The sequence below is a fragment of the Aerococcus sp. NPDC058936 genome (assembly GCF_042741995.1).
Taxonomy (GTDB): domain Bacteria; phylum Bacillota; class Bacilli; order Lactobacillales; family Aerococcaceae; genus Aerococcus.
The window spans coordinates 204,786-256,048 of the sequence record NZ_JBHYKZ010000003.1 but is presented as its reverse complement, the minus strand read 5'-3'; the positions used below and the strand labels follow the sequence as shown (position 1 = coordinate 256,048).

Here is a 51,263-nt window from a genome sequence, read left to right as displayed (position 1 = left end):
AGTAGTTCTCACTACTTTTAATTGTTGGAATCAAATGATTCCATACACAATTTTTGGTTTGTCTTCTTTGTTCAGTTTTCAAAGGTCTATCTCGTCGCCCTTGTGACAACTATTTAATGTTATCACGCGTTTGACTGGAAGTCAACAACTTTTTAAAAGTTATTTAAAATGTTGTTTTCTCGGTTGTTGTTACGCTGTAACGCAACTATTAGATATTACCATGTTCAGCTGATTGAAGTCAACATTTTTTTTAATGTTCTTCTCTGTTTCAACAGAAACAATAATAACGTCTGAAAAATATATTATCACCTTTCTAGGTTCTTGTAAACCTCTTTTTCGTATTTCTTCAAAAAATAAAAGACCCTAGATAATATACCTAGGATCTCCTAAATTCTTTATAGTGAAATATAGCGTTTAAGCTTCTTCCCAACTATCTTGGATGAATGTTTTACGTCCAGATAACTCACTATAACGTTTATAGTGGGCTGGATTCTTTTTGTAGAATTGTTGGTGGTAATCTTCTGCTGGCCAGAAAGTTGATGCTTTCGTGATTTGTGTTAGAACTGGTTTGCTAAAACGACCACTCGCATCTAAGGCTGCTTTAGATTTCTCTGCAGCTTCTGCCTGTTCTTCACTGTTCACAAAGATTTCAGGTCGATAAGAATCACCACGATCAACAAATTGACCCATTGCGTCAGTTGGGTCTGTTTGTTGCCAATAAATATCAAGCAATTCTGGATAGCTTATTTTTTCATTATCAAATTCAATCTCAACTGCTTCTGTATGACCGGTTGTTCCCGAGCAAACTTCTTCATATGTAGGATTTTCTTTATGTCCACCAGTGTAACCTGATGTCACTTTTTCAATACCGTCCATTTCTTCGAATGGTTGTACCATACACCAGAAACATCCGCCGGCAAATACTGCTGTTTCTTTAGACATCCTAATTGCCCCTTTCGTTATATTAAAAAGAAATTAATCCATCTCTATTGTATTACATTATTTTAATTTTGAAACGCCAGATGCATTTTCTTTTGTGATTTCTGTAATACCACCCATGTAAGGGACTAATGCTTCAGGGATTGTTACTGACCCATCAGCGTTTTGGTAGTTTTCTAGAATAGCTGTTACTGTACGTCCAACTGCTAAACCAGACCCATTTAATGTATGTACATATTCTGGTTTACCATTTGCATTACGGAAACGAATTAAAGCACGGCGCGCTTGGAAAGCTTCAGTATTTGAACATGAAGAAATTTCACGATATGTTTCTTGCGCTGGTACCCATACTTCTAAGTCATAAGTTTTGGCTGCAGAGAAGCCCATGTCTCCAGTTGATAATGTGATGACACGATAAGGTAAGTTTAATTTTTGTAGGATATTTTCAGCATTTGTAACCATTTTTTCTAATTCTTCATAAGAATCTTCTGGGCGTGCGAATTTTACCATCTCAACTTTTTGGAATTGGTGTAAACGAATCAAACCACGAGTATCACGACCAGCAGACCCGGCTTCTGAACGGAAACTTGGAGACATTGCTGTGAAGTAGATTGGTAAATTTTCACCTGGGATGATTTCATTAGCAAAATAGTTTGTTAAAGGTACTTCGGCTGTTGGAATCAATGTTAGGTGACGATCTTCGTTAGTTGTTGAGAAGACATCTTCTGTAAATTTAGGGAATTGACCAGTACCATACATAGCTTTGTCATTCACTAAGTAAGGAGGAATGATTTCTTCGTAACCCTCTTCTTGGTGTTGGTCTAACATAAAGTTATAAACTGCACGCTCTAAACGGGCACCTAAACCACGGTAGTAAAGGAAGCGGGCACCTGAAACTTTAGCACCACGTTCAAAGTCTAAAATACCTAATTCTTCACCAATTTCGTAGTGAGCTTTTGGTTGAAAATCAAACTCAGGGGCTTGGCTCCAACGACGCACTTCAACGTTGTCATCTTCATCTGTACCAACTGGTACTGAATCATGTGGTAAGTTTGGTAAACGATCCATGATGTAAGTTACTTGCTCATCCAATTTAGCCAGTTTTTCGTCTAAAACAAGGATTTCTTCCCCTACTTCTTTCATGCGGGCAATTTTATCATCCGCATTTTCTTTGTTACGGCGTAATAAACCAATTTCATCAGAAACAGCATTACGTTCAGCCTTTAAGGTCTCTGTTTGAGAAATCACTTCACGACGTTGGCCGTCTAAATCAATTAATTTCTCTAATTCGTCTTTCGCAACCCCACGGCTAGCGTATTTCTCAGCAGTCGCATCAAAGTTGTCTCTTAGTAATTTAATATCAATCATTTCTTTTCCTCCTATAGTAAGTAAAAATAAAAAAACTATTTCGGTCTCCCAAAAAATGGAAGGGACGAAATAGCTTGAAGTTCATATATTATTGCGCGGTGCCACCCTACTTTAAGACACAAAAATACTATGTCTTACGCTCATTAGATAACGGCTAACCCGGTTCTACTTAATTAGGATAATATCCTCATATTCGTAGTCAGTGATTGTGTGGATTCATATCGCTTAATTACCTGCTTTCACCTGCCGCAAGTTCTCTAGAAATCAGCCTATATTACTAGTCACAATCGATACTTTCTTTTATTGCCTCCATTATATATTTGAGTGAAATAAAAGTCAATTGCCTCAAATTAGGTGTTAATAAAGTCATTTAGACATGGGCAGAGCTGGGAAAAAAGTCATTTATAGATAGTTGACACTTTCACTTGTGGCTGTCACTTCACCTACGCAAAATTAAGCAACACTCAAATCTAGGCTGCTTCGTACAAAGCACTTCTATAAAGTCACAAATAAGCTTCTACAGAAACGTAAAAAAGTCATGACAAGATATCATGACTTTAGCGAAAAAATATAATTCTTTTACAAACAGTGTAGTTCAGGCCTGTACAAAAAACGAAGTGTGTCCGTCTCTAGATAAATTTATAAATAATTTGAGAAATACGAGTATTTCATTTCTTGAAAATCTATATTGTTATTAACTAAAAACGCCTTGGATATCTTCCTTCCAGCCTTTAAATAAATCTTCCATGATCCGGGCCACTTGTACAACAATGCTGACCTTATCGACATCTTCTGCTGGTACAATGGCATTTGACATGTCCAATTGGTTAAAGAGACTCTCATCAAAGTTTACCATCGTATTGAAAGTATTAATTGATTGGTCCACTGACAATGGCGCTGTAAGCGCCAAATTCCCTACAGCGTCATATTGGAAGGCTGCATCATAAGTTGTAGTCGAATTATTTTCTAAATCATAATTGTAAGGTAAGAATAGGGCATTCGTTTTGGCATAATTCAGATCTACGCCACTAACGACACCTTGGTAAATAGCTACGTTATCAGCAGGCAACCAAGGGGTACCTTCTTCATAAAGGGTAGTATAAGCAAGATTTTCTTGTAGGGCAGTCAGTAATGTGCCTGTATTTACATACCGTTCATCTTCTGTTTCAGCACCTAAGGTCACAAGCATGATGTCGCGACCATCGATTTGACTCATGATGATGATACAACGACCGGCAATAGATTCAGTCCCTGTTTTAAGACCAGATACGTCGTCACGTTCGTAGGCATTGCCTGGTAGAAACAGGTTGGTGCTCTCTAAAGTATAAGTCTCCGTATCCGATACTTGGAATTCTTTTGAAGTGACATTAGACCGTTCTAAAACATCCGGATATTCATTGACGATTTCACGGGCCACGAACAAGATGTCGCGAGCCTGCATCATATTTTCTTGGTCAATTGAGTACGGTGACGCAGAACCATCAGTTGTGGTTAACCATGAACCAGCTAGACCTGAAGCGGTATATAGTTCGAAGTCTTTGATGCCGAGTTCGGTTAATTTGTCACTCATCATTTCAACAAAAGCTTGCTCTGAGCCAGCAATATATTCAGCCAAGGCAACTACAGCTGCATTCCCTGACCCAATCACAGCAGCATCAATTAAAGCATCCACTGTATAATAATCATTTGATTCTTCTAATGGCACATTAGATAAACCAGCCGCTACGGAAAGCGCTGAAACTGCCTCCGAGACAGGTACTTTAGTGTCAAACGACAAATTTCCTGCTGCAATTTCATCATATATAACAAACAAGGCAATTAACTTGGTCAATGAAGCAATCCCGTGTAACTCGGCCCCATTTTGGTCATATAAAATTTGGCCAGATTCACTATCAATGGCCATCGCGGCATCGATATCCAACCCGTAATTTGTCGCAATTTCTTCTGAAAATTCTGCTACCGTACCACTGGTCGCCTCACTCGCTTGACTAGTGTCTACAGTTGTATTTTCAGTTGCTAACACAGCCATCGGCACTTGGGCCAAATTGAGGCCTAACAAGGCAACCAATGCTGTAGTCAAAACTTTTGTCAACTTATTCTTCACTTACATTCGCTCCATTTCTACATGATCATCTAAATCTTCAAAGCGATTAGGAATGGTGAAAATGAACCGCGTCCCTTTATGGTCCGACTCCGCGTGAATTTCACCACGGTGCAGTTCAATAATCGATTGCGTAATCGCTAACCCCAAACCACTACCCGTCTGTGGCTCAGTTCGAGATTTATCCCCCCGATAAAATCTCTGGAATAGGTCCTTCAGTTGCCCCTTAGGAATCTTAGCACCGTCATTTTCAACGACAAACTTGGTCTTTTCTTGGTCTTGATAGATTGAAATCCTGATATACTTACCCTTTCCACCATATTTAAAGGCATTGGTAAATAAATTAGAAAAGATACGCACAAATTTTTCTGGGTCAATATCGACCAGGATATTGTCATCCGGTTCGGCCACAATTTGAAATTCACGGCCGACTTTATGGGCTTCTAATTCAAATTCTACCGTAATTTGTTCTACCATACGGACCACATTGATCCGGTTAATGGCCAACTTAGTATCCACTTGTTTAACCTTCGTATATTCAAACAAATCTTCAGTCATACGTTGCATTTGAATGGCCTTATCGTAAGCGATGTTGATATACTTCATAGCCTTTTCTGGGTCTTTCAACTCTTCCTGCTTTAATAAGGTCAAGTAACCAATCACGGAAGTAAGCGGGGTCCGAATGTCATGACTCATATTGGTTATCAAGTCATCCTTAGACTGTTCAATCCGCCGCTCTTCTTCCCGCGCTTTTACAGTGGAGTCAACCAGACGATTAATCGAATCTACAACCGGCTGCATCCCATTCAACTCGGAAGTAGAAATCTTATGATGGTAGTTTCCTTGTGAAATATAGTGCAGCTCTTCAAGCACATAGCCCAATTGAACCGCCCGTAGCCGACGATAAATCCGCCAGCCAACAAAGGAAACACTCATCACCAAGTAAACCATGGTTAGAGACAGAAAGAAATTTTGTTGAAATTGTGGGTGGACAAAAAAAGAGCCAGGATATGTCCGTAATAAGACTGAATAATTGGTTTCATAGACCGTGATCAACACGAACATTAACCCAAAATACAGTATGACCAATATCGCTAGCCACACAATCGCTTCAAAAAAAAGCTCTGTATGCATTCTACTTTTCTTTTTTTGCAAGAGCGCACCTTCTAACTATTACTAGACTATTAACTAACTAACCGATTACCCAACTACTATAAAAATGTAAAAAAGACTAGGGGCATTGACTACAATATCGCATTCCCCAGTCTTACTGAACATCCGCCGTGATACCAGGCTTTTTTCTATACTTAGCGACTAGGCTGTAATTTTATAACCTACACCCCAAACAGTTGAGATCACCTTGTCCCCACCTGTAGCTTCACCAATCTTATCACGCAAATGGCTCACGTGAACCATAACAGTCTTCGCTGATACCACAGATTCTTGCTGCCATACACGTTCAAAAATCTCGTCAGCTGAGAATACGTTATTTGGATTACTAGCTAGTAAGTATAATATACCAAATTCTAGCGCAGTTAGTTGAATTTGTTGACCATCCGTTGTCGTTACCTCATGAGAATTTTTATTAATCACAAGTGGACCAACCTCAATCGTTGCTGAATCATCGCCAGCAGAAGAAGCACGACGCAATAAAGATTTGATACGAGCCATGACTTCAAGCGGGTTAAAGGGTTTCGTCACATAATCATCCGCACCAGTCGTTAAACCAGAAATCTTGTCCATATCAGACGATTTAGCAGATAATAGTAAGATTGGCATATCCACATCACGTTTCCGCAACTCCTTGATCACCGTAATTCCGTCCTTACCAGGCATCATAATATCCAATACCATCATAGCAATATCAGGATTCTCAGCAATTTTCTTCAAGGCATCATCCCCATCAAAAGCCTGGATTACCTCGTAGTCTTCATTTGTAGCATATATAGTTAATAATTCAACGATTTCCTTATCGTCATCAGTAATTAAAATTTTCATTAGGTCATCCTCCGAACGCTATAGTTTCTCTACCTTATTTTAACAAACCCCAACCACATAAGTCCTATATTTCTATTTAAAAGTAGTTAAGAATGCCTTAAGACTTGATATCACAAGCTTTTCCGACCCGTTTTAAAGATTTTTTCCATTGAAAAAGGACAAGTGCAGTCTTGCTGACCAACTTGCCCTTGGAAAATTTTCATCTTTAATCGATTAGCCTCTTGAATAGTTTGGCGCTTCTTTAGTGATTTGTACATCATGCGGATGCGATTCAATTAAACCAGCACCTGTCATGCGAATAAATTGTGCATGTTGACGTAGGTCTTCAACTGTTGCAGCACCGCAATAGCCCATACCTGATTCAATACCACCAAGTAATTGGAAGATAATACCTGAAACTGAACCCTTATAAGCAACGCGTCCTTCGATGCCTTCAGGCACTAATTTGTTGGCTTCGTTGACTTCACCTTGGAAGTAACGGTCCGCAGAACCTTTTTTCATAGCCCCTAATGAACCCATACCACGGTAAGTTTTAAATTGACGTCCTTGGAAGATTTCTAATTCCCCAGGTGCTTCGTCAGTACCCGCTAACATTGATCCTAACATCACTGCATGGCCACCAGCCGCTAAAGCTTTGACAATATCACCTGAGAATTTGATCCCACCATCCGCAATAATAGTCTTGCCGTATTCGTTGGCTACACTAGCTGCGTCATACACCGCTGTAATTTGTGGTACACCAACACCAGCAACCACACGTGTTGTACAAATTGAACCAGGCCCAATCCCTACTTTAACCACGTCTACACCTGCTTCATATAAAGCACGCGTACCTTCAGCTGTCGCTACATTTCCAGCGATTAAAGTAGCTTCTGGGAACTCTTGGCGGATTTGTGCAATTTTACGTAAAACCCCTGCAGAGTGACCATGTGCAGTATCGATTACAATCGCATCTGCACCTGCTTCAAGTAAAGCCGCAACACGTTCAAATGTATCTGAGGTAACCCCAACTGCCGCACCCGCAATCAAACGACCTTTTGCGTCTTTAGCAGAATTTGGATAGTCTGTTACCCGTTCAATATCTTTAATGGTGACTAAGCCAGTTAAACGGCCTTGGTCATCAACTAGTAATAATTTCTCTATACGGTTTTCGTATAAGATATGGCTTGCTTCTTCTAAAGAAGTCCCTTGTGGTGCAACCACTAAGTCATCCTTAGTCATGACATTTTCAATGGCTTGGTCATGATTTTCCAAGAAACGGATGTCACGGTTTGTTAAGATTCCCAATAATTTGTGGTCTTCTTCATTATTGATGATGGGTACACCAGAAATCCGGTAACGACCCATCAATGCCACTGCTTCTTTCACAGAAGATTCAGGGAATAAGTAGAATGGATCTGAAATGACACCTGATTCTGAACGCTTCACCTTACGTACTTCATCCGCTTGTTGGGCAATTGTCATGTTTTTGTGAATAATACCAAGTCCACCTTGGCGTGCCATAGCGATGGCCATGCTCGCATCCGTTACAGTATCCATTGAAGCTGAAAGGATTGGAATATTTAATTTCAAGTTGGGTGCCAACTGTACGCCTAAGTCTACCTCGTTAGGCAACACCTCTGAATGTGCTGGCAATAGTAAGACATCATCAAATGTTAAGCCCTCTTTAGCGAACTTGTTTTCCCATGCAGTAGTCATTGTCATTCATTCCCCTTTTCTGTATAAAATTGATTTTTACTATCCTACCACCATACACCAACAAGGTCAACCTTATATTTCGTAAATAAATGGATTTTTTTTATATATTAAAGATATAGTTCGCTTTTTATTTAGTTGAAAAAGGAATATGTGGTTTTGAAAACTTGTATTAAATTTTAACGTTCGGAAATCGGCTAGAGGCATTATCTCTTCTCTTACCTAGATATATTTACCTTATACCTATAGCAAAAACCATTGTTAACAAGACCCCCATAAACCTATGACACAATGACATACTTTTTCAACATACAAATCCAATATTTATACAACACAAAAAGCCGTGACATTAAGTCACGACCTTTGACTGATTATTCGTATAAGTTTGCCAGGGAAAAATCAAAACACTTAGATTCTTTCCATTATGGCTTGTTTGAAGGCTTCTGGGTCTACTGTTTCAACGAAGGCATGGTCTTCGATGAAAATTGTTGGCACCGCACCGACACCAACTGCTTGTGCTTCTTCAAATACGCGGGCTGCCAGTTCACTATTGTCTTGTTGCACACGTCCTTGTTGGGCTAAATAGGCTTCAACTTTATCAAGATCTAGACGCGCCCAGTCATTTTGCGCCCGAAGGTATTGGTTTGCCACAGTATAGGCTGCTTCTTGGTTGTCGTAGTCGATGTAATCATGGACCAGATTACCTTTCTGTAGACGCGGACTGGTTTTATCATAGTGCTTCAAAATCCGTTGCACCTGCCCTGTTTGAATTAATGGATCTAGGAAGAAGGCGAATTGCTCCTGGTAATTTAAGGCATCCGGACAAGCGAGGTTGTAGTATTCAACGACTTTAACCTTGGCTGTATCCTTTCCAAGTTTAATCGCATCTTGATAGGTGATTTTATCTGTTTGAAAGGTCATTTAAATGCCTCCTTATATATTTTCATTAACGAGCAATTTGTTCGTCTAAGTAAGCAATTAATTCAGCTGCTGCATTTGGCCCCACAAAAGCTTTTTCATTATTTACGACAATTGTTGGGGTTGCTGTACCGCCAAGCGCTTCAAATTCAGCTTTAACGACATCGTTTTGCAGGCGGTTGCCTTGGTATTGGTAAGATAGCGTTTCAATAGCATAGTCTACGATGCCACCAAAGTCTGTCGTTTTCCATTCACCATGACGGGCGAAGATTTCTTTGAATTGTTTGTAGGCTTTTTCTTGGTCCTTATAGTCTACAAAGCGGTTAATTACTTCCCCTTTAGCTAAGCCAGCCTTATCGATATCAACGTGTTTGATAATCCGTTGAATCTTCCCTTCATCCGCTAAGACTTCTAATTTTTCAGACACGGCGTCTTCAAAGTTTTTAGACCCTTGGCAACGGAAGTTGATATATTCTGTCACCTTAATTGGCGCATCATCTTGGCCGTATTTAATAGCCCGTTTATCCGTAACCTTGTCTAAATCTAATTTGTCGGCCCCGAAATCATAGGCTTCTGTTGCAGTAGCTGTTTGGTAAGCAGCGTTAAACCATTCGCGAATAGTCTCGTTGTCTTCGTGCTCGTCAAAGGCTTGGCCAAATACATAGGCAGTTGGCACTGTTTTGGCCCCTACTTCAACCGCTTCAGCTTTAATGGCTTCTTGGGTATCGTCGTTGTCTTGTTTAGTGTAACCTAATTGGTTTTCAGCATATGCTGCTACGCCTGCTTCGTCTAATTCCGTCCATTCCTGACGGGTTGCAAACATCTCTGTTAACTGCTTGAAGGCATTTTCCGGGTCATCGTAAGTCAGGTAACTATGCATCACATTCCCTTTTCGCAAGTGACCAGTTGGGCGGTCTAGAGGCTTCACAATATATTGTACTTTGCCCGCTTCAACGAATTCTTGAATAATCGCCGTATTTTGTTGTTCGAATTTCCGTGAAAAAGGACATTCTACGTTTAAGTAGGCATATAGTTTTACCGGTGCGTCTGCTTTCCCGTAGCGAAATCCTAGGTCATCTGAAACTGTTGAGAAATCAATATTTGTTGCATCCATTTTATTACACGTCCTTTGTACTTTTAATACCTTTATCTTAACGAAGTTTCCTCGTTATGCCAAAAATATCAACTCGAAGCTATCAAAAAAGCCTGCCAGAATAACTGACAGACCCTTGTCTTTAGAATAAGGTATTTTGTACTTTGAATTCACGTTTAAACCACCATCTGCCGGCTAACCCTAGGACTGCCAGGGCTAGGTAAGCGAATAATGGTAATTCTGGGTTAATACCCGCTGGCAAGAATTCAGTTAGGGAAATGAGTAAGATCCAAGCTAATAGAACAGCTACTGAAATCAAGATATACCGCATAGTGCCGCGTTCTTTCTTCGGTTTAGACATATCTGGTTGATTTGTTGTCAGAACAGCCATTGCTAGCCCCCCAACAATAAAGTTCAAGATTAAGGTGAATAAACCAGCTGGGCCGGATGAGGCATTTTCTGAACCGATTAATAAGGTCAATCCAGAGATACCCGCAAATACACCACCAATTAATAAGCCACCTTCAACCCAGTAATGCCAGAATGGGCTGTCGCCTGCTTGAACTGTCCCATTACCGTCGTTAGGGTTTTGGTGTAGTTCTTGGGCGTAAGTTGTTGGTGTGCCGTATAATTGTTTAGCAGTAACCCCTTTATCTTGCTCTTCAATAAGGGTATGCAACATTTGATTTTCTTTTAAGTCGATATCGCCATCGTAACCTAAAGCATTGATTTCATTCAAAAATTTGATCATAAATTCTTGGTTACGTTTGGTTAAACCCGCGTATAGGCCTTCGCGTTCGTCTTTGATGCGTTGGCGGGCTGCTTTTTCAGCCGCTTCATGTTCAGCTTGAATTTCAGCTCTCGATTTTTTCTCATTTCCTATTGCCATTGTTGGTCAAATCTCCTTTTTCCTGAATGATCTTAAACGTTAAATCTAAATAGTAAGATATCGCCGTCTTTCACAACGTAGTCCTTACCTTCAGAACGGTAGCGACCTGCTTCTTTGGCTGCTTTTTCACTACCATAAGTCAGTAAATCTTCATAAGATAAGGTTTCTGCACGGATAAAGCCTTTTTCAAAGTCTGAGTGAATGACGCCCGCTGCTTGTGGGGCTTTCATGCCCTTTTTGAAGGTCCAAGCGCGTACTTCTTGTTCACCGGCAGTAAAGTAAGTTTCAAGACCTAATAAAGTGTAAGCGCGTTGGATTAAACGGTCTAATCCAGATACTTCCATCCCCAAGTCTTCCATGAACATTTCACGGTCTTCATCGTCCAATGACGCCAATTCTTCTTCGATTTGCGCTGAAACAATTACCACTTCAGCATCCTCTTCACTTGCAATACCGCGTACGATTTCAACATAGTCGTTACCAGTTGCTGCATCATCCTCGTTTACGTTCGCTACGTATAAGATTGGTTTTGTTGTCAAAAGGAACATGCGGTCAATAAATGGCTGTTCTTCTTCAGTAAAAGTCACTGTTCGAGCTGATTTACCAGCTTCAAGCACTTCTTTTACCTTAGCTAAAGCGTTGGCTTCAACGATTGCATCATGGTCTTTTGATTTAGCCATTTTTACTGCTTTTTCGTAGCGTTTATTGACTGTTTCTAGGTCAGATAAGATTAACTCTAGGTTAATTGTTTCAATATCGTCAGCGGGATCTACTTTTCCAGAAACATGGGTGATATTCCCATCTTCAAAGCAACGAACCACGTGGATAATCGCATCTACTTCGCGAATGTTGGCTAAGAATTTGTTTCCTAAACCTTCACCCTTACTTGCCCCTTTAACAATTCCCGCAATATCCGTGAATTCAAAAGTTGTTGGTACAGTTTTCTTTGGTACGTAGAATTCAGTAAGTGTTTGTAGACGGCTATCTGGTACCTCTACAACCCCCACATTCGGGTCAATTGTTGCAAAGGGATAGTTTGCAGCTTCTACTTGAGATTTTGTGATTGCATTAAATAAGGTAGATTTTCCAACGTTTGGTAAACCTACGATTCCGGCAGTTAAGGCCATTTCTTCACGCTTCTTTCTTTATTAAGGGTATTTTTTCTTTATTTCTATCATTTAAGTCATTTTGATGATTGAAAATTTGTACACATCAGACCAATATAGGCAAAACGGGCATTAACCACTAGTTATTGTCTGCTGGTTGAATGATTTTCTTCATTTTCTTTTCAAATTCACGGCGTGGCATCATGACTGATTGGCCACAACCTTGGCATTTAATGCGGATATCCGCACCTAAACGAATGATTTTCCAGGCATTTTCACCACACGGGTGCTGTTTTTTCATTTGCACGATATCGTGCATGCCATATTCTTTGTCTCCCAAGACATACACCTCTAATCTTCAAATTTAATATTCAAAATATCTAGAATACGAGTTAAATCTTCTTCAGAAAGGTATTCGATTTCGATTTTGCCACGTTTTCCGCGATTATTGATTTGGACATTCGTCCCAAATTTATCCATTAACCGGTCTTCGCTTTCACGGATATAAGGTGGCACGACTTCTTTCTTGCCGCCGTCTTTTTTAATATCCTTGTCCGCTGGCTGGTTTAAGGCTTGCACCATTTTCTCCAATTGGCGAACGGTAATGCCTTCTGCAACAACCTTCTTAGCTAAACTTGATTGGTCTTTTTTTGATTTTAACCCTAAAATAGTCCGGGCTTGACCTGCTGATAAGGCACCTGATTGCACTAGGGCTTTAATATCGTCACTCAAACCTAGTAAACGTAAATGGTTGGTGATATAAGTTCTGGATTTCCCAAGGCGTTTAGCAGCTTCATCTTGTGTAATGGCTAAAACATCAATCAATTGTTGGTAAGCCATAGCTTCTTCTAGGGCAGTTAGGTTTTCACGTTGTAAGTTCTCGATGATAGACGCTTCGATCATCTGTTCATCAGAAAATTCACGTACAATGGCTGGAACTGTCGTTAAACCGGCGATTTTAGACGCACGAAAACGACGTTCACCAGCAATAATTTCATACCCTTTCACCGCAGATTTACGTAGGGTAATCGGCTGAAATATGCCTTGCTCTTGAATTGATTTGGCCAAGTCGTTCAAGGCATCTTCATCAAATTGGTGTCGGGGTTGGTAAGGGTTTGGACGAATATCTTCAACACTGATCTCCTGCACCATTTTGTCAGTCGCAGGGGCTTCAACAGTCGCTTCACTTGTAGTTTGCTTACTTGTTTCAGCTGTATCTTTTACGTCAACTTGCTCTTGGTCTGTCTCATCCTGGGTAAAAAGTGCTTCGCCGCCAAAAAAGGCATCAATCCCGCGGCCAAGTCCCTTATTATGCTTATTTGTTTGTTTCGCCATTATTTTCTAGCACTTCCTTTGCCAATTCCAGATACACTTCAGCACCACGAGAACGAATATCATAATCAATGATGGATTGTCCATATGATGGTGCTTCAGACAAGCGCACATTTCGCGGAATCAAGGTCGTATACACTGCTTGACCAAAGTACTTCCGGACTTCTTCTACAACTTCGTTCGATAAGTTTGTTCTTGCATCATACATTGTCATTAAAACACCTTCAATTTTTAAGCTTTCATTGAAGTGTTTTTGAACTAATTGGATTGTGTTCAATAATTGACTTAATCCTTCTAGGGCGTAGTATTCACTTTGTACTGGAATCAGTACGGAATCAGCACTGGTGAAGGCATTGATTGTCAAGTGACCTAGTGAAGGCGGACAGTCAATGAAGATATAGTCATAGTCATTTCTAATTGGTTGGATGGCTTCTTTCATCTTTTGTTCACGGTGGGAGATGCTGGTTAACTCAACCTCAGCCCCTGCCAATGAAATTGTTGCCGGTACAACAGAAAGGTTCTCGCGGGATGAAGACACTACCGCGTCTTTTACGGCAACTTCGTTGATCAATACGTCATAAATGCTATTGTCAACAGAACCCTTAGCAATCCCTAAACCACTGGTCGCATTCCCTTGCGCATCACTATCGATCAATAAAATTCTCTTTCCTTGATAGGCAAGTGCGGATGCTAAGTTGACAGTAGTTGTTGTCTTCCCAACACCACCTTTTTGATTGGCGACTGCGATTACTTTACCCATTTTCTAACCCCCTACGTTGTATACATCATTTTCGATAAAAAAGGAACGGAATGCGTTTCCGTTCCTTTCGCATTCATTCAAAATAGTTTGGACTATTTTTCGCAATATTATGCTTGTCATGTCGTTTATTCTTTACCATTGTACCAAAAAAGCCCCTATATTGTTTAAAGAATTCTATTATCAAATAAAATACTTTTGCCGAGTATAGCTTTCTATTAACTATAATGGACTTTTCGCTGGTTTTCCTGGCTTACGTGGATATTTATTTGGTGTTTCTTTTGGTTTTTCAATCCGTAGAATATGACGTTCGCCTGCTTCAGCTGGTAGGTCAAATTGAATATCCTCAACAAACTTACCACCTAAAATAGCAATGGCATGTTTGGCTTCTTCGATTTCATCATCTGATTTTTGTGCTTTCATAGCTAGAAATTGGCCGTCCTTTTTCACTAGAGGCAAACAAAATTCTGCTAGCAAGTTAAGACGGGCCACTGCTCTAGCTGTTGCAAAGTCGAATTGGCCGCGGAATTGTGGGTTTTGACCAAAGGTTTCAGCGCGATCGTGGTAGGCATGCACACCTTCTAAACCAAGTTCATTCACCACTTCATTGATAAAGTTGATGCGTTTATTCAATGAATCAACGATGGTGATATCTAAGTTTGGCAAGGCAATTTTCAGTGGGATACTTGGGAAACCAGCTCCTGAACCCACATCTACCAAGCGATATTCCTGGTCAGCCATCTCTACATGCATGGCTACAGTCAGCGAATCATAGAAATGCTTCAAATACACTTCTTCTAATGCCGTAATCGCTGTTAAATTAATTTTTTCATTCCATTCAACTAATAACTCGAAATAACGGTTAAATTGTGCCATTTGTTGGTCATTTAGTTGGATCCCAGCTTCAGCAAGGCTACTTTTAAATTGTTCTGGATTCATAATCGTCTACTTTCTATATTGAATTCTGAGGCCATATTAAATACTTGGTAAAATGCTTTCCCATTCTTGCATTTCAGTTATATGGAAAATAACACGTTCTAGCATATGAATACGCCTTTTCCGTTCAATTCCCAATGTTTTCTCAATCAAATTATAGCATAGCCCGCTTTTTAAAAGAAGATAAGGTCCTTGAAGAACACAAATTATAATAGACCCGAAATGATGCCCATCACAGACCATTTGACTGTAAATATGATGCACTATTGATGATAAATCATAAAAAGCTATCCCTATTTTCTGGGATAGCTTTTTTAATGTACTTACTGGTTAAACGCGTGCTACATGCCCGCCTTGTAAGTAAACCATAATAATGGATACATCTGCTGGGTTTACCCCTGATACACGACTGGCTTGTGCCAAAGTACGTGGGCCGATTTCTTTCAATCGTTGACGCGCTTCGGTGGCTAAGCTGTCGATGGCATCCCAATCGATGTCAGCTGGAATTTCTTTTTGCTCTAAACGATGTAATTTTTCTACTTTACGTTGTTCTTTCACAATATAGCCAGCATATTTGATTTGGATTTCAACTTGTTCTAATACTTGACGTGATAAATCCTTGTCGCTTGGGGCGAATTTAAGGATATCATCAATTTTAAGCTCTGGACGACGTAGTAAGTCACTCGCCATAATCCCATCTTTTAAAGCTGCAGAATTTTTCTCTGCAAGGTAGTCTTGTAATTCTTGAGTTGGTTTCAAGCGAACATTGGCTAAACGGTCTAACTCTTCAGCAACCTCTGATTGGTTTGATTTATATAAGTTGTATTGTTCTTCAGATACTAAACCAAATTCATAACCTTTTTCAGTTAAACGAGTATCAGCGTTGTCATGACGTAATAATAAACGGTATTCAGCGCGTGATGTTAATAATCGATACGGTTCAGTTGTCCCTTTTGTGACTAAGTCATCGATCATTACCCCAATATAGCCTTGGTCACGGCCAATAACAAATGGTTCTTCGCCGCGGATTTTTAGGACGGCATTGATTCCTGCGTATAAACCTTGACCAGCAGCTTCTTCATAACCAGAAGTACCATTTGTTTGACCTGCTGTAAATAAGTTGGCCACTTGTTTTGTCTCTAAGTTTACTTTCAATTGGTTTGGTTTCACCACATCGTACTCAATGGCATAGCCGTTACGCATGATACGTGCGTTTTCCAAGCCTTTAATTGAATGAATCATGTCATTTTGAACGTCTTCTGGTAGTGAAGTTGAAAGTCCTTGGACATAGATCTCTTCGTTGTCTAACCCTTCAGGTTCAAGGAAGATTTGGTGTTTTGGTTTATCTGCAAAACGCACAATCTTATCTTCAATTGACGGGCAGTAACGGGCACCTACACCCTCAACGATACCTGTAAACATCGGGGCACGGTGTAAGTTTTCACGAATTGTTTCATGGGTTGCTTCATTGGTATAGGTCAAGAAACATGGGACTTGGTCTACTAATGGTAAGTAATCCGCGTCTTTAGACATGAATGAAAAATGATTCGGTGCATCATCACCCGGTTGGATTTCCGTTGCATCATAGTTGATCGTACGTTTGTCCACGCGTGGCGGTGTACCCGTTTTAAAGCGAGCAATATCGAAACCATATTTTTCCGCCATATTCCCAGTCAATTTCTCAGCCGGTTGCGAGTTGTTTGGGCCTGAAGAATATTTTAATTCCCCAATAATAATTTCACCCCGGGCTGCCGTACCTGTTGTCAAAATAACAGCATCTGCACGATAAATAGCACCTGTGTTGGTGATAATTCCTTTGACCGTATCATCTTCAATAATCAAGTCGTCAACTAAACCTTGACGTAGGGTTAAGTGGTCTTGGTTTTCGATAGTTCTACGCATTTCTTTAGCGTATTCGTCTTTATCTGCTTGCGCACGTAAGGCACGGACTGCTGGTCCCTTACCTGTATTCAGCATACGCATTTGGATATAGGTTTTATCAATATTGCGGCCCATTTCACCTCCAAGGGCGTCGATTTCTCTTACAACTACCCCTTTAGCTGGTCCCCCAATTGACGGGTTACATGGCATAAAGGCCACCATATCAATATTAATCGTGATTAACATGGTTTCAGCGCCCATACGCGCTGCAGCTAAGGCTGCTTCACTACCTGCATGCCCAGCACCAACTACAATGACATCATATTTGCCTGCTTCGTAAGTTTGCATCATTTCATCCTTTCTACGCTTCTTTTATTTACCTAAACAGAATTGACTGAATAATTGTGTTAATAATTCATCCGGCGCATTTTCACCAATAATTTCACCTAAAATTTCCCAAGCACGGGTAAAGTCGATTTGAATCAAGTCAACTGGCATGCCCATATCAATCCCGTTTTTCACTTCATCTAATGATTGACTAGCTTTTTGTAAAAGGTCTATATGACGGGCGTTAGAAACATATGTCGCGTCTTTTTCTCCTGATTGACCAGAGAAGAAGTAGTCTGCAATTTTCTCCTCTAAAGCGTCAATACCTTCTTGAGTCATCATAGACGTGGCAATGATTTCGTCCTCTTCAACCCACTCTGACAAGGATTCTTTTAAAAGTTGGTTTGGTAAATCAATTTTATTCATGATAATAATTCGCTTATGGTCTTGGGTTAAGGCTAAAAGCTCTCGGTCACCAGCTGTTAAGGTTTCAGATTGGTTGAGCAATAATAACACCAATTCTGCTTCCGTTAAAGCCTTCTTCGACCGTTCCACACCAATACGCTCCACCACATCTTCTGTGTCACGAATACCCGCTGTATCCACTAATTTCAAGGGTACTCCGCGGATATTGATGTATTCTTCAACCGTGTCACGAGTTGTCCCCTCGATATCCGTTACAATGGCCTTTTCTTCTCTTAATAAGGCATTTAGTAAGGATGATTTCCCCACATTTGGACGACCCACAATGGCAGTTGATATCCCGTCACGCAATATTTTCCCTTGTTTAGCGGTTGATAATAAGCCATCGATTCGGTCCTTGATAATAGTTGTCTTCTCACCCAATAATTTAAGGGTCATTTCTTCCACATCATCGTATTCCGGATAGTCAATATTTACTTCAACTTGCGCCAAGGTATTTAAAATGTCTTGACGTAAATTTTCGATTAAATTGGATAATTTTCCGTCCAACTGCTTTACAGCCAAATCCATTGACCGATCCGTCTTGGCACGGATTAAATCCATCACAGCTTCTGCTTGGGTTAAGTCAATACGGCCGTTGATAAAGGCACGTTTGGTAAATTCACCGGGTTCTGCTAGGGTAGCCCCTTCCCGCAAAACGAGTTCCAGCACGCGATTTGTCGCCACAATCCCACCATGAGTATTAATCTCAACAATATCTTCACGGGTAAATGTTTTTGGTTCCCGCATAACAGACACCATCACTTCGTCAATTTCTTGACCATCTTTTGGATCCACAATATGGCCATAGTGAATGGTATGACTATCTTGCGTACTCAGTTTTTTCTGACCTAATTTATAAACCTTATCTGCAATCGCTAGTGCGTCATCACCTGAAAGACGGACAATTCCAATCGCACCTTCGCCCGGCGCCGATGAAATAGCCGCAATTGTATCAAAACCACGAGTAATCATGAATATGTTCCTTTCTATCTAAATTTATCTACTATTGTTTATATTTGTGCAAATAAAAAAGCGCCCAATCTACCCCTCCCATGGCCTGGTCGGACTAGAAAGACACTTTGACTGTCAAACTACTTTTTTATACATTCGGTATTATACGCAATCTCCATTTAAAAGTAAACAATAAAGTCTTCATTGAAGCATAATATTTAAAGGCACAAATAAGGGGTATGGCAGTCGTGTCATACCCCTTAGCGTTATATGTTTTACTCTTCAATCATACTGGCGTTCATGACCGATTCGGGAATTTCAAATACTGGATTGGCTTCATTCAACCCTACTAGTCCGTCGATTTCAATAGGATCGCCATCGATACGCGGTTCAATATAGTCTGCATTATAGTAGCTCTTCAAACTAGCCATGATACTATTGAGCTTTTGCATACCCCATTCGTCATCCGCCAAAGCTGTAATAGCAGACGAAAAGTCGACATAAAGCGTCTTTTCAAATGTTTCTTCATTTGTTTCAGTTGTTAAGCTTTGAATTGCTGCATCCGCTGGTAATAATTGCGGACGGCTGTCATTTTCGCTTTGGAATAGACTTGTAAAAGCTGCAGTCATATCATCATTGGTTGTGATATTGACTGACTCGTTAGCTTGTGTGTATTCATCTTTAGCTACTGGATAGTAGACTGAAACTGGTTCGGCCCAACCTTCAGTACTCAATTCAGCCAAATCTTGGACTACAGTATACGGGGCATCCGGGTCTGTTGATTCACTTGAGGCATAAACTAAACCAACGCCGGCTGCATAATATTCTTTATTCACAAAATCACCCGTATCTTCAGTCACTTCAATCGTGTCATATAGACCATTTTGAGTCGACATAGGGACACCAATCGCAGTGATTTCCCTAGTAGTACCAAGGCCTGTTTCCCAAGAATGACCTAATGCTATAGGCGCTTCAAGTAAGGTCTCTGTATTTTCTGGATCAATTAAGGCTGCCGCATCTATCTTCTCATGCGCATAGAATTCCGGCTGAGTATAGACCACACGCACCGCATCTTCAGTTACTTCTACCAGCTCTAAAACAGATGTCCCGCCATTGTTCGTCCGCATATATATCGTATCGTCCTCAATATAATCATAGGTTCTACTAAAACCAGCATACTCATTCCCAGTACCCGCAAATTCACCGGCATAACCAGTTGTCAGTGGAAAATAATCAGCCACTGTTAAGGCTGGCGCTTCTTCTGAGGATGAACTTTCACTTGCTTCATCATCTGTGTCATCTTCTACCGCTGAACTCGACGGACTGGATTGTGAGTCTTCTGATGCATCATCATTGACACGATGACCAGCACTTGAGGATACTTGTTCAGTTGAGGAAGCCTCACTTTCATCATAAATATCTTCTGCGTTATTAAGCCAAGAACATGAACCTAACAGTAATGACGTACTCAAGAGTAAAAACCATGTTGCTTTCTGTTTCATTTTTGACACCTCCCAGAATCAATCATGAATATTTTTATCACTTTTATTGTATCTGTTTTCGTAATATAGTTAAAGCGATAAGGTAAAACTTAGGCCAGTATTAAAGATTTCAAGCAATTGAATCGCAAAAAGAAAAACCCCCAGCACACAGCCAGGGGTAAAATCTTATTTTTTATTATCATTAGAATTGGTCAATATTGTTGTTGTTTTGACCAGATTCTTCTTCAATTTTTTTATCTAATTTTTCTAATTGTTTTTTCGCGAAGTCGCGTCCACCTAATCCAAATGATAAGGCAAAGGCAACTGATAGACCACCAATGATGAATAGGAAGGCCATATTCACAATATTGTTCGCAAAGTTCAATTGATCTAATGCCATAAATACTGAGAAGACTACGAATACGCCTTTAATGATTTCGCCAACCCATTTACTTTGAGTTGCTTTATTCACTAAGTCGCCAACGAAACGGCCACCAAATATACCAAGACCTAAGATAATTAAGGCAATTAATACGTTCGGTAGGTAAGCAATGATTGCTGCACCGACAGTGTTTAAGATTGCTAAGTTTAATACGTTTAAGGCTTCAACTGTGAAGAATAAACCAATGACTACTGCAACTACTTGACCAATGATTTCTGAAACATTGATGTTTTTAGTTGCTGCACCAGTTTCACGGTTGAACAAGTTGTTTAAACCAGTACCTTCAAGTAAGTTTTGTACTAAGTCACCAATGACTTTAGCAATTGCAAATCCAACACCTAATAAGATTACCGCTACTAAGATATTTGGAATTGCAGCAGCAATACTATTTAACACACCGATGATTGGTGTCGCAATTGAAGAAATACCTAATGTTTCAAGGGCTACAACTGCAATTGGAATGAAGACAACAATGTAAGCTACATAAGAAAGTACGTTAGCAATTGTATCTGCTGTTTGACCATCTGCTGTTTTGTTACCAGTAAATTTAGCTACATATTTGTCGATGTTGACTGTTTTAACTAGTGAGTAAACTAATTGTTTCACTAAACGCGCTACCACTACCGCCACAATCATAATGATGATTGCGCCAACGATTGATGGTAAGAAAGCTAAAGCATTTGATGTCATATCACGAATTGGTGTCGCGATAGAAGTTAAACCAAATGTATCGAAGATGCCAGGTAAGAATAGCACCCAAACGATATAGTATAGAATTTGCGCGATAGTATCAATCGTTGTTTCCGCTTGATCCTCAGTCTCTGCAACATTCCATTTCACGAAGCGACTAGGTAAACCTACTGCTCGTAAACCTTTTGAAACTGCCTTTTTAACTAATACTGCCACGATCCACGCAACAAGAATTAATAAAATACCACCAATGACGGCTGGTATGCTAGCAGCTAAGCTAGCCCATAAACCTGCTAAATCCATTTTTTCCATCTCCTTTTGTTTATCTAAAATTTATTTGGAAAACTTCAAAAATAAAGAATTCCTTAAGGCTACTTCTAGTTTACTATATTTATAAGTGATATTCACGCGATATACTTTGGGTTATTTTATAACCTTTAGCATAATGGGGTTTTGCGTTTTTTATTTATATATAAAATACATTATAAATACATTTTTAGACATTTTTGTATTTTATCTCCTTAAAAAATGATTATTTCAGCCAAAAAACTAAATAAAAAAGAGCTAACTTACCCCTAAAGTTAAGTTAACTCCTTATGCGTTCATTTATTTTTCTATATTAGGCTGCTTCAACGCTATCCAACAAAGTCATAATTTCTGCTTCATCTTCAGCATTTACCAATTTCACCACGTTATCAAGGGTTGAACAGAAAATAGCAATCTTAGACAGTAATTCCAGGTGTTCATTGTTAACCCCGGCAATCCCGAAGACAACCATGGCCATCTTTTCTTCATTGGCGTCGTCAGAAAAATCTACCCCAAACGGGATTTGTAGAACCGAAATACCTGTTGAATGGATGCTTGTTTTGGCCTCATCCGTACCATGAGGGATAGCAATGAAATTACCCATGTAAGTTGTTACCTCATTCTCGCGGTCGAGCATAGCTTCCACATAAGAGGAATCAACATGCCCGTTATCGACTAGCAATTGCCCTGCTGCCCTTATTGCTGCTTCCTTCGTTTGAAAATCTTGCTTTAATTTTACCATGTTTTGATTGATTTCCATTTAATCATCGTCCTTTCCTGACTCCTGTACTGCTTCAACAAATAGTCTACTCAGTAAATTTCTTAAAGTTTCTTCATTCCCAGTATTATATAAATCGGTATTGATATTATTTTCGATAATAGATTGACTAATCCAGCCCAAAACAGTTTTAACATTGGCATCTAGTGGCGCTGGTGCCAACAATAATAGGATTCGTTTCAGTAAGATCATCTGCCGGTCCATTCCTTCAACATAAAAGGGACTCGACAGGTTGTAGACCTTAAACACCGGTATTTTCACATCTTCGTGCACACTATGGAAGAGGGACATATTGGTCTTTGGAATACCAATTGGTGTGGTCTTGTAGCGTTTAATAATCGCCTGTGACACCAAAGCATCATCTGACACAGCAAGTGGTTTCAGCGATTGTATTACTGCCTCAACAGTCGCGTCCACATGCTCTTTGCTGTTAATGTCTTTTACCTCAAACTGCTTTACCAAATCATCCGCAATCAAGATGGAATCTCGCATCTCTTCAAAGGTCAATTTATAATGATCATCCCCAAACTGGTTGGTCAAAGGGTTCTTATGACCTAATTTGTAGGTTTCGATAAAGTCTTTTAACAAGTCAATATCCTTGTCAGCTAGTACCGGTGATATCAATTGGTATTCAACTGGGAAATTTTTAAGCGGTGCTGTCGACAAAATCATACTATATGACCCGACATCTAATTGGTCTATTTTAGATAATTGTGTGATATCCACTTGAAAAATGGCATGGAACTGCTTTTCTAGCCGCTCTTTGATAATTTTCCCAGTCCCACCATAATTGGAGACAATTACCAGTAACCGTGGTTGATAGTTTAATGAAGGTCCTGCTTCGTAAGATGCTGCAAAATGCATCAATATATAAGCCGCTTCTTCGTGTGAAATATCGGTTGAAAAAACTGCTTTAAAACTTTCTTCTACTTTGCCATACAAGTCTTTGTATTGGTTGACAACCGGTTCTAAACTAGTGTCTTTGAAACTCGTGATGGGGTCATTTTCAATCCGCTTCAAGGCGGCCCGAATGTGAGAAATTAACCCCTTGTACAAACGCTTGTCCTGTCTAAAATCGTTACTCGTTTTTTCAGAAACAAGTCGGATAAACTTCTGTACCTTATAGGATAATTGGGTATCAAAGTTGATATTGAAGATCGATTCTTTATTCTTAAAATTGATGCCTTCCAATTGGTTCACTAATAAATTACGCTCATTGATTGGAATGTTGATTTTCAATTGATTAGCAATATGACCCGTAATTTGATAAGCCAAGTGGATGATATCGCTTGGGACATTGGACTCAATACTGACAATATCGCCTATGGAAAAGCCTGCCTGCATCCGGTCAAGAGCGTAAGCCAATTGAATCAAAACAGGTCGAATTTGATTGTCATTCATCTTCTTACCTGCATTTAGGTCACTCTGATGAAAACTTTCTACCACTGCTTTCAAACTGGTATCGGAAATAAAAGTGAGGAAGAAGGGTTTATCGATGGCAGCGCCAATTTCAGATAAATCGGATAGATAAGTTGCGCTATCAGCCGGAGATAGATTGTTGAAAATGGTTGTCGCCACAATATTTCGGTTGTTGATTTCATCCACATCCAAGGTAAATCCTTGCGCTGGTAACCGGTTTACCCGATTAGCCCCCAATCTTTCTTCAATCGCATCTATATCTTGGTAGATAGTATTTAAACTGACAGCAAATTGTTGGCTTAAAACTTCTGCCGTCACCGGCGCTTCATTGACTAATAAGGTTGTAATAATACCATCTTGGCGTTCATCTTTGGAGAAAACATACTGATTTCGAGCAGTATTTTCTTCCCTTAATATATTTAAAGTTTCCGCATGCCCAACAAGTTTATAGCCCTTGTTCCGTTCGTTGATAATCTCAACATTTAAAGTTTTGAGTGATGCTTCTAAATTCGTAATTTCCCGGTAGACTGTTCGTCGACTCACTTGCAGTAAACTTTGAAAAGAAGAGATGGGGATTTCAGTATGACTATATAACAACTGGTCTAATATGATGGCTTCCCGCTGTGAAAGATACATTTGGCACCCGCCCCTTCCTTTTGTTTAATTCCTATCTGTTTTCTATTCGTTTCCCGTGTTACACACTTGTTTCTTATTTATTTACTAATGATTTTTCCGATATTTCCAATTCCTTATGATTCAATCAGCTGGTCGTAAGCACTGGCTTCTAGTAAATTTTCAATAACCAAGCCATTTAAATCTGGATATAAGTCCTGTAAGGCTTGGACGATCGCTTGGCTTCCGATAACTAAGGTAGCGTCGGTTTTGTTGATATGGTCTAAATCTTCAACTGCCACACCCTTGACCGTCACATCATGGATATTGGCCTTCTTCAATTTGTTTCGTAAAATAGACGCCGCCATGGTGGTTTTACCTACCTTATCTTCAAATGGTAAATAGATATTATCAATATTTTGAATAGTGATATTTGTTGTTTGGCTTGATGCCGTATTGTCTATTTCTTTAATCTCAATTGGTTGCGCAATCATGGCTCCTAAAATCTCATCATAGCGGTCACCGTCTAAGAAATTGTCTACTGAGACGTGCATACCGGATGGATTTTGCCGGCGTGCTCGAGGGGTTAATTCATTCTGCGAAATAACTAATGTACCGGCTTCATCCTTTAAGTTGTTGATGGCAGAATTTGAAATAGGGATATTCAGATTGATTTGTTTAGCCTTTTTCCGTAATAAAGAGGCCCCCATGGCGCTTGAACCCATGCCTGCGTCACAAGCGAAGATGATTTTATTGACGTTTTCTGCTTTTGGAACGTCGGCCACATTTTCAGCTACTGGTGTATGGCTTGTCGTTTGCCCTTTAGCAGCAAATTTCTCTGCTTGAACGGCATCTTTAGAAGCTTCAAAATCCTTACCTTCTGAACGGTCAAATTTGAGGATAGCAACCCCAATGGCAAAGGATACCAAGAAAGCGCCGAACATACCTAATAAGATACCAAATAAATCGCCCGGTGGTGTCATAGCAACCACTGAAATAATTGATCCCGGTGACGCAGGTCCCACAAGTCCCACATCAAATAATTGGAAAATGGCAGTACCTGTTACCCCACCACCAATCACCGCTAATACCATCAAGGGTTTCATTAACACATAAGGGAAGTACATCTCGTGAATACCACCAAAGAATTGGATAATAAAGGCACCTGGCGCGGAAGATTTAGCTGACCCACTACCAAATAGCATATAAGCGAATAACATACCGCCACCAACACCTGGGTTAATAGATACTAAATACAGAATAGACTTGCCAGCTTCTTGTGCTTGTTGGGCACCTAACGGGGTAAATATACCGTGATTGACAGCATTATTCAAAAAGATCACCTTGGCAGGTTCTGTAATGACATTGGCAAGTGGTAAGAAACCATCTGAAATAATTGCTTCAATACCAATAGAAGCAATATCTGTGATGGCCCCAATCGTTGGTCCAACAAAGTAGTAGCCAAGTACCGCTAAAATAAAACCCAGGATACCAGAAGAGAAGTTATTGACTAACATTTCAAAACCTTGCGGAATCTTATCTGCAAATTTATTGTCAAATTGCTTTAACAACCAACCAGCAAACGGGCCCATCAGCATGGCACCTAGAAACATAGGGATTTCTGAACCAACCACAACACCCATGGTCCCGATCGCCCCAATAACTGCCCCGCGCTGGCCGTGAACTAAACTACCACCACTATATGCAATCAATAAAGGTAGTAAATAATTTTTCATTGGGTCAATCATTTGCGCCAATTCTTCATTCGGTAGCCAACCAGTGGCTAGAAATAAGGCTGTAATAATTCCCCAGGCAATAAAAGCTCCAATATTTGGCATAATCATACTACTCAGATAAGAACCAAATTTTTGAATCCTAGTTTTCATAGAAATTTTCGTATTTGTCCCTGCATCTGATACTGTACTTGTACTCATTTCTGACATTGAAATTCCTCCTCAAAACTTTTAAATTACTCCCATCATAAATCTCAAAATCCCTTTCTTCAAACTTTTGAAAGCGCTATATTTGTCGTTATCAAATGTGCCAAACTTGAAATGAAGGGGAGATTTTTCCGTGCTAAGATTTAGGTGACTTTAGAAAAAGGAGTGGGAATATATGAAAATTGGTATTATTGGACTTGGAAAAATGGGTGCTAACTTAGCCTTAAATGGCCTTGACCATGGTTGGGACATCATTGGTTACGATGCCTCAGCCCGGGCTAGAGAATTAGCAACAAAGCAGGGGATTCCAACAGTCCCTAGTCAGGAGGCCTTACTAGAAGCACTGGACCAAGAAAAAATCATCTTACTATCAACACCCGCTGGTCACATTACCAATCAGATTCTTCAAGACTTAGGATCAACATTGCAGGCAGGTGATATTGTGATTGATTCTGGCAATTCAAAATACAAAGACAGCTTATTGATGGGGCAAATCCTATTAGATAAGGGGATTTACTTGTTAGATTGTGGGACTTCTGGCGGGATTGATGGGGCTAGAAATGGGGTCAATTTGATGATTGGTGGCGATCCGACAGCCTTTAAAGTTGTTGAACCCTTCTTTAGTGATATTGCTTGTACAGACGGTTATTTATACACTGGTCCCCTTGGGTCAGGTCACTATTTGAAAATGATCCATAACGGGATTGAATATGGTATGATGCAGGCCATTGGTGAAGGTTTTAGCGTCCTAGAAGCCTCAAATTATGACTTTGATTTTGCAGCTGTTGCTAAACTGTGGAACAACGGGTCTGTCGTTCGATCTTGGTTGATGGCACTTTTAGAGGAAAGTTTCAATGACGACAGTCAGTTAGATCATATCGTAGGCAAAATAGATTCCAGCGGCGAAGCCAAATACACGGTTGAAGAAGCGTTATCACTAGATGTACCCGTTCCAATTATCGCCCAATCCCTATTTGTTCGAAATGACAGTCAATTACCAGACAGTTTTTCAAACAAAGTCGTCTCCGCATTGCGTTCTGGCTTTGGTGGTCACCCGATTCAACGAAAATAAGTCAAAATGTCTCAATAAAAGTGGCCAGATACCTAAATATGCTAAAACGTAGATTTAAAATCTGCGTTTTTTTGTAATACACTTTTGTATTCATTTGATTTGGGAGGTTAACCTCGGTTTAATCAGAATTTTACCCCTTTCTTCCGAATGATAGGACCTTATCTATTGGTTCAACCCGATTTTATCCGAACAATATTTTATTATATTTATTTTATAATTCGTATTTTTATCAATTTTTCATATACTTTTGCTTCTGATTGTGGGTATAATACTATTCAAATTTTTAAATCCAATTAATCGACCTAAAGTAGTGAAGAAAGATTCACTACTTACCACAAGTTTAACTATCAATATTTGGCATCTAGGTATTAAAAAAGGGGACAAGCATGGAAAATCTAATTAACGTCGCAAACGGCAAGGAAATAGCTGATATCGTCTTAAAAAATGGCTATGTGATTAATGTATTTACAGAAGAAATCATCCAAACTGATGTGGCTATTGTGGGCAACCGGATTGCGGCTTTAGGCAAGTACGAAGGTAAGCAAACCATTGATTGTACAGGCAAATACATTGCACCAGGCTTTATCGACGCCCACATGCATATCGAATCTGCAATGGTGACACCCTTAGAATTTTCAAAATACGCCCTAGCTAAAGGGACGACAACTGTTTTTGCCGATCCACACGAATTGGTCAATGTCCTTGGGCAAAAAGGCTTAGACTTTATGCTGACCAGTATTGAAGAAACGCCCATGACTACCCATATTATGATGCCTTCGTGTGTGCCTGCAACAGATATCGACAACAATGGGGCTGGCGAAATTCTAGCAGCCGACATGGCGCCCTACCTTGAAGACAAGCAAGTCTTTGGTTTAGCTGAAATGATGCGGTTTGATGATGTGGTCAAGGCTGACGAGAAAATACTGGATAAATTGGCCCTTTTTAAAAACCAAATTGTAGATGGTCATGCGCCAGGTTTAACGGGGAAACCCTTACAAGCATATCGGGCTGCCGGTATTGATACTGAACACGAGGCGGAGAATTACGAGGAGGCAATTGAAAAATTACGGGCTGGCTTCAAATTATTGATTCGTGAAGGCAGTGCCGCTAGAAACCTTGAGCCAATCCTTAAAGGCTTTGTTGAACATGATATCGCCCTAGACCAGTGTATGTTCTGTACGGATGATAAACATCTTGAAGATATTGAAAAAGAAGGACATATCGACTTTTGCGTCCGTAAGGCGATCACACTAGGTGTCCCTGCTGCTACAGCTTACAAAATGGCTTCATATAATGCCGCTCGCGCCTATAACTTACATGATTTAGGGGCCGTTGGGGCTGGTTACTTAGCTGATTTACTCATTATTGATGACCTTGACCAAGTATCAGTTGAACTTGTCATCAAAAATGGGGAAATTATTGATTTCGACCAATTAAATAGCCAAAATATTGCGCCCGTAACAGACACTGACCTCTTAAATTCAGTTAAACTGCCGGAAATCAACCAAGAAGACCTTGAATTAAAGGCAGATAACTCGCCAGTAAAGGTTATCAACTTGGTGGCACAATCCATTTTGACAAGAGGTTCTGAAGAGATATTACCTAGTGTAGAAAGTAAATTTGAAGCCAATAAGGTCTTCAATAAAGCTTGTGTGATTGAACGTCACGGTCATTCGGGTGGTATCGGTGTGAGCGCGATTAAGGGCTATAATATTGAAAATGGCGCGATTGCGACTAGTGTGTCCCATGATGCGCATAATATTACGGTTGTGGGTGATAATGACGCGGATATCCTACTGGCTGTGAAAGAATTGGACCGTATTCAGGGAGGCTATGTGATTGCTTCTAAGGGAGAAATTGTTGCAGCCTTACCACTAGAATTAGCTGGTATTATCAGTATTCAGTCAGGCAAAACGGTACAAGCGCAACTAAACAAGATGGTGGCGCATGCTAGAGCACTTGGTGTGCCTGAATCTATCGATCCGTTTATGACCCTATCTTTCATTGCTTTAACGGTCATTCCAGAATTACGGCTAACAGATAATGGGCTATATGATGTGAATCTGGGGCAATTTGTTTAAGAAAATAAGATATTATAAAATGATAATAACCCAAAAACGACCCTCAAAATCTAGTGATAATGGGGGTCGTTTGCTTTTAGTAGTTTTTATTTTTTTAATCCTTGTAAGATACAACTAGATATCTATGTGGCTCTTTCCCTTCAGAATGGGTCGCAATATATGAATATCTAGCCAGTTGCGCGTGGATAATTTTACGTTCCGCAGCAGGTAGTGGGTCCAAGAAAACAGGTTGTTTTGACTTGGCTACTTGGTCCGCTGTTTTACGTGCTAATCTTGCTAATGTTTCTTGACGTCTTTCCCGATAGTTGCCGACATTTACAATCACTTTGACATGTGGGCGCACATATTGGTGAGTCATCACTTGGGCAAGTGTTTCTAATGAGTTAATGATCTTACCGTGTTTACCAATAACCAACCCTTTTTTCTCAGTTTGGATATTGTAAATAACAGTGCGGCCACGGTCTTCAACCTCAATATTGGCGTCTACTAGGTAGGATGCCAACACGTCAATCAGGTATTCAGCAACATGTTCCACATCTTTGAAGTCTTCATCTACCAAATCTAAGTTTTGATACGCTTGAACAGGCGTTTCAACTACTTCAGTTGCCACTTCTTCTGATTCAATTGCTACTTCAGCAATATTTACTTGATCAGTAGGCGTTTCCTCATTAATCGATGGTTCAGACTTTTCAGTAGTCACTTCATCATAGGCAAGTGATTCTTCAACTTCTTGCTCCGATTCAGACTCAGCGTCTTGGACCTCTAGCTCTTCCTCAAAATTTGTTGATTCAACAACTTCTTCAGTTTCATCTGCTATTGAATTGATTTCTATATCTGTATGTTCAGATGGTTGATCCTCTAAATCATCAGATGGCGCCACTACTGATGTGTTTTCTTGACCTAAATCAGAGAAGGCCAATAAATCATCTGTTGTGGTATCAATTTCGGATACTTCTCGTTCAGTGTAATGGATGGCTACAACTGCATCCTTTGCCCCTAAACCGAGAAATCCTTTTTTGGCTTCTTGAATTACTTGAACTTCAACATCTTCTCGCGCCAACCGAAGTTGTTGCAAGCCTTTGGCAATAGCAGCATCGACTGAAGTCGCTTCAAATCTTTCAGTTTTCAATACAAGAACCTCCTGTTATTTCTTCTTACCATTAGGATTACGTTTTGCTTTTTCTAAACGACGTTCTAGCTCTTTCTCTTTACGAATTTGTTCTTCGCGTGCATCGCGTTTCTTAAAAGGATTATTCATCACTAATGTTTGAAGAATTGTAAATCCAGTGGACGCCACCCAGTAAAGTGAAATTGCTGACGGTAACGTTACACCCATAAATAAAATCATTACTGGCATTGTCCATTGCATCATCGCCATAGATGGATTGCTATTTGGTGTACCAATTGTTGTCAAACGTGTGTTATACCATGTTAGCATAGCTGCAATGATTGGGATTACAAATAGTTGGTCAGGAACACCTAATTCTAACCATAGGAAGTGACCTTGGCTTAGAATTTCTGTTCTAGAAATAGATTGGTATAAGGCCATCAAGATTGGCAATTGAATTAACATTGGTAAACAACCAGACCACATGCTGTAGTCATATTTTTCATTTAACTTGGCTGTTTCTTCTTGTAATTTTTGCTGAGTCTCAGGATCCTTGGATGCATATTTTTCTTGCAAGGCTTTTAGCTCAGGCTGCATCATTTGCATTTTTTCAGTACTTTGTGTTTGGTACTTGGTTAATGGAATCAAGATGATACGGATGATCAAAGTAAAGGCGATAATCCCAACACCATAGTTACCAAAAATATCTGATAACCACACAATAGTACGTGAGAAGTTATAGACGATGTAACGGTCCCACAATCCAGTCGAATGCTCATCGATTGGACTTGTCCCACAAGCCGCTAGAAAGATAACAGCCATCATGGTGATTGCTAAAATCTTCCACATTTTTTTACTTCGAATATTCAATTTTTACAAATCCTCCACGAATTCTACTATTCATGTGGTAATGGCTTTGCTTTTGTATGCTCTTTTATCGGATGATAAATTTTCGCCAAAGATAGCACATGAATCAAACTTTTTTTCACTTCAGCTGTTGTCATATCTGCAGCTGGCTTACGAGCAATCACGATAAAATCATTGGACGGATCAATGCCTGCCTTGAGTTCGGTAATGCTTTGACGAATTTTCCGCTTCACTGCATTACGAGTAACAGCGTTTCCAATTTTCTTACCTACAGAGATACCAATCCGGAAATGGGGTTGGTCCTTCTCCAGTCGATAAATAACAAATTGGCGATTCGCAGTACTATGACCGTGATGAAATACCTTGCCAAAATCTTTCTCAGATTTGACCCTATAAGATTTCCGCACGTAAGTTCGCCTCCTTAATAAAAAAAGACCACATATTAATGTGATCTTATGCAGAAATAACTTTTCTTCCTTTTCTACGACGAGCTGCTAAAACGTGACGACCGTTTTTAGTGCTCATACGTTTACGGAAACCGTGAACTTTTTGACGATGACGTTTTTTAGGTTGGTATGTTCTTTTCATTACTTGCACCTCCTGTTGCGATTAAGTCTTTCGTTTTTTCATTAATATAAAACGACTGTAATATTATATACAATAAAAAGTCGAAATTCAATTTCAGGTGCGAAATTTCGCACTCGTAATCAAGATTTTACCACATTATAACCCATATCACAATACTTTCTGTACAAATATTGGTTTTTTCAATCTTTTCGACCAATAAGACTCGCCTATATTATAACAGATATTTCTGGCAAAAAGAAAAACCCTCCTAAAATTGACCCTTATTTTTTTCACAAGCCCTACTTTTAAATTTCACAAACTATGTGAAGAAAAAAATGGTAAACTCTTATTCACAAAGTGTGTACGAAATTTGCACAAGCCTGTGGTTAGTTGCAGCAAGTTAAAATTCATCCCCAAGGTTTTTAAAAGACTTTTCAACAAATCCACAGTTTTGTAAAACTTTTCCACATCTGTTGATAACTCGTCTAAAACCCTTATAACTTGCTCTTTGAATAAGGGTAATTATACACAAGACTTTATATTTTCTAAAAAGCTAACAGGTTTATTCACATCTTGTGGAAAACATTTGTCAAAAGTTGGGATAATTTTTATTCACTTCCTGATTTTTCTGTGGAAAACTGTTTTTTTTCATGATATTATGAATAAGCTTAACGAATTTAAAGATTCGTCGTACAAACATATTGAAATATGTTTGATGTAGAAATTTTGTACACTAAGGAGCTAGGAGATATATGAGTGAATTAAACCGATTATGGGATTACGTCACCCAATACTTCAAAGAAGAGTTGCCTAAAACAAGTTTTGATACTTGGATTAAAGACCTAGATCCAGTTGCCTTTGAGAACGATACCTTGTATTTAAAAGCCATTTCAGTGCTCCACAAGGACCATATTGAGAAACATTATTCGATACAGATTCGACAAGTTTTATTTGAATACTTAAACCATGACGTGAACCTAGTCGTGAGTTTAAAAGATGATCGGTCACAATCAGCCAATCAAATTCAAGTAAACAATCATAATGACAATATTGAAGACAACGGATCAGATTTATTAAATCCAAAATATACCTTTGATAACTTCGTCGTCGGTGAAGGCAATAAAATGGCTCATGCTGCAGCTTTAGCTGTCGCAGAAGGCCCCGGCCGCGACTACAATCCCCTATTCTTCTTCGGTGGTGTAGGGTTAGGTAAAACCCACTTGATGCAAGCAATTGGCCATGAAGTATTACGGACAAATCCAAATGCCAAAATAAAATACGTCTCTAGTGAAACCTTCACGAATGACTTTATTAATGCCATTCGTAAGAACACTACAGACGCCTTCCACCAAGAGTATCGTACAGTCGATATGTTATTAGTGGATGATATTCAATTTATTGGGAACAAACAGTCTACCCAGGAAGAATTCTTCCATACATTTAACGTGCTCTACAATAATAATAAACATATCGTTTTAACCAGTGACCGCGACGCTAGTCAGATCCCTGAGTTAGAGGACCGGTTAGTTTCTCGCTTTAAACAAGGCTTATCAACGGATATTACACCGCCAGATTTAGAGACACGGATTGCCATTTTGCGCAATAAGGCCAATGTCAATGGCTTACAAATTCCGGACGATACCCTCTCATATATTGCTGGACAAATTGACTCCAACATTCGTGAATTGGAAGGTGCTTTAACTAGCGTACAGGCCTTTGCGGTCATGAACCAAGAAGACTTAACGCCAAATACTGCAGCGAAAGCGCTCAGAAATTATAAGAGTAATGTGAAAAGTAATTCACCAACTATTCCAAATATCCTTGAGACAGTGGCCCAATACTTTAATTTGCAGGTTTCTGATCTTAAAGGAAAGAAACGGGTACGCCAAATCGTGGTTCCACGCCAAATTGCCATGTATTTAAGTAGAGAATTAACAGATGCTTCTCTACCGAAAATTGGGCAAGAATTCGGCGGTAAAGACCATACGACGGTCCTTCATGCTTATGACAAGATTAAAAAAGATATCGATGAAAAAAGTGAGTTAGAACGTGATGTTGACAGTATTCGTCGTTTATTAGAAAAATAATGACTTATCTACATCATCTAAGTCAGCGTTTGAAATGACTTATGCTAAAATATAGGTAAGAAAAAGAGGTTGTGGATAATTGTTCATAACCTCTCTGTTTTTTCCACAGTTTATACACATGTGGAAAAGTATATTTTGACAAGGTTTCTAAAAGTTATCAACAAGATTAACAGGGCCTATTACTATTACTATTACTATTTTTTTATCTATAATTAAAATATATATATAAGGAGTGCACACATGAAATTTTCTATTAATCGTTCTATTTTTATTCAAAATTTGACGGACGTTCAAAGAGCTATTAGTTCAAGAACAACAATACCTGTTTTGACAGGTGTTAAAATCTCAGTTAAAGAAGAAGGCCTTTATTTAACTGGTTCTGATGCAACAATTTCCATTGAGGCATTTATTGACGCTAAAGATGATGACAATAAGTTAAAAATTGAAGCCACTGGTGATATTGTCTTACCTTCTCGTTTCCTAGGTGAAATCGTGAAGAAATTACCATCAGATATGATGAATTTAGAAGTCGTTGAAAACTTCCAAACAGAAATCACTTCTGACCGTGCATCATTTACCTTAAATGGCATTAATGGTAGTGAATACCCACGTTTACCTGAAATTGATGCAAAACAAACTTACGCATTACCAACAGATACCTTTAAGCAAGTGGTCAATCAAACCATTATTTCTGTATCTAACCAAGAAATTCGCCCTATTTTCACTGGGATTCATTTTGAAATTGGGAATGGTGAGTTAAAAGCAGTTGCCACTGACTCTCATCGTCTAAGTCAACGTATTATGCCGTTAATAATGCCAGAAGCGGCGGGTGATACAGTGTTAGACATCAATATTCCTGGTCGTTCATTACAAGAATTAATCCGTATTGTAGATAGTAATGAAGACATTGAGATGATGGTGACAGACAATCAAGTACTATTTAAAGCTCGTAATATCTACCTATACTCTCGTTTACTAGAAGGTAATTACCCAAATACAGACCGTTTATTACCTAATGACCACTCAACAGTTATTGAAGTGGCAGCGAGTGAATTAGTGAATGCTGTTGAACGTGCTTTGATTTTAAGTCATGAAGGTAAAAATAATGTGGTTCGCTTGAATATTTCAGACCAAGATATTATCTTATCTAGTCAGTCTGCTGAAGTTGGGAATGTAGAAGAAGAAATCAATGTAGTGAAAGCTGAAGGGGAAGCTTTAGAAATTTCCTTCAACCCTGACTACTTACGTGAAGCCTTGAAATCATTTGGTCAACAAAACGTACAAATTGGCTTCCAGTCATCCTCACATCCATTCACCCTATTACCAAGTGATCAAACGGATAACTTCAATTTCGTTCAATTAATTACCCCAATTCGTACACCAAGAGGTTAATTGAAGCTAGTTGAATAAATGACGAAAGTGCTAAGAATTGATGTCGATGGTCAAATCATTTTCATATGGTTAGCCAAATGAATAAGGATCAAAATCATTTACTGGTTTTGGTCCTTTTTTTCGATTGATATTCAAAAATGAGCCAATTTTTGACTTTTAAGCCCTTTAAATAAGATTCTAGGTATTTCCCTATCTAAAATGCCAACTTTTAATACAGGGCCTTTATTTGCTAAATAAGGTAAATTAGCGTATAATTAAAGGTGTATAAATAAAAGTGAAATCGTTGAATCTGCTAAGGACCACTAGCTGTGTCCAGTGATGGCAAGAAGAGACGATTTATTTTATGTGAAGAGCGAATTTGGAATATGAATTTGGAATATGAATGTGGGGTGAAATGATGGCTGAAATCGTAAAAATTGAAACAGCATATATTACATTGAGTCAGTTATTAAAAATTTCTGGTGCAATAGGTACCGGCGGAGAAGCGAAATGGTATCTACAAGAAAATGATGTCGTTGTAGACGGCGAAATTGATAATAGACGTGGACGTAAATTATATCCAGGTATGGTTATTGCGATACCGAATGAAGGTGAATTTATCATCGAAAGCCATGAAGCGCATGGTGATGGACATGCAGCTAAATGACATTAAGTTAAAAGACTTCAGAAATTATGAAGAGCTAACAGTCACATTTTCTCCTGGGGTGAACGTATTTATTGGCGAGAATGCCCAGGGGAAAACATCTTTATTAGAGGCTATTTATATGATGTCACTGGCAAGAAGTCACCGTACGGCCAATGAAAAAGATACCATCCGTTGGCAACAAGACTTTGCGCGTATTGAAGGTAGTATATCAACGAGAACGAATCCAGAATTACCACTAGCGCTAACTATCACGAAATCTGGTAAACGCGCAAAAGTCAACCACTTAAACCAAAACCGGATGAGTGATTATATTGGCAAATTGAATGTGGTCCTTTTTGCCCCGGAAGATTTAGAAATGATTAAAGGTGCCCCGCAACTTAGACGGAAGTTTATTGATATGGAGCTTGGGCAAATGAGCCCGAAATACCTGTATGAGTCGGTCCAATATAATCGATTATTAAAGCAACGAAATGCCTACCTCAAGCAGTTATTATATAAAGAAACCCAAGACCAAATTTATTTAGATATTCTCACTGAACAGTTAGCGGCGTCTGCTACCCATGTTATATACCAACGGCTACGTTTTGTAGACCAATTGGAATCATGGGCTAAACCCATTCATTTAACCATTTCACACGGGCTTGAAGAGTTGACCTTAGCCTATCGTGGTCCAATTGAATTGACTTTAGATATGACGGAAGATGCCATTTACCAGCAGTTGATGACGACATTTAAAGAAAAGAAAAATCATGAATTAGCCAGAGGGGTTACTTTGGTTGGTCCACATCGGGATGATTTGACCTTTAAGGTGAATGGCCGTGATGTGCAGAAATTTGGTTCCCAGGGGCAGCAACGGACGACTGTATTGAGTATGAAATTAGCAGAAATCGAATGCATGCATGAAGTTTTAGGGGAATACCCTATTTTACTTTTGGATGACGTACTCAGTGAATTAGATAATGAGCGACAAACCCACTTATTGAAGTCTATACAGTCGAAAGTACAAACCTTTTTAACAACAACAAGTTTAGATGGTATTCAAAGAGAATTAATTGAACAACCAAGAGTTTTCAATATTGATGCAGGCGCGATAGCGGAATAAGTAAGCGTGCGGGTGAGGCGTGGCCTAAAATCCCATGGCGCTATTGAGATTGAATAATTCACGTAATAGGAGTGGGAAAATGGCAAACAATGCTAATGAAAATAACAATGAAAACGAAATGTTGATCAATGAAGAAACACTCGTCCAACCAGAGGACCTTGTTTCTGAAGAAGAAAAAATGGCCAAGAAACGCGAATTGGCTAAAGACTATGATGCCAGCCAAATTCAAGTGTTGGAAGGTCTAGAAGCTGTACGTAAGCGTCCAGGGATGTATATCGGGTCAACTTCAGCTAGTGGTTTACACCATTTAGTATGGGAGATTGTCGATAACTCAATCGATGAGGCCCTAGCAGGATTTGCGGGTCACATCCAAGTCATCATTGAAAAAGATAATTCCATAACAGTTGTCGATGATGGTCGTGGGATTCCGGTTGATATCCAGTCAAATACCGGTCGTCCAGCAGTTGAAACAGTCTTTACTGTCCTACATGCCGGTGGTAAATTCGGCGGTGGCGGGTATAAAGTATCCGGTGGTCTTCATGGGGTTGGGGCCTCTGTTGTAAACGCCCTTTCTGAATGGTTGCATGTCTATGTCCATAAAAATGGCCGCATCTACCACCAAGAATTCCGCCAAGGGGCTATTGTGTCTGATGTTGAACAAACTGGTGATACAGATACCCATGGTACGGTTGTGCATTTTAAACCGGATGCAGAGATTTTTACCGAGACAACCACCTTTGAATTTGAAGTTTTAAACCGTCGTGTCCGTGAGTTAGCCTTCTTGAATAAAGGCCTACGTATCTCTTTAACTGATGCCAGATCAGAAGACCAAGAAACAGCTTCTTACCACTATGAAGGTGGGATTAAAGAATATATTGAGTATATGAATAAGGACAAAGATGTCTTATTTGAAAACCCAATTTATCTTGAAGACGAGCAAGATGGTATTGAAGTAGAGGTATCTTTACAATATACAGATGGCTTCCATTCAAATATCCTAAGTTTCGCCAACAATATCCATACCTTTGAGGGTGGTACGCATGAATCAGGTGCTAAAACAGCCCTAACCCGTGTCATTAACAACTACGCGCGTTCACAAAAAATCTTAAAAGAAAATGACGATAACCTAACTGGGGAAGATGTGCGTGAAGGGATTACTATGATTGTATCCGTTCGCCACCCAGACCCACAGTTTGAAGGTCAAACCAAGATGAAATTAGGGAACTCGGAAGTTCGGACTATTACTGACAACTTATTCGCAGCGCATTTTGAAACTTTCTTGTTAGAAAACCCGCAAATTGCCCGTCGTATTGTCGATAAAGGGACTATAGCCTCTAAAGCTCGTCTAGCAGCTAAGCGGGCCCGTGAAATGACTCGTAAAAAATCAGGTTTAGAAATTTCTAACCTACCTGGTAAATTAGCCGACTGCTCAAGTCGTAATCCAGAAGAATCTGAATTATTCATCGTTGAGGGGAATTCGGCCGGTGGATCAGCCAAACAAGGCCGTTCACGTCACTTCCAAGCTATTTTGCCGATTCGAGGTAAAATCCTGAACGTGGAAAAAGCATCGATGGACAGAATTTTAGCCAACGAAGAAATCCGTTCATTATTTACTGCAATGGGTACAGGCTGGCAAAATGAGTTCGACATCACCAAGGCACGTTACCACAAATTGGTTATTATGACCGATGCCGATGTCGATGGTGCACACATCCGTGCATTACTATTGACCTTAATTTACCGTTATATGCGCCCTATCTTGGACGCTGGCTACGTTTATATCGCAGTGCCACCTTTATACCAAGTCCGTCAAGGTAAAAAGATTGTCTACCTAGATACTGAAAATCAATTAGAAGAGTACCTACAAACCATCCCAGCAACACCAAAACCAGCCATTCAACGTTATAAAGGTTTGGGTGAAATGGATGCTGAACAACTTTGGGAAACCACAATGGACCCAACTAACAGAACATTATTACAAGTAAACGTAGACGATGCAGTAGAAGCAGACAAAATCATCAATATGTTGATGGGTGACCACGTTGAACCAAGACGTGACTTCATCGAAGAGAATGCTACCTACGCTAACATCGATTTATAGTAAGGAGGGAAAAGTTTCATGAGTGAAGAAATTAAAGAACAATTCCCACAACGTGAGATATCACAAGAAATGCGGACGTCATTTCTTGACTATGCCATGTCAGTTATTGTGGCGCGTGCGCTACCGGATGTCCGTGATGGCTTAAAACCCGTTCACCGTCGTATCCTTTATGGGATGAATGAATTAGGGGTTACCTCAGATAAACCCTTTAAAAAATCAGCCCGTATCGTTGGGGACGTAATGGGTAAATACCATCCGCATGGGGATTCGGCTATCTATGAATCAATGGTGCGTATGGCCCAAGACTTCTCTTATCGCTACATGCTAGTAGATGGGCACGGGAACTTCGGTTCAGTCGATGGTGACCAAGCTGCAGCTATGCGTTATACCGAAGCGCGTATGAGTAAGATTGCCCACGAAATGGTTCGTGATATGAATAAAGATACCGTTGATTTTATCCCTAACTATGACGGTGAAGAGCGTGAGCCAGAAGTATTACCAGCTCGCTTTCCTAACCTATTAGTTAACGGGACAACCGGTATCGCAGTTGGGATGACTACCAATATTCCAACCCATAACCTAAGCGAAGTCATCGGCGCCATTAAAATTTTAATGCAGAACGCTGACGCAACAACCAACGAATTAATGGAGGCTTTACCAGGACCAGACTTCCCAACCGGTGGTATTGTCATCGGGAAATCAGGTATCCGTAAGGCTTATGAGACTGGAAAAGGGACAATCATTGTCCGTGCTAAATTAGACATTGAAACCATGTCTTCAGGTAAAGAGCGGATTATCGTTCATGAAATTCCTTATATGGTGAATAAGGCTAAATTAGTCGAACGTATTGCTGAACTAGCCCGCGACAAACGGATAGAAGGGATTACTGCTGTACGTGACGAATCTGGTCGTGAAGGTATGCGTGTCGTTATTGAATGTCGTAAAGATGCCAGCGCATCTGTAATTGTCAATAACCTTTACAAATACACGCAATTACAAACAAACTTCGCTATTAACATGGTTGCCATTGTAAATGGCGTACCCCGTACCCTAAGCTTGAAAGAGATCCTAGAAAACTACTTACTTCACCAAGAAGAAGTGATCCGTCGTCGTTCGATTTTCGAGAAAAACAAGGCTGAAGCGCGTGCCCACATCCTGGAAGGGCTGCAAATTGCTTTAGATCATATTGACGAAATCGTTAATATCTTACGGACGTCTCGGTCAGGTGACGAAGCGAAAGCCCGTTTTATCGAGGACTACAAGCTATCAGATAAACAATCACAAGCTATCTTAGACATGCGTCTAGTTCGTCTAACTGGTTTAGAACGTGAGAAAATTGATAAAGAACACGCCGAATTAATGGCGCAAATCGACTACTTAAACCAAGTATTAGAATCTGAAACAATGCGTTACCAAATCATTTACGATGAACTAGTGGAAATCGAAAGTAAATTCGGTGACGAGCGTCGTACAGAGTTAATGGTGGGTGAAATCCATAATATCGATGATGAAGACCTGATTGAAGAAAGTAACGTTATTGTAACCCTAACGCATAACGGTTACATCAAACGTATCGATGATATAGAATTTAGAGCTCAAAACCGTGGTGGTACAGGAGTTAAAGGGATGAGCATGAACGATGAAGACTTCGTTGAAACCATGCTGTCCACCTCAACCCACGACTCAGTCCTATTCTTCACCAACACTGGTCGCGTATTCCAATCTAAAGGTTATGAAATTCCAGAGTTTGGTCGCGCAGCCAAAGGGATTCCAGTTGTGAACCTATTGAACTTACAACAAGACGAAACTGTTCAAGCCATGATCAATGTGACTCCAATTGAAGACGGAGAAGTAAAAGAACACTTATTATTCGTAACGAAAAATGGTACCGTAAAACGCACCAACGCAAGTGATTATTTCAATATCCGTAACAATGGGTTAATCGCCTTGAAACTAGCTGACGGCGATGAATTAGTGAAAGTTGTCTTAACTAGTGGTGATGACAACATTATTATCGCTTCCCAAGATGGTTATGCCGTAAGTTTCCAAGAAACAAACGTCCGTAGTATGGGTCGTACCGCTACAGGTGTTCGCGGTATTCGTTTAAATGAAGGCGACCAAGTGGTTGGGATGTCTGTACTTGGACCAGATGACAATGTATTAGTGGTTACTGAAAAAGGTTACGGTAAACAAACACTAGCCAGCGAATATGGTATTAAAAATCGTGGTGGTAAAGGGGTTAAAACCATTAATGTTACCGAGAAAAATGGTCTCTTAGTTGGTTTAACAACCGTTTCAGGAGAAGAGGACATCATGTTAATGACCAACCAAGGGGTAGCCATTCGCTTCCATGCGAAAAACATCTCTCAAACCGGTCGTGCAACCCAAGGTGTCCGTCTCATTCGTTTATCCGATGAAGCTGTCGTTTCTACCATTACCAAAGTAGATGCAGTTGAAGAAGAAAAACTTGTCGTAACACCAGTTGAAGGTGAACCAACAGCTGATACAACATCAGCAGATGCACCATCAGAAGACATGGTTTCTCGTATGCAAGAATTCGCAGACGACGCCCTATCTGACCAAGAAGAAACAGAAGACTAAAATTGGTAACACAGTAAAAAGTTGCAATAATCCTATGAAATGGCGTATCAACAGCCATTTCATGGGATTTTTTTTGATGTCATTTAGATTATTCTAGTGTATTAATCTAAATTATTTTCTTACCAATATACATCTGATTTTCAAAATATCACTTGATTTATATGGATTATTTTGATAGAATACTTTACTGTGAGTATTAATATACTCTCCTTGCTCTCAAGGATGTTGAGAGCCAATAGACCAAAAGGAGGTGCAAAAGTCTGATGAGTGAAAACACTACTAAATACGAAGTTTTATACATTATTCGTCCTGATATGGAAGAAGCGTCTAAAAAAGCTTTGGTTGAACAATTCGATCAAATCTTAACTTCAAACGGTGTAACAATTAATGAATCTAAAGACTGGGCAAAACGTCGTCTTGCATACGAAATCAACGATTACAAAGAGGGTATCTACCACTTAGTTGATATGGAAGCTGACGATGCGGAAGGAATCAACGAATTCGACCGTCTTGCCAAAATCAATGACAATATCTTACGTCATATGATTACTAAAATCGAAGACTAATTAACAATACATATTTCGTGAGAGAGGAGTTATTTCATGATTAATAATGTTGTACTGGTCGGCCGTTTAACTCGTGACGTCGATGTGCGTTATACGCAAAGTGGCGTTGCTGTTGGATCTTTCAGCGTTGCCGTTGAAAGAAACTTTAAAAATGCCCAAGGTGAACGTGAGACAGATTTTATTAACTGTGTCATCTGGCGTAAAGCAGCAGAGAATTTTGCGCGTTTTACCCGTAAAGGTTCATTAGTAGGTGTTGAAGGCAGCATCCAAACTCGAAACTACGAGAATAACCAAGGACAACGTGTATACGTTACGGAGATTTTGGTTGATAACTTTAGTTTATTAGAATCAAAATCAGTTACTGAAAGCCGCCCTGCCTCTGATAATAATAATAACAGTGGTTTTGGTGGATTTAATAACAATAACGCAAACAACAACAGCTATAACAATCAAAATGCTGATCCATTTGGTGGAAACGGCTTTAATCAAGACTCCTCTTCATTTAACAATGGTAACGATAACCCATTCCCGTCTTCTAATGATGGTTCTGGTTCAATCAATGTTACCGATGATGACTTACCATTCTAATGGTATAAGTAAGGGAGGTAAAAAATATGGCAGCACAACGCCGCGGTGGTCGTAGACGTAAAAAAGTATGTTTCTTCTGCGCTAACCACATTGATCATGTAGATTACAAAGACACAGATTTATTAAAACGTTATATTTCTGAAAAAGGTAAAATCTTACCTCGTCGTGTAACTGGTACATGTGCAAAACACCAACGTACTTTAACAGCTGGTATTAAACGCGCTCGTATTATGGCTTTAATTCCATTTACTACAGCAGACTAATACTAATCAAAAAACCATTTCGCCTTCTGGTGAAATGGTTTTTTCTTCGCTTAAATCGACTTAATTCGTCGTAATTTCGACTAGATTACCCTCTGGGTCTTGGACTACTGATTCATAGTAGCCATCACCGGTTGTTCGTGGACCAGACAAAAGTGGGAACCCATCTGCGACTAATTGAGCTGTTTTTGCGTCTACAGCCTCTTTATCGCCTACTGCTAGGGCAATGTGTCCGTAACCTAAAGCATCGGCAATACGGGGGCTTAAATGCTTTTTATTGGTTAGTTCTAGTCGACTGCCCTCATCAAAGCTTAAAAAGTATGATGAAAAACGCGTTTTAGGATTGTGGTAGCGTTCTCCTGCCTTAGCTTCAAAGTATTTTTCATAAAATGCTTTGACAAGTTCTAAGTCAGTCACCCACAAAGCAACGTGTTCAATTTTCATATATAAACTCCTTTGGTGTGTTAGTCAGAATGCGCTTACATACTATATGATAAAGCAAAACGAGCTGTGACACTAGTCACAACTCGTTCTTAGGAGAATTCCTATGTTAAATATGTTGATTACTTGTTTAATCTCATGTTCTAAGGAGGAGAAATCTGATTAGTCTAAAGCTTCAACATCTCTAATTGCTTGTTCGAATTTCTCACGGGTAATCGTATATGGAGAGCATGTTAAATCGTCCATAGTCATCGCTTTATCAACTAATTTGTCGATGTCTTCTTGTGTTGTTACCCCTTGAGCTGCCAATTTAGTTGGCAATTTAATTGATTCCATGAATGCTTTCATACGATCACGGTATTCAAATTGTTGGTCCATTGTTAGTAATAACAAGATACCATATGAAACTACCTCACCGTGTAAATGTTCATGGGCTTGTGGTAGAACAGTATAGCCATAGTAGTAGGCATGTGCCATGTTTGAATTGATGTCATTTTCCACTAATACAGACGCATAAGCTGATGCACCGATAATTTCAAGGACCACATCTTCTAAAGCCTGGTTTGCTTCTTGGTTACGTACAGCTTCTAAAGCTTCAGCACCAACAGCCATCAATTTATCATTCGTACCTTTGACAATATTTACCCCTAAACGATTTTCAAAGCTAAGGTCTCTACCACGTGAAGAAAAACTAGTCTCTACTTCTTTAGACATACAGTCACCAATACCAGCCCATAAGTATTCAACAGGCGCCTCAGCGATGATTTGTGTATCGATGAAGGTATGGTCAGCTGGTGCTTTACGATAAGCTAAACCAGCCATCTCATGGTTATCATGATACATAACACATACTGATGAAGTTGGCGCTGAAACTGAAGCTAGAGTTGGGATACTGAATAATGGTTTGTCTAAGTCACGAGCTACTACCTTAATTGTATCAATCGCGCGTCCCCCACCAACTGCAAAGATCATATCCGCATCTTGCACTTCTTTGATCGCTTTCATCTTCTCAACATTGGTATATGAAGCTTCCTTACCGTAGACTTGTACGGTTGCCACTTCTAATGATGATTTTTCTAGGGCAGCAGTTAAACGTTCCTTACTAGCTGCCAAGGCTTTTTCACCACCTAGAATCGCGACGGTTGTACCAAATTGACTACAATATTCATCAATTGCATCAAAGGCATCAACACCAATTGTTAAATTTGGTAGGTTTACTGATAGAGACATATTTATCTTCCTTCTTTCTTCTTAATCAGCCTTTTAAACTAATTTATGCTTGGTTTAAAAGGCTTTTGGCAAAATGATTAATCTTCATCAACGTCTACGATCCATCCTTCAGGCGCTTCTAACTCACCAAATTGGATACCTGTTAATTCTTTGTATAATTTTTGTGATACTGGACCAACCTCAGTTTCTGAGAAGAATACGTGACGGTTGTCTTTGTATGTTACAGAACCAGCTGGAGAGATAACAGCTGCGTTACCCATAGCCCCTGCTTCAGAATATTTGTCAAATTCGTCCACTTTGATGTCGCCAACTTCAACGTCTAATCCTAAACGGTGTTCTGCTAACCATAACAATGATTTTTTAGTGATTGATGGTAATACTGTATCTGATTTAGGTGTTACAAATTTGTTTGTATCTTTCTCGATAGCAAAGAAGTTTGCTGATGAGAATTCATCTACTTTAGTATGTGTTGCTGGGTCTAAGTATAATACGTCATCGTAACCAGATTCTTGGATACGTTTAGCTGTTGCTAATGTCGACGCGTAGTTAGCTGTTGCTTTGATGTTACCAGTACCATCAGCTGCTACACGGTCGTGTTCGTGGTCGATGATGTAGTTATGTGGTGCTAAACCACCTTTGTATAAAGGACCAACTGGTGTTACGTAGATTGTAAATAAGTATTCTTCAGCTGCTGATACTTGTACGTGGTCACCAATACCTAATAACATAGGACGGATGAACATTGCAGCACCGTTGTGGCCATATGGTGGCACATAGTCACGGTTAGCTTTAATAACTTCCTTACAAGCACGGACAAATTCTTCAACTGGTACTTCTGGCATCGCCATACGACGAGCACCGCGGTTTAAACGTTCACCAAATTCATCTGGACGGAATAAAACGATCTTGCCATCTTTTGTACCATAAGCTTTATTACCTTCGAATACCCCTTGGCCGTAGTTGACGATTGGAGCAGCTTCACGAATTGGTAATTGAGGATCTGTTTCTAATCCTGCTTTATACCATTCGCCATCTTTCCAGTATGCACGCCAGCGGTATGGTACTTCCGTATAAGAAAAATCTAATTCATCCCAGTTTAATTTGTCAGTCATATTGAGCAACTCCTTTAAGTTTAATTTCTAAGTAACAATATCAGCAATTTATTAGCAAAAGAAAAGGCCCCCCACGCGCTGGTGGGAGGCCTAAGTCCCATTCAGCGTTAACAAGCACGAATAGGACTTACGATTTGTTATTAGTGAAAACCACTAATTCGTAAAGTCCTGTTTATTAATAATAATGACCACTTGTGCTGTCTTTTTCATGAGACTACCTCTTTCGTTTTCTAATGTGAATTTAATATAACGCAAAATACAAATGATTGCAATAGGAAAAATGAAAAAAATCTAATAAATCTGCAAATAAATTAAAATTATCTAATAAAAAGGCGTATGTGGCAACGCCACATACGCCTAATCACTATCTAAAAAAGGTTGTATTATCTAGTTCAAATCACTTTATTCAGATACGGGTGCATCAGCTGTTACTTCAACTGTGTGCAATCCAAAGTCATCCGCTGGGTTATTCGCATAGTCAAAGTGTTTTACGCGGTTGTTAACAGGCATAACTTCTTGACGGAATAATGTTGGAATAACTGGTGCTTCGTCAGAGAAATATTTTTGCCATTCAACAAAGGTATTACGTTGGAATTCTTCATCAAAGGCTTCTGCACTTGTAAAGTCAGCCATGAATTGGTCATTCTCTTCAGTCGCCCAACGAGTAAAGTTAAAGGCAGCATTACGCGCGTATAAACCGTTTGGTGCTGGGTCAGTACCTGTACCCCAAGCAGCTTGATAGATATCGATATTTTCATCATCTGCCTCAACACGGTCATAGAAACTGTTGAATTCTAGTAAACGACCATCTGTTAATTGAACATCCAAACCAACTTCATTCCAAGCTTGGATATAGTATTGTGCAATCGGCTCAGCCGTTTCTCCACCTTCCATAGAGGCAAAGTTAATTTGTAAAGGTTCACCATTTGGATCTTCACGAATACCATCGTTATCAGTATCTACATAGCCAGCATCATCTAATAATTGGTTGGCTTTATCTGCATCATAGTAGTAACCAGGTACTTCTTCGGTTGTAGCACCAAAGCTACCAAATACAGGTGGAATAACGGTATTTGCATTGGAACGTAGACCATTATAGAATCGTTGTGCTATAGCATCGTTATCAATAGCATACCCCATTGCTTGACGAAGAGATTTGTCCGCCATTTTGGCATTTTCATCATAAACAACTTCACCGGCTTCAGCGTCCCATTTACCCATCTTAAATCCAATATATGTATAAGATAATTCTTCACGACCGAGTAAGGTATAACCAGGCAGTTCAGCGTAACTTTCATATAAATCAGTTGGCATACGTAAAGCCACGTCATATTTACCATTTTCTAAAGCTGGTACAACCGAACTTGAAGGCACTACTTCAACGACAACGCTATCTAACTTAGGTTCACCTTGCCAGTAGTATTCATTGGCTTCATATTCAACGGACTCTCCTGGTGTTACTTTAGTAATACGGAAAGGACCGTCTCCAACTGGTGTAGAGCGGATTTTTTCAGAAGAAGCTAGTTCAGCAACTGGTACGTCTTCTAAATAGTGTTTAGGCATTGCGTATGACCAAACACCACCACCTGCTTGAAGCATTGAAGGACTTACTTCTTGGAATTCGATTTCAACAGTGACATCATCGACTTGCGTGATACCAGAAATCGTATCAGCTTCCCCACTGTGGTATTCTTCCATACCGACTACGTTTTGGAAGGTACCATCATAACGGATACCAGTATAATCAGGGTGACCAATGACTTCATAAGCGTAAATCACATCTTCAGCTGTTAATGGTTCACCATCAGACCATTGTAGACCTTCTTTTAAGGTTATCGTCGCCTTGTTGTTTTCTTGATCTAATTCAAGGGTTGCCTTACCAGAGTCATCAATTTGGAAATCATCATCAGCACCAAATAATGATTCAAAACCAAACTGCATAATTTCTGCATCATAAGTATCTTCATAAAACTCCCAAGAGAAAATCCCTTGGAAAGGTGAGTCCGTTACTAAACCAACTTGTAAAGTACCACCATCAATTGCTTCACCTTCATTATCAACTGTAGTTGCTAGTTCAGGTGCAACTACCTCACCACTTTCGCTACTAGAAGATGAATCTGCAGTTTCACTGTCACTATCACTGTTACCACACGCCACCAAAGCCAAACTTGCGGCAGCTGTTAAACCCAATAACTTATACCATTTCTTCATACACTTTCCTCCTAAACTAAATTGTGATGTTGTAATTTATAAAAATATAATTACCCTAAACGTTGTTTTGCATCTGCAGATCGTTTTAATGCTTGACCCACATAGTTAATGCAAAGCATCAATACTAAAATCAGTAGTGATGCAGGTAGCCATACCCAAGTCTTATTTTCCAGAATATCTGGTGACTTAGCGTAGCTGACCAATGTCCCTAAGCTAGGTGTGGAAGTAGGTAACCCAAATCCTAAATAACTTAACCCAGTTTCAATACCGATATTTGCGGCAAAGTTCAAAGTGACATTTACGATGATCAGAGAGCTTAAATTCGGGAGAATTTCCCTAAATAATATCTTGTAAGTTGGTGTCCCCATCGTTCTTGATGCTGAGATATAATCTCTTCGACTCTCAGATAAGGCTTTACTACGGATTAACCGCGCTTGCCCTACCCAATAGAAGGCACTCATGATGAGGATGAAGGTCCACACATTGTAGTCTGAAACCAGTGTGATAAATACGATGATCAACATGGTTGTTGGAAGTAACATGATAAAATCAATGATCCGCATCAAGAAATTATCAATAATACCGCCATAGTAACCAGCAACCAAACCAATCGTAATCCCAACGATACTGGTCAGTGCTGTAATGGTAAAACCAATCGTAATGGAGTTTCTAGCACCTATAATGAGTTGGCCAAAAATAGAACGACCACCGGAATCAGTTCCTAAGATAAAATCACCATTAGGTGGCATATAGGAATCTAATAGAGAGATTCGCAATACTTCATCTTGGTCGATGACAATTGCCCCAATGAATACCCCAAGAATAATAAGGATAAATAAGATTAAACTAAATAGTGCTAGCTTATCTTTTAAAAATTCACGCCAAATTACGCGCAAACCAGTTGGCGGTGCACTAGCTAATTCTTGCGCAATCGCATCTTGGTCCGTTGTTTTTTTATAATTTTCCATTCATCATCACCCCTTCCCTAATCAATCCGAATACGAGGATCTACAATCGTCATAATAATGTCAGACAGTAGCGTACCTAGAATTGTTGAGATACCAAATATCAATACCAGGGCAGTAATGACCGAATAGTCACGACTAATAATCGATTGAATGAATAGTTGACCCATACCAGGATAAGCGAAAATTTGTTCGATAAATACTGAACCCCCGATTAAACCAGTAATTTCATAACCAAATGTTGAAGCCACTGGTAATAGCGAGTTTCTAAAAATGTGACGGTTATACACCACATTCTCAGGTACCCCTTTAGACCGAGCCGTCTTCACATAGTCTTGCTGTTTTGCATCAATTACCTCACTCCGCAAATACTGGATGATCCCTGTTGTACCAAGCAAGGCGTAGGTAATTGCTGGCAGTAACATATGGTAGAATCGGTCCCAATAATAAGCAGGTGTGCCGGCACTTAATCCAGTAGATACCGACCCATTTGTTGGGAACCACTGCAACTCATAACCGAACAGCCAAACCATAAGCAAGGCAAGTACGAAAGTTGGAATTGCGTAGGAAATGAAGTTGTATAATACGACGCCTTTATCAAAAGAAGAATTATTATAACGACCTGATAAAATCCCAAGCGGTATGGCAATTAAGTAGGTAAAAATCAGAGTGAGTAGTGACAGGAAAATCGTGTTAACCGCTCGTCCACCAATTAAAGTGGATACAGGCACTTTATAGGTATAAGACATCCCAAAGTCACCCTGGAAGGCATTCTTCAACCAAGTAAAATACTGGACGATAATCGGTTCATTCAAACCAGCCCGTTCACGCAAGGATTCAATCGTTGACGGATCAGTTTCTGGTGTGATAAGCCCTGTAAAAGGGTCACCAGGCATCAATCTAGCTACCGCGAATACTAAAATACTCAAAATTAAAATTTGCGGTAGCATCAGCAGAACTCTTCTAAATATTGTCTTCCACATATCAATTGCCTCCTTTCAATGATTGATCAAAGGCAACATCATGATTGTCTGAGAATGGAGATAAATCATAAACACGATTATTTTCATCATAATAAATGTTAGACGTCTTTTGATACTCAGCATCAATTTGCTGACGTCGTGCTTTAATCTCTGCCCGTTTATTCGGATCCATTTCAGGAATTGCAGCCAATAACCGTTTAGTATAAATATGTTGCGGGTTATTGAAGATTTCTTTCTTGGAACCACGCTCAACAAATCGTCCTTTATGCATAATAGCAATTTCATCTGCCATATGTTCCACAACCCCTAAATCATGGGAAATGAACAAGTAGCTCAAGTTATATTCACTTTGAATTTGCTTCATAAAGTTTAAAACCTGCGCTTGAACCGATAAATCTAGGGCTGAAGTGGGTTCATCGGCAATAATCAATTTAGGGTTACTGGCTACAGCCCGAGCAACCCCTAAACGTTGCCGTTGACCACCCGAGAATTCATGCGGATACTTATAGATTGTATCTTCATTCAAACCAACAATTTCTAACAGCTCGATTACCCGATGCTTCACTTCTTTTTCAGAATATTGATAATAATTGCGAATTGGTTCAGCAATCACATCTAAAATCCGTTTCTTCGGATTCAAAGACATAGTCGAATCTTGAAAAATCATCTGAACATTCCGGTTATACTCGCCGTATTTACCAGACCGCTTCCGCGCTTTATTGGTGACATCGGTTGCTTCATATAAAATCTGTCCGGCAGTCGCCTTCTCCAACCCGATTATGGCACGACCAATAGTCGTCTTACCAGAACCTGATTCACCAACTAGGCCGTAAGTTTTACCACTTTCAATTTCTAAATC

43 protein-coding genes and 1 other annotated feature (1 of these 44 only partly in view) are annotated in these 51,263 nt (G+C 39.6%); of the genes, 11 read left to right on the top strand and 32 right to left on the bottom strand.

The window, feature by feature from the left end; genetic code table 11:
• Positions 1 to 414 precede the first annotated feature (414 nt).
• From msrA to ACFW0C_RS03950, 21 genes are all read right to left on the bottom strand, one after another.
• Complete coding sequence (gene msrA, locus ACFW0C_RS04050; protein WP_290491187.1) at positions 415 to 942, bottom strand: peptide-methionine (S)-S-oxide reductase MsrA; 528 nt, start codon at positions 940 to 942, stop codon at positions 415 to 417.
• Between the two features lie 57 nt (positions 943 to 999).
• Entirely contained in the window at positions 1,000 to 2,307 is a 1,308-nt protein-coding gene (gene serS / locus ACFW0C_RS04045) for a serine--tRNA ligase (RefSeq protein ID WP_378105576.1), read from the bottom strand.
• 57 nt (positions 2,308 to 2,364) lie between these two features.
• Positions 2,365 to 2,607 (bottom strand) — a binding site (T-box leader).
• Between the two features lie 394 nt (positions 2,608 to 3,001).
• Positions 3,002 to 4,411 carry a D-alanyl-D-alanine carboxypeptidase family protein gene (locus ACFW0C_RS04040; RefSeq protein ID WP_378105574.1) on the bottom strand — a complete coding sequence of 470 codons (1,410 nt, stop codon included), beginning with the start codon at positions 4,409 to 4,411 and terminating at the stop codon, positions 3,002 to 3,004.
• On the bottom strand, positions 4,412 to 5,473 hold the full coding sequence (locus tag ACFW0C_RS04035; RefSeq protein ID WP_378105572.1) for a sensor histidine kinase: 1,062 nt from the start codon (positions 5,471 to 5,473) through the stop codon (positions 4,412 to 4,414). It abuts the gene before it with no gap.
• Positions 5,474 to 5,722: 249 nt separating this feature from the next.
• Complete coding sequence (locus ACFW0C_RS04030) at positions 5,723 to 6,406, bottom strand: response regulator transcription factor (RefSeq protein ID WP_378105571.1); 684 nt, start codon at positions 6,404 to 6,406, stop codon at positions 5,723 to 5,725.
• A 213-nt stretch (positions 6,407 to 6,619) separates the two neighbouring features.
• The gene (guaB, locus tag ACFW0C_RS04025) at positions 6,620 to 8,104 is read right to left on the bottom strand and encodes an IMP dehydrogenase (RefSeq protein ID WP_378105568.1); all 1,485 of its coding nucleotides are present in this window, start codon (positions 8,102 to 8,104) and stop codon (positions 6,620 to 6,622) included.
• Positions 8,105 to 8,509: 405 nt separating this feature from the next.
• Positions 8,510 to 9,022: a thioredoxin domain-containing protein gene (locus ACFW0C_RS04020; protein ID WP_378105565.1), complete on the bottom strand. Its 513-nt coding sequence runs from the start codon at positions 9,020 to 9,022 to the stop codon at positions 8,510 to 8,512.
• 25 nt (positions 9,023 to 9,047) lie between these two features.
• On the bottom strand, positions 9,048 to 10,133 hold the full coding sequence (locus ACFW0C_RS04015) for a thioredoxin domain-containing protein (RefSeq protein WP_378105564.1): 1,086 nt from the start codon (positions 10,131 to 10,133) through the stop codon (positions 9,048 to 9,050).
• Positions 10,134 to 10,254: 121 nt separating this feature from the next.
• Positions 10,255 to 11,001, bottom strand: coding sequence for a DUF1129 domain-containing protein (locus ACFW0C_RS04010; protein WP_378105563.1), 747 nt, complete (start codon positions 10,999 to 11,001; stop codon positions 10,255 to 10,257).
• 32 nt (positions 11,002 to 11,033) lie between these two features.
• Complete coding sequence (ychF, locus tag ACFW0C_RS04005) at positions 11,034 to 12,128, bottom strand: redox-regulated ATPase YchF (protein ID WP_003142957.1); 1,095 nt, start codon at positions 12,126 to 12,128, stop codon at positions 11,034 to 11,036.
• A 118-nt stretch (positions 12,129 to 12,246) separates the two neighbouring features.
• Complete coding sequence (locus ACFW0C_RS04000; RefSeq protein ID WP_026465520.1) at positions 12,247 to 12,447, bottom strand: DUF951 domain-containing protein; 201 nt, start codon at positions 12,445 to 12,447, stop codon at positions 12,247 to 12,249.
• Between the two features lie 11 nt (positions 12,448 to 12,458).
• Positions 12,459 to 13,442: a ParB/RepB/Spo0J family partition protein gene (locus ACFW0C_RS03995; RefSeq protein ID WP_378105562.1), complete on the bottom strand. Its 984-nt coding sequence runs from the start codon at positions 13,440 to 13,442 to the stop codon at positions 12,459 to 12,461.
• Positions 13,423 to 14,199, bottom strand: coding sequence for a ParA family protein (locus tag ACFW0C_RS03990; RefSeq protein ID WP_378105560.1), 777 nt, complete (start codon positions 14,197 to 14,199; stop codon positions 13,423 to 13,425). Before ACFW0C_RS03990 ends, ACFW0C_RS03995 begins: the two co-directional genes overlap by 20 nt.
• 219 nt (positions 14,200 to 14,418) lie before the next feature.
• On the bottom strand, positions 14,419 to 15,135 hold the full coding sequence (gene rsmG, locus ACFW0C_RS03985) for a 16S rRNA (guanine(527)-N(7))-methyltransferase RsmG (RefSeq protein ID WP_326132616.1): 717 nt from the start codon (positions 15,133 to 15,135) through the stop codon (positions 14,419 to 14,421).
• 327 nt (positions 15,136 to 15,462) lie between these two features.
• Positions 15,463 to 17,361, bottom strand: coding sequence for a tRNA uridine-5-carboxymethylaminomethyl(34) synthesis enzyme MnmG (gene mnmG, locus ACFW0C_RS03980; protein ID WP_378105599.1), 1,899 nt, complete (start codon positions 17,359 to 17,361; stop codon positions 15,463 to 15,465).
• Positions 17,362 to 17,385: 24 nt separating this feature from the next.
• Entirely contained in the window at positions 17,386 to 18,777 is a 1,392-nt protein-coding gene (gene mnmE / locus ACFW0C_RS03975) for a tRNA uridine-5-carboxymethylaminomethyl(34) synthesis GTPase MnmE (RefSeq protein ID WP_378105557.1), read from the bottom strand.
• 254 nt (positions 18,778 to 19,031) lie between these two features.
• Complete coding sequence (locus ACFW0C_RS03970; RefSeq protein WP_378105555.1) at positions 19,032 to 20,258, bottom strand: GerMN domain-containing protein; 1,227 nt, start codon at positions 20,256 to 20,258, stop codon at positions 19,032 to 19,034.
• A 181-nt stretch (positions 20,259 to 20,439) separates the two neighbouring features.
• Positions 20,440 to 21,672, bottom strand: a complete 1,233-nt coding sequence (locus ACFW0C_RS03965; protein WP_378105553.1) for a mechanosensitive ion channel — start codon at positions 21,670 to 21,672, stop codon at positions 20,440 to 20,442.
• Between the two features lie 316 nt (positions 21,673 to 21,988).
• Positions 21,989 to 22,435, bottom strand: coding sequence for a PTS sugar transporter subunit IIA (locus ACFW0C_RS03960; RefSeq protein WP_378105551.1), 447 nt, complete (start codon positions 22,433 to 22,435; stop codon positions 21,989 to 21,991).
• The gene (locus tag ACFW0C_RS03955) at positions 22,436 to 24,508 is read right to left on the bottom strand and encodes a BglG family transcription antiterminator (RefSeq protein ID WP_378105550.1); all 2,073 of its coding nucleotides are present in this window, start codon (positions 24,506 to 24,508) and stop codon (positions 22,436 to 22,438) included.
• A gap of 113 nt (positions 24,509 to 24,621) precedes the next feature.
• A complete protein-coding gene (locus ACFW0C_RS03950) occupies positions 24,622 to 26,427 on the bottom strand; it encodes a PTS mannitol transporter subunit IICBA (RefSeq protein ID WP_378105548.1) in 1,806 nt (601 codons plus the stop codon).
• A 172-nt stretch (positions 26,428 to 26,599) separates the two neighbouring features.
• Here ACFW0C_RS03950 and gnd point away from each other — a divergent pair, with 172 nt between their 5' ends.
• Together gnd and ade are read left to right on the top strand one after the other, a co-directional pair.
• Positions 26,600 to 27,496, top strand: coding sequence for a phosphogluconate dehydrogenase (NAD(+)-dependent, decarboxylating) (gnd, locus tag ACFW0C_RS03945; protein WP_378105547.1), 897 nt, complete (start codon positions 26,600 to 26,602; stop codon positions 27,494 to 27,496).
• 386 nt (positions 27,497 to 27,882) lie between these two features.
• Positions 27,883 to 29,577, top strand: coding sequence for an adenine deaminase (ade, locus tag ACFW0C_RS03940; protein WP_378105546.1), 1,695 nt, complete (start codon positions 27,883 to 27,885; stop codon positions 29,575 to 29,577).
• Between the two features lie 94 nt (positions 29,578 to 29,671).
• Here the strand turns inward: ade and jag are convergent, their stop codons facing one another.
• The 4 genes from jag to rpmH are packed head-to-tail and all read right to left on the bottom strand — an operon-like array spanning position 29,672 to position 32,140.
• Positions 29,672 to 30,706: an RNA-binding cell elongation regulator Jag/EloR gene (gene jag, locus ACFW0C_RS03935; protein ID WP_378105543.1), complete on the bottom strand. Its 1,035-nt coding sequence runs from the start codon at positions 30,704 to 30,706 to the stop codon at positions 29,672 to 29,674.
• A gap of 15 nt (positions 30,707 to 30,721) precedes the next feature.
• The gene (gene yidC / locus ACFW0C_RS03930; RefSeq protein ID WP_378105597.1) at positions 30,722 to 31,549 is read right to left on the bottom strand and encodes a membrane protein insertase YidC; all 828 of its coding nucleotides are present in this window, start codon (positions 31,547 to 31,549) and stop codon (positions 30,722 to 30,724) included.
• Between the two features lie 32 nt (positions 31,550 to 31,581).
• On the bottom strand, positions 31,582 to 31,959 hold the full coding sequence (rnpA, locus tag ACFW0C_RS03925; RefSeq protein WP_338191617.1) for a ribonuclease P protein component: 378 nt from the start codon (positions 31,957 to 31,959) through the stop codon (positions 31,582 to 31,584).
• A 46-nt stretch (positions 31,960 to 32,005) separates the two neighbouring features.
• Positions 32,006 to 32,140 carry a 50S ribosomal protein L34 gene (gene rpmH, locus ACFW0C_RS03920; RefSeq protein WP_003142921.1) on the bottom strand — a complete coding sequence of 45 codons (135 nt, stop codon included), beginning with the start codon at positions 32,138 to 32,140 and terminating at the stop codon, positions 32,006 to 32,008.
• A gap of 731 nt (positions 32,141 to 32,871) precedes the next feature.
• Between rpmH and dnaA the strand changes: the two genes are divergently transcribed.
• The 9 genes from dnaA (at position 32,872) to rpsR (ending at position 43,465) form a co-directional block, all read left to right on the top strand.
• Positions 32,872 to 34,206, top strand: a complete 1,335-nt coding sequence (dnaA, locus tag ACFW0C_RS03915; protein ID WP_003142919.1) for a chromosomal replication initiator protein DnaA — start codon at positions 32,872 to 32,874, stop codon at positions 34,204 to 34,206.
• Between the two features lie 240 nt (positions 34,207 to 34,446).
• Entirely contained in the window at positions 34,447 to 35,598 is a 1,152-nt protein-coding gene (gene dnaN / locus ACFW0C_RS03910) for a DNA polymerase III subunit beta (protein WP_378105539.1), read from the top strand.
• Between the two features lie 397 nt (positions 35,599 to 35,995).
• Positions 35,996 to 36,244 (top strand): S4 domain-containing protein YaaA, encoded by a 249-nt coding sequence (gene yaaA, locus ACFW0C_RS03905; protein ID WP_193756634.1) that lies wholly within the window; start codon positions 35,996 to 35,998, stop codon positions 36,242 to 36,244.
• Positions 36,231 to 37,346 carry a DNA replication/repair protein RecF gene (gene recF / locus ACFW0C_RS03900; protein WP_378105595.1) on the top strand — a complete coding sequence of 372 codons (1,116 nt, stop codon included), beginning with the start codon at positions 36,231 to 36,233 and terminating at the stop codon, positions 37,344 to 37,346. The genes yaaA and recF overlap by 14 nt, the downstream gene beginning before the upstream one ends.
• Before the next feature lie 178 nt (positions 37,347 to 37,524).
• A complete protein-coding gene (gene gyrB / locus ACFW0C_RS03895; protein WP_378105593.1) occupies positions 37,525 to 39,447 on the top strand; it encodes a DNA topoisomerase (ATP-hydrolyzing) subunit B in 1,923 nt (640 codons plus the stop codon).
• Between the two features lie 18 nt (positions 39,448 to 39,465).
• Entirely contained in the window at positions 39,466 to 42,048 is a 2,583-nt protein-coding gene (gyrA, locus tag ACFW0C_RS03890) for a DNA gyrase subunit A (RefSeq protein ID WP_378105536.1), read from the top strand.
• Between the two features lie 263 nt (positions 42,049 to 42,311).
• Complete coding sequence (gene rpsF / locus ACFW0C_RS03885) at positions 42,312 to 42,614, top strand: 30S ribosomal protein S6 (RefSeq protein WP_003142910.1); 303 nt, start codon at positions 42,312 to 42,314, stop codon at positions 42,612 to 42,614.
• Positions 42,615 to 42,650: 36 nt separating this feature from the next.
• Complete coding sequence (ssb, locus tag ACFW0C_RS03880; RefSeq protein WP_378105534.1) at positions 42,651 to 43,202, top strand: single-stranded DNA-binding protein; 552 nt, start codon at positions 42,651 to 42,653, stop codon at positions 43,200 to 43,202.
• Positions 43,203 to 43,228: 26 nt separating this feature from the next.
• On the top strand, positions 43,229 to 43,465 hold the full coding sequence (gene rpsR, locus ACFW0C_RS03875; protein WP_003142905.1) for a 30S ribosomal protein S18: 237 nt from the start codon (positions 43,229 to 43,231) through the stop codon (positions 43,463 to 43,465).
• 60 nt (positions 43,466 to 43,525) lie between these two features.
• Here rpsR and ACFW0C_RS03870 read toward each other — a convergent pair whose 3' ends face one another.
• From ACFW0C_RS03870 to ACFW0C_RS03840, 7 genes are all read right to left on the bottom strand, one after another.
• A complete protein-coding gene (locus tag ACFW0C_RS03870; protein ID WP_378105531.1) occupies positions 43,526 to 43,906 on the bottom strand; it encodes a VOC family protein in 381 nt (126 codons plus the stop codon).
• 159 nt (positions 43,907 to 44,065) lie between these two features.
• Complete coding sequence (locus ACFW0C_RS03865) at positions 44,066 to 45,133, bottom strand: iron-containing alcohol dehydrogenase family protein (RefSeq protein WP_378105528.1); 1,068 nt, start codon at positions 45,131 to 45,133, stop codon at positions 44,066 to 44,068.
• 77 nt (positions 45,134 to 45,210) lie between these two features.
• Complete coding sequence (locus ACFW0C_RS03860) at positions 45,211 to 46,245, bottom strand: branched-chain amino acid aminotransferase (protein ID WP_378105525.1); 1,035 nt, start codon at positions 46,243 to 46,245, stop codon at positions 45,211 to 45,213.
• A 402-nt stretch (positions 46,246 to 46,647) separates the two neighbouring features.
• Positions 46,648 to 48,456 (bottom strand): oligopeptide ABC transporter substrate-binding protein, encoded by a 1,809-nt coding sequence (gene opp4A / locus ACFW0C_RS03855; RefSeq protein WP_378105523.1) that lies wholly within the window; start codon positions 48,454 to 48,456, stop codon positions 46,648 to 46,650.
• Between the two features lie 50 nt (positions 48,457 to 48,506).
• Positions 48,507 to 49,424 (bottom strand): ABC transporter permease, encoded by a 918-nt coding sequence (locus ACFW0C_RS03850; RefSeq protein WP_378105521.1) that lies wholly within the window; start codon positions 49,422 to 49,424, stop codon positions 48,507 to 48,509.
• 17 nt (positions 49,425 to 49,441) lie between these two features.
• The gene (gene opp4B, locus ACFW0C_RS03845; RefSeq protein WP_378105518.1) at positions 49,442 to 50,404 is read right to left on the bottom strand and encodes an oligopeptide ABC transporter permease; all 963 of its coding nucleotides are present in this window, start codon (positions 50,402 to 50,404) and stop codon (positions 49,442 to 49,444) included.
• A gap of 1 nt (position 50,405) precedes the next feature.
• Positions 50,406 to 51,263, bottom strand: partial view of an ATP-binding cassette domain-containing protein gene (locus ACFW0C_RS03840; RefSeq protein ID WP_111856431.1) — the 3' portion only. It continues 99 nt past the right edge of the window; 858 of the gene's 957 nt are visible here — the last part of the coding sequence; the start codon falls outside the window, past its right edge; its stop codon occupies positions 50,406 to 50,408.

Excerpts from the sequence above, each read along its gene's own strand:
- msrA (WP_290491187.1), bottom strand. The coding sequence starts at position 942 with ATGTCTAAAGAAACAGCAGTATTTGCCGGCGGATGTTTCTGGTGTATG.
- serS (WP_378105576.1), bottom strand. The coding sequence starts at position 2,307 with ATGATTGATATTAAATTACTAAGAGACAACTTTGATGCGACTGCTGAG.
- ACFW0C_RS04035 (WP_378105572.1), bottom strand. The coding sequence starts at position 5,473 with ATGTTCGTGTTGATCACGGTCTATGAAACCAATTATTCAGTCTTATTA.
- ACFW0C_RS04030 (WP_378105571.1), bottom strand. The coding sequence starts at position 6,406 with ATGAAAATTTTAATTACTGATGACGATAAGGAAATCGTTGAATTATTA.
- guaB (WP_378105568.1), bottom strand. The coding sequence starts at position 8,104 with ATGACTACTGCATGGGAAAACAAGTTCGCTAAAGAGGGCTTAACATTT.
- ACFW0C_RS04020 (WP_378105565.1), bottom strand. The coding sequence starts at position 9,022 with ATGACCTTTCAAACAGATAAAATCACCTATCAAGATGCGATTAAACTT.
- ACFW0C_RS04015 (WP_378105564.1), bottom strand. The coding sequence starts at position 10,133 with ATGGATGCAACAAATATTGATTTCTCAACAGTTTCAGATGACCTAGGA.
- ACFW0C_RS04010 (WP_378105563.1), bottom strand. The coding sequence starts at position 11,001 with ATGGCAATAGGAAATGAGAAAAAATCGAGAGCTGAAATTCAAGCTGAA.
- ychF (WP_003142957.1), bottom strand. The coding sequence starts at position 12,128 with ATGGCCTTAACTGCCGGAATCGTAGGTTTACCAAACGTTGGAAAATCT.
- ACFW0C_RS03995 (WP_378105562.1), bottom strand. The coding sequence starts at position 13,442 with ATGGCGAAACAAACAAATAAGCATAATAAGGGACTTGGCCGCGGGATT.
- ACFW0C_RS03990 (WP_378105560.1), bottom strand. The coding sequence starts at position 14,199 with ATGGGTAAAGTAATCGCAGTCGCCAATCAAAAAGGTGGTGTTGGGAAG.
- rsmG (WP_326132616.1), bottom strand. The coding sequence starts at position 15,135 with ATGAATCCAGAACAATTTAAAAGTAGCCTTGCTGAAGCTGGGATCCAA.
- mnmG (WP_378105599.1), bottom strand. The coding sequence starts at position 17,361 with ATGCAAACTTACGAAGCAGGCAAATATGATGTCATTGTAGTTGGTGCT.
- mnmE (WP_378105557.1), bottom strand. The coding sequence starts at position 18,777 with ATGATTACTCGTGGTTTTGATACAATTGCGGCTATTTCATCGGCGCCG.
- ACFW0C_RS03970 (WP_378105555.1), bottom strand. The coding sequence starts at position 20,258 with ATGAAACAGAAAGCAACATGGTTTTTACTCTTGAGTACGTCATTACTG.
- ACFW0C_RS03965 (WP_378105553.1), bottom strand. The coding sequence starts at position 21,672 with ATGGATTTAGCAGGTTTATGGGCTAGCTTAGCTGCTAGCATACCAGCC.
- ACFW0C_RS03960 (WP_378105551.1), bottom strand. The coding sequence starts at position 22,435 with ATGGAAATCAATCAAAACATGGTAAAATTAAAGCAAGATTTTCAAACG.
- ACFW0C_RS03955 (WP_378105550.1), bottom strand. The coding sequence starts at position 24,508 with ATGTATCTTTCACAGCGGGAAGCCATCATATTAGACCAGTTGTTATAT.
- ACFW0C_RS03950 (WP_378105548.1), bottom strand. The coding sequence starts at position 26,427 with ATGTCAGAAATGAGTACAAGTACAGTATCAGATGCAGGGACAAATACG.
- gnd (WP_378105547.1), top strand. The coding sequence starts at position 26,600 with ATGAAAATTGGTATTATTGGACTTGGAAAAATGGGTGCTAACTTAGCC.
- ade (WP_378105546.1), top strand. The coding sequence starts at position 27,883 with ATGGAAAATCTAATTAACGTCGCAAACGGCAAGGAAATAGCTGATATC.
- rpmH (WP_003142921.1), bottom strand. The coding sequence starts at position 32,140 with ATGAAAAGAACATACCAACCTAAAAAACGTCATCGTCAAAAAGTTCAC.
- dnaA (WP_003142919.1), top strand. The coding sequence starts at position 32,872 with ATGAGTGAATTAAACCGATTATGGGATTACGTCACCCAATACTTCAAA.
- dnaN (WP_378105539.1), top strand. The coding sequence starts at position 34,447 with ATGAAATTTTCTATTAATCGTTCTATTTTTATTCAAAATTTGACGGAC.
- yaaA (WP_193756634.1), top strand. The coding sequence starts at position 35,996 with ATGGCTGAAATCGTAAAAATTGAAACAGCATATATTACATTGAGTCAG.
- recF (WP_378105595.1), top strand. The coding sequence starts at position 36,231 with ATGCAGCTAAATGACATTAAGTTAAAAGACTTCAGAAATTATGAAGAG.
- gyrB (WP_378105593.1), top strand. The coding sequence starts at position 37,525 with ATGGCCAAGAAACGCGAATTGGCTAAAGACTATGATGCCAGCCAAATT.
- gyrA (WP_378105536.1), top strand. The coding sequence starts at position 39,466 with ATGAGTGAAGAAATTAAAGAACAATTCCCACAACGTGAGATATCACAA.
- rpsF (WP_003142910.1), top strand. The coding sequence starts at position 42,312 with ATGAGTGAAAACACTACTAAATACGAAGTTTTATACATTATTCGTCCT.
- ssb (WP_378105534.1), top strand. The coding sequence starts at position 42,651 with ATGATTAATAATGTTGTACTGGTCGGCCGTTTAACTCGTGACGTCGAT.
- rpsR (WP_003142905.1), top strand. The coding sequence starts at position 43,229 with ATGGCAGCACAACGCCGCGGTGGTCGTAGACGTAAAAAAGTATGTTTC.
- ACFW0C_RS03870 (WP_378105531.1), bottom strand. The coding sequence starts at position 43,906 with ATGAAAATTGAACACGTTGCTTTGTGGGTGACTGACTTAGAACTTGTC.
- ACFW0C_RS03865 (WP_378105528.1), bottom strand. The coding sequence starts at position 45,133 with ATGTCTCTATCAGTAAACCTACCAAATTTAACAATTGGTGTTGATGCC.
- ACFW0C_RS03860 (WP_378105525.1), bottom strand. The coding sequence starts at position 46,245 with ATGACTGACAAATTAAACTGGGATGAATTAGATTTTTCTTATACGGAA.
- opp4A (WP_378105523.1), bottom strand. The coding sequence starts at position 48,456 with ATGAAGAAATGGTATAAGTTATTGGGTTTAACAGCTGCCGCAAGTTTG.
- ACFW0C_RS03850 (WP_378105521.1), bottom strand. The coding sequence starts at position 49,424 with ATGGAAAATTATAAAAAAACAACGGACCAAGATGCGATTGCGCAAGAA.
- opp4B (WP_378105518.1), bottom strand. The coding sequence starts at position 50,404 with ATGTGGAAGACAATATTTAGAAGAGTTCTGCTGATGCTACCGCAAATT.